Origin of the sequence: Marinobacter sp. EVN1, assembly GCF_000475375.1 — a bacterium.
GTDB classification, from domain to species: Bacteria; Pseudomonadota; Gammaproteobacteria; order Pseudomonadales; family Oleiphilaceae; genus Marinobacter; species Marinobacter nauticus.
Genome location: NZ_AXCB01000001.1, coordinates 1 through 55,035 on the forward strand (window position 1 = coordinate 1; position 55,035 = coordinate 55,035).

Genomic DNA, 55,035 nt, shown 5'->3' on the forward strand with positions numbered 1-55,035 from the left:
CCGATCGCCATGGAAGATGGCCTGCGCTTCGCGATTCGCGAAGGTGGTCGTACCGTTGGTGCCGGCGTGGTCGCCAAGATCATCGAGTAATCTGCTCGATTGATCAGGAAAAAGGGGCTGAGCGTTCAGCCCCTTTTTCTGTTTAGGTCGCAAATGTCGCTCAACCCTGTCAATGGCAATGCTGTTGACAGGGTTGGGTATTATGCATACAATGCGGCTCCTTTTTTTGAAGGTCGGCTAACTAGTAGCTGCTACGAGTGGAGTTTGGTGCATCATGCAAAGCCAAAAAATTCGAATCCGGTTGAAGGCGTTTGATTATCGCCTGATCGACCAGTCCACGCAGGAGATTGTCGATACCGCCAAGCGGACCGGCGCTCAGGTGCGTGGTCCCATTCCTCTGCCGACGCGGAAGGAAAAGTACACGGTATTGATCTCTCCGCACGTCAACAAAGACGCGCGTGATCAATATGAAATTCGTACGCATAAGCGTCTGCTCGACATTGTTGAGCCGACGGAAAAGACAGTAGATGCTCTGATGAAACTGGACCTGGCAGCAGGTGTAGACGTTCAGATCAGCCTCGGCTAATACCGCCCGGTATTAGTCTGTGTAACTGTCATAGGCCATAGAGGGTGCAAGCCCCGTACACTTAAGAGGTGAAACATGGCAATTGGTGTTGTCGGTCGTAAGGCCGGTATGACCCGTATTTTTACGGATGAAGGGCAGGCGCTCCCTGTCACGGTAATTGAGGTTGAGCCCAACCGCATTACCCAACTCAAGACCCTCGAAAGCGACGGCTACCGTGCAGTGCAGGTAACCGTAGGTTCTCGTCGTTCCTCCCGTGTAAACAAGGCGGCTGCCGGGCACTTTGCAAAAGCAGGTGTTGAAGCTGGTCGTGGCGTTTGGGAATTCCGTCTGGCTGATGGCGAAGGTGAAGACCTGGCCGCCGGTGGCGAGCTGACCGTTTCCGTGTTTGAAGACGGTCAGGTGGTTGACGCAGTAGGTCAGTCCAAGGGTAAGGGCTTCCAGGGCGGTGTTAAGCGCTGGAACTTCTCCATGCAGGACGCTACTCACGGTAACTCCCTGTCTCATCGTGCTCCGGGTTCCATTGGTCAGAACCAGACTCCGGGTAAGGTGTTCAAGGGCAAGAAGATGGCCGGTCAGATGGGTAATGCGCAGGTTACTGTGCAGAACCTGAAAATCGTCCGTGTCGATGCCGAGCGCAACCTGCTGCTGGTAAGTGGTGCCGTGCCTGGCGCAACTGGCGGCGACGTTGTCATCAAGCCTGCAGTTAAAGCCTGAGGAGCGGTGCGATGGAATTGACAATTACTGGTAGCGGCAAGGGGATTTCTGTTTCCGACGCTGCGTTTGCCAAAGATTTTAACGAAGCTCTGGTGCATCAGGTGGTTACTGCTTACATGGCAGCTGGCCGTCAGGGTACCAAGGCCCAGAAGACACGTTCCGAAGTCAGTGGTGGTGGCAAGAAGCCATGGCGCCAGAAGGGTACTGGTCGTGCCCGTGCTGGTACCATTCGTAGCCCGATCTGGCGTTCAGGCGGCGTAACCTTTGCTGCCAAGCCCCGTGACTTCGAGCAAAAGGTTAACCGCAAGATGTACCGTGCGGCGATGCGTTCCATTTTCTCCGAGCTGGTACGCCAGGAGCGTCTGGTTGTGGTTGACGACATGAATGTCGATACGCCCAAGACCAAGGCCTTCACTGCCAAGCTGAGCGATCTGGGTGTGTCCAACGCCCTGATCCTGTCTGAGAATGTTGAGCAGAATCTGCACCTGGCTTCCCGCAACGTTCCCCATGTGGATGTTCGCGATGTGGCAGGTCTGGATCCGGTCAGCCTGGTTGCCTTCGAGAAAGTCGTGGTGACTGTTCCCGCTCTGAAGAAGATCGAGGAGATGCTGGGATGAATCAGGAACGTATTTACAAGGTCCTGTTAGGGCCGCACGTATCAGAAAAAGCGTCTCTGGCGGCAGAGCGTGGTCAGGTGGTGTTTCGTGTAGCGCCTGATGCGACCAAGCCCGAGATCAAGAAAGCCGTTGAGCAACTGTTCAACGTCACCGTCGAAGGTGTTCAGGTTCTGAACCGTAAGGGTAAGCTCAAGCGCACTATCCGCGGGTTCGGCAAGCGTAATGACATTCGTAAGGCTTACGTCAAGCTGGCAGAAGGTCAGGACATCGATTTTCTGGATGTGGAATAAGGTAAAGGGGTCGTAATATGCCGATCGTCAAAACCAAGCCAACATCTGCCGGACGCCGTCACGTTGTAAAACTTTACAACCCGGATCTGCACAAAGGACGTCCTTACGAGCCGTTGGTAGAAACAAAGAGTAAGTCTGGTGGCCGTAACAATGTTGGCCGCATTACTACTCGTCACATTGGTGGTGGTCATAAGCAGCACTACCGTGTTATCGACTTCAAGCGGACCAAAGATGGTATCCCGGCGGTCATTGAGCGCCTGGAATACGATCCTAACCGCTCTGCGCACATTGCACTGGTCAAATATGCCGATGGCGAGCGTCGTTACATTATCGCTCCCAAAGGTATGAAGGCTGGTGATCCTGTGCGCTCCGGCGTCGACGCGCCGATCAAGGTGGGCTCCACGCTGCCGCTCCGGAACATTCCGGTCGGTTCCGTAATCCACTGCGTCGAACTCAAGCCTGGCAAAGGTGCACAGCTGGCTCGCTCTGCGGGCGCATCCGTACAGCTGGTTGCTCGGGAAGGGGCGTATGCCACCATCCGCCTGCGTTCAGGTGAAATGCGTAAGGTGCTTGTAGATTGCCGTGCCACTCTGGGCGAAGTGTCCAACAGTGAGCATAGCCTCAAGCAGCTTGGTAAAGCGGGTGCATCACGTTGGCGCGGCAAACGGCCAACAGTACGTGGTGTTGCTATGAACCCAGTTGACCACCCGCATGGTGGTGGTGAAGGGCGTACCTCTGGCGGACGTCACCCGGTTACTCCGTGGGGTGTTCCGACCAAAGGGCATAAGACTCGTAAGAACAAGCGTACTGACAAGATGATAGTACGTCGTCGTTCGGCCAAGTAAACGACTACATAGAGGTAATTGCTGTGCCACGTTCTTTGAAGAAAGGTCCTTTTATAGACCTGCATCTGTTGAAGAAGGTCGAGGCAGCTCTGGAAGCAAATGACAAGCGGCCCATTAAAACCTGGTCCCGCCGGTCAACAGTCTTCCCGGAGATGGTAGGCCTGACCATTGCAGTCCACAACGGCAAGCAGCACGTGCCGGTTTATGTCACCGAAGATATGGTTGGACATAAGCTGGGTGAGTTCGCGGCAACGCGTACTTATCGTGGTCATGCGGCCGACAAGAAAGCTAAACGCTGATTCTGAGGTAATAGAAATGGAAGTAGCAGCCAAGTACAAGGGCGCTCGCCTCTCAGCTCAGAAAGCACGTCTTGTCGCTGACCAAGTACGCGGCAAGGCTGTTGAGGACGCCCTGAACATTCTGACTTTCAGCCCTAAGAAGGCAGCGGTTGTGATCAAGAAAGCTCTTGAATCCGCCATTGCCAACGCTGAGCACAACGAAGGTCTGGACGTAGATGATCTGCGGGTTTCCACCGTGATGGTGGATGAGGGCCCAACGCTCAAGCGAATCAAAGCTCGAGCCAAGGGGCGCGCTGACCGTATTTTCAAGCGCACCTGTCATATCACCGTCAAGGTCGCCGACAAGTAGGAGATGCTCAGATGGGTCATAAAGTAAATCCAACCGGCATTCGCCTGGGTGTGATCAAAGAGCACAACTCAGTGTGGTACGCCGACAAAAAGGACTACGCGAAGAATCTTCTGAATGATATTCAGGTTCGCGAGTTCCTGGACAAGCGTCTGGTTAAGGCGTCTGTCAGCAAGATCGTGATCGAGCGCCCTGCTCAGAACGCCCGGATCACGATCCATACCGCCCGCCCCGGTATTGTTATCGGTAAGAAGGGTGAAGATGTTGACCGTCTGCGTCGCGAAGTCAGCGACATGATGGGTGTGCCTGTGCACATCAACATCGAAGAAGTCCGCAAGCCGGACCTGGATGCCCGCCTGGTAGCGCAAAACGTTGCCGGCCAGCTGGAGCGTCGTGTGATGTTCCGTCGCGCTATGAAGCGTGCGGTTCAAAACGCCATGCGTCAGGGAGCCAAGGGTATCAAGATTCAGGTTGGCGGTCGTCTTGGGGGTGCTGAAATCGCACGTTCCGAGTGGTATCGCGAAGGTCGTGTACCTCTGCACACACTGCGTGCAGATATTGATTATGCAACCTATGAAGCGCACACCACTTACGGCGTTATCGGCGTAAAGGTATGGATCTTCAAAGGTGAGATTCTTGGTGGTATGGAGCAGGTCCGTGCTGACAAGAAAGCCTCTGGGAAGAAAGGTTCTAAGTAAAGGGGCACTCTTATGCTGCAACCAAAACGCACCAAATTCCGCAAGGTAATGAAAGGCCGTAACACCGGTCTTGCTCAGCGCGCAAACAAGGTGAGCTTCGGTGAATACGGATTGAAGGCGACCAGCCGTGGGCGTATAACTGCGCGCCAGATTGAGGCAGCGCGTCGTACCATGACTCGCCGCATCAAGCGGGGCGGTAAGATCTGGATCCGGGTGTTCCCGGACAAGCCGATCACCGGTAAGCCGCTGGAAGTACGTATGGGTAAAGGTAAAGGTTCTGTCGAGTATTGGGTGGCTGAGATTCAGCCAGGCCGCATGTTGTACGAGATGGAAGGTGTCGCGGAAGAAATCGCACGCGAAGCTTTCACTCTGGCTGCCGCCAAACTGCCGGTACAGACCACCTTTGTTAAGAGGACGGTGATGTGATGAAAGCAACAGAGCTGCGTGAAAAGTCAGTCGAGGAGCTGAACAAAGAGCTGATCGACCTCCTGAAGGAGCAGTTCAACCTGCGCATGCGCAAGGCGACAGGTCAGCTGAATCAGTCTCACCTTCTCGGCAAGGTGAAGCGCGATATCGCTCGCGTGAAAACAGTATTGAACGAAAAGGCAGGACAGTGACATGACCGAAGCTACCCAAACTGCCAGAACTCTGAGCGGCAAGGTCGTGAGCAACAAGATGGACAAGTCCATCGTGGTCCTGGTTGAGCGTCAGGTTAAACACCCGCTGTACGGTAAGTACATGAAGCGTTCAACCAAGATTCATGCACACGATGAAAGCAATCAGTGCAACATTGGTGACACCGTAACCATCCAGGAAACCCGTCCGGTCTCCAAGACCAAGAGCTGGGCCCTGGTGGAAGTTACCGAACGCGCTGCCAAGGTGTAATTCGCCCGGAGAACAACCATGATTCAGACTCAAACAATGCTTGAAGTCGCGGATAACAGTGGTGCACGTCAGGTTATGTGCATCAAGGTCCTGGGCGGATCTCACCGGCGTTATGCAACCGTTGGGGATATCATCAAGGTAACCGTCAAGGAAGCCATCCCCCGCGGCAAGGTGAAAAAAGGCCAGGTCCTGAAGGCTGTTGTAGTACGTACCCGTAAGGGTGTGCGTCGTCCGGACGGTTCTCTGATCCGTTTTGACGGTAACGCGGCGGTACTTCTGAACAATCAGGACGCTCCCATTGGTACCCGTATCTTCGGACCGGTTACCCGTGAACTGCGTAACGAGAAGTTCATGAAGATTATCTCACTGGCACCCGAAGTACTTTAAAGGACCAGAGGCCGGTTATGAAAAAGATCAAACGAGATGACGAAGTAATCGTCACCACGGGGAAAGACAAAGACAAACGTGGTAAAGTCCTGAAAGTTCTGGACGACGGTCGCGTGCTTGTTTCTGGCATCAACATGATGAAGAAGCACACAAAGCCGAACCCGATGCTTGGCACCCCGGGCGGTATCGTCGAAAAAGAAGCGCCTATCCAGGCTTCCAACGTGGCTATTTTTAATCCGCAGACCGGCAAAGCCGATCGTGTTGGCTTCCAGATCAAGGAAGACGGCACCAAAGTGCGGATCTTCAAGTCCACGAACGAAGCTGTCGATAACCAGTAAGCGGTGGTGGTTACGATGCTTAACATGAAAGAGCAGTACACTAAAGAAGTGGTACCCGCCCTGCAGAAAGAGTTCGGTTACAAGAACGTGATGCAGGTGCCGCGTATCGAGAAAATCACCCTGAACATGGGTGTTGGCGAAGCGGTTGGTGACAAGAAACTGATTGAAAATGCCGTGGCAGATCTTGAGCGCCTGGCAGGTCAAAAAGTGGTTGTTACCAAAGCGCGTAAATCCGTCGCGGGCTTTAAAATCCGTGAAGGTTGGCCGATTGGCTGTAAAGTGACCCTGCGCGGTGAGCGCATGTGGGATTTCTTTGATCGTCTGGTGCACATTGCGGTTCCCCGCATTCGTGACTTCCGCGGTCTGAACCCGAAATCCTTCGACGGTCGCGGTAACTACAGCATGGGTGTGCGTGAGCAGATCATCTTTCCGGAGATCGAGTACGACAAAGTCGACAAGATCCGCGGGTTGGATATCACCATCACCACCACTGCCGGTACCGACGACGAAGGTCGCGAACTGTTGAAAGCCTTTGGCTTTCCGTTCAAGAAATAAGGAACGAGTGACATGGCGAAGGTTTCAATGAAAAACCGTGAGCAAAAGCGCGAAAAACTGGTAGCAAAGTATGCTGCCAAGCGCGCCGAGCTCAAGGCGATTATCAAAAACCCGAATACCAGCGATGATGACCGTTGGGATGCACAGATGAAGCTCCAGCAGCTTCCGCGTGATTCATCTCCTTCGCGTCTTCGGAATCGTTGCCAGGTGACTGGTCGTCCCCACGGCGTTCTGCGCAAATTCGAGCTGTCACGGATCAAACTCCGTGAATACGGCATGCGCGGTGACGTTCCGGGCCTGACCAAGGCAAGCTGGTAAGATAGGCCGCCTGACTTCGGTCAGGTGCCTGTTGGTAAGCGGTGCGGCAAGCCGCTGCACAACTAAAAAGATCAGGAGCCTCATACCAATGAGTATGCAAGACACGCTTGCGGATATGTTTACCCGTATCCGTAATGCCCAGATGGCGTCAAAAGCTGACGTAACGATGCCATCTTCAAAAATGAAGGTCTCAGTAGCCCAGGTCCTCAAGGACGAAGGCTACGTAGCAGATTTTTCTGTTTCAGCTGACGCGAAGCCCGAACTGACCATCACTCTGAAATACTTCGGTGGCAAGCCGGTTATTGAAGAGATTCAGCGGGTCAGCCGTCCGAGTCTGCGCCAGTACAAAGGCGCCGGGGAACTGCCGAAAGTAGCCGGTGGTCTGGGAGTCGCGATTGTCTCAACGTCCAGGGGCGTTATGACAGACCGCGCCGCACGAGCTGCAGGCGTGGGTGGCGAAGTCATCTGCACCGTATTCTAGGAGATACACATGTCCAGGGTTGCCAATAATCCTGTCGTGCTGCCTTCCGGTGTTGAGGTTAAGCTGAACGGACAGGAAATCAATGTGAAGGGTTCCAAAGGAGCGCTTCAGTTCACCATTCACCAGGCGGTTGAAGTAAAGCAGGAAGAAAATGTCCTGCGTTTTGCGGCCCGCGATGGTGCAAAACAGTCCCGCGCTCTTGCTGGTACTACTCGTGCGCTGGTTAACAATATGGTTACCGGCGTATCCACAGGCTGGGAGCGTAAGCTGCAGCTGACGGGCGTAGGTTACCGTGCGCAGGCGCAAGGTAAGAAGCTCAACCTGACACTGGGTTTTTCCCACCCGGTCGAGTATGAGCTGCCCGAGGGTGTTACCGCTGAAACTCCGTCCAATACGGAAGTTGTGATTCGCGGTATCGACAAGCAACAGGTTGGCCAGGTCGCTGCGGAAATCCGCGCGTTCCGTCCGCCCGAGCCGTATAAAGGCAAGGGTGTGCGTTATGCGGATGAGCAGGTCAGACGCAAAGAAGCCAAGAAGAAATAAGGCGGGACTATGAGCGCAAATAACGAAAGACTGCGTCGCGCGCGCAAAGTGCGCATGAAGATCCGTGAGCTGGGTACTGACCGTCTGTGCGTGCACCGTACACCGCGTCATATGTACGCCCAGGTTACGACTGCAGATGGCAGCAAAGTGCTTGCCACTGCCTCCACGTTGGATAAGGAACTGCGCCAGGGTGCAACCGGTAACGTGGACGCTGCCAAGAAGGTCGGTCAGCTGATTGCTGAACGCGCCAAGGCAGCAGGCATTGAGAAGGTCGCTTTTGACCGCTCAGGTTACCGTTATCACGGTCGTGTTCAGGCTCTTGCCGACGCTGCCCGTGAAGCTGGCTTGCAATTCTAAGAGGTGGAGAAGATGAGCGTTAACGAACAGAAGGCGCCTGAGCTCCAGGAAAAGCTGGTTCAGGTCAATCGTGTCGCCAAGGTAGTTAAAGGCGGCCGTATCTTTGCCTTCACTGCACTGACTGTAGTGGGTGATGGTAAAGGTCGCGTTGGTTTCGGTCGTGGCAAGGCCCGGGAAGTTCCGGTTGCCATCCAGAAGGCCATGGAAGCTGCACGCAAAAACATGGTAGACGTAGCGTTGGACGGCACTACCCTGCAGTACCCGGTTCGGGCGCAGCACGGTGGTTCCAAGGTCTTCATGCAGCCTGCTTCTGAGGGTACCGGTATCATTGCCGGCGGTGCGATGCGCGCCGTACTCGAGGTGGCCGGTGTGCAGAACGTACTGTCCAAGTGTTACGGGTCCACCAACCCGGTGAACGTAGTACGTTCCACCATCAAGGGTCTGCAGGCCATGAAGGCGCCTGAAGACGTTGCAGCCAAGCGCGGTAAATCCGTGGAAGATATTCTGGGTTGAAGTCATGGCGAACGCAAAAACGATCAAAGTAACTCTGACCCGCAGCCCGATCGGCTGTCAGCCCAAGCACAAGCTGTGCGTCAAGGGCCTGGGTCTTCGTAAAATCGGTCACACCGTGGAAGTGGAAGACACTCCTTCCATTCGCGGCATGATCAACCGGGTAAATTACCTGGTTCGGGTTGAGGAGAACTAAGATGCGTCTGAACGAACTTGCTCCGGAACCCGGTTCACGTCCGTCCGCCAAGCGTGTCGGCCGTGGTATCGGTAGCGGTCTCGGCAAAACCGGCGGTCGTGGTCATAAAGGTCTGAAATCCCGTTCCGGTGGCTCCGTTGCTCCTGGTTTCGAGGGTGGTCAGCAGCCTCTGGCCCGTCGTCTGCCTAAGTTCGGTTTCACCTCGCGTCAGCAGCGTTACGTGGCGGAAATCCGCCTGAACGAGCTGGCCAAGGTTGAAGGCGACGTGGTGGATCTGGCGGCCCTGAAAAAGGCTGACATCATTCGCGAAGAAATTCGCGAGGCCAAGGTTATCCTGTCCGGCGAGCTGGACCGTGCGGTAACCGTGAAAGGCCTTCGAGTCACCAAGGGCGCACGCGAAGCGATTACCGCCGCGGGTGGTAAAGTCGAAGACTAAGACGAGTCGAGGACTAAATGGCCAAGACAGCATCATTGCCTGCGGGCGCCGGAAAAGGATTTGCAGAGCTGCGCTCGCGGCTCTGGTTCGTGTTTCTGGCGCTGCTGGTGTACCGGATCGGTGCCCACATTCCGGTTCCCGGTATCAACCCGGATCGGCTGGCGGCACTGTTTGATCAGAACCAGGGAACCATCCTGAGTCTGTTCAACATGTTCTCCGGTGGTGCGCTTGAGCGCATGAGTATCTTCGCACTCGGTATCATGCCGTACATTTCGGCTTCTATTATCATGCAGCTCATGACTGCGGTTAGTCCGCAGCTTGAGCAGCTTAAGAAAGAAGGCGAGGCTGGTCGTCGCAAGATCAGCCAGTATACGCGGTATGGTACGGTTATCCTGGCCCTGGTTCAGGGCTTTGGTATTTCTGTGGGTCTGGCATCACAGGGCGTTACCTTTAATGACAGCTTCAGCTTCCACTTTGTGGCGGTTGTTTCGTTTGTCTGCGGTGCGGTCTTCATGATGTGGCTCGGTGAGCAGATCACCGAAAGAGGTATTGGTAACGGTATTTCGCTGCTGATTTTCGCGGGTATTGTTGCCGGTCTTCCTGGCGCTATTGGCCAGACTCTGGAGCAGGCTCGTAACGGTGAAATGAGTTTGCTGGTTGTTCTCGGGATTGGTGTTCTGGCGATTGCTGTTGTCGGTTTCGTGGTCTTCATGGAGCGTGGGCAGCGGCGTTTGACCATCAACTATGCCAAGCGGCAGCAGGGGCGTCGGGTATTTGCCCAGCAGTCCAGCCACCTGCCGCTGAAGGTGAATATGGCCGGCGTCATTCCGCCGATCTTCGCCTCTTCGATTCTACTGTTCCCGGCCTCTCTGGGGCAGTGGTTCGGTCAGGGCGAGGGCATGGAGTGGCTGAGTGATATCTCCCAGGCATTGGCACCGAGCCAGCCGTTGTATATTATCCTGTTCGCAGCAGCAGTTATCTTCTTCTGCTACTTCTACACAGCGCTGATGTACAACCCCAAGGAAGTTGCGGATAACCTCAAGCGTTCCGGCGCGTTTATCCCCGGTATTCGCCCCGGCGAACAGACGGCCAAGTACATCGATGGTGTGCTGACCCGTTTGACTCTGTTCGGTGCTATGTATATTGCAGCAGTATCCCTGTTCCCTCAGTTCCTGATGGTGGCCGGGAATGTGCCTTTCTATCTCGGGGGCACCTCTCTGCTGATTGTTGTAGTCGTGGTGATGGATTTCATGGCTCAGGTTCAGTCGCACCTGATGTCTCACCAGTATGAATCGCTGATGAAGAAATCCAATCTCAAGGGCTATGGACGGAACGGCTGAAAAAGCCGTTCCCCTTGAAAACTGGAGTCGACAATGAAAGTACGCGCTTCGGTAAAGAAAATTTGCCGTAACTGCAAAGTAATTCGACGCAATGGCTCAGTTCGAGTCATCTGCTCGGAGCCTCGTCACAAGCAGCGCCAGGGCTGATCCGTTTCGGATAAGCGCTGACATTGTAAAAGGGGTTCGGAATAGTGGCGCTTGACTCACAGGTGGGTCAGGCGCTATTATTTCGCGCCCTTTTTGTGGCGGAAAATTCACACAGCAAAGCTTTGAACGCGGAGTAATTTGGATGGCACGTATAGCCGGTGTCAATATACCCGATAACAAACATGCTGTTATCTCGCTGACCTACATCTTCGGTGTTGGCAAGACAACAGCCCAGAAGCTTTGCGATGCAACCGGCGTTAAGCCGGACGCCAAGGTCAAAGACCTGAGCGACGAGCAACTTGAAGCACTTCGTACTGAAGTGGGCAAGTTTACCGTCGAAGGCGATCTGCGTCGTGAAGTACAGATGAACATCAAGCGTTTGAAGGATCTCGGTTGCTTCCGTGGTCTGCGTCATCGTCATGGCCTTCCGGTCCGTGGCCAGCGCACCAAGACCAACGCCCGCACCCGTAAAGGTCCTCGCAAACCTATTCGTAAGTAACAGGTAGGCAAACATGGCAAAGCCAGGTACACGTACCCGTAAAAAGGTGAAAAAGACGGTTGTTGATGGCGTCGCGCACATTCACGCGTCCTTCAACAACACCATCGTGACCATTTCGGACCGTCAGGGCAACGTCCTGTCCTGGGCCACTTCTGGTGGTTCCGGTTTCCGCGGCTCACGTAAGAGTACACCTTTTGCTGCGCAGGTAGCAGCTGAAAGAGCCGGTAATGCGGCTGCTGAATACGGCCTTAAAAACCTGGACGTAGAGGTTAAGGGTCCTGGGCCCGGACGTGAATCTGCAGTTCGCGCGCTGAATGCGTGTGGCTACAAGATCACCAACATCACTGATGTGACGCCGATTCCCCACAACGGCTGTCGTCCGCCCAAGAAGCGCCGCGTCTAACACAGGAGACAGTGAAATATGGCTCGTTATATAGGCCCGAAGTGCAAGCTGTCTCGTCGTGAAGGGACAGATCTTTTTCTGAAGAGCGGCGTTCGCGCGCTCGATTCCAAGTGCAACATCGAGACTCCGCCGGGTATGCACGGCGCGCGTCGCGGTCGTCTGTCCGAGTACGGCGTTCAGCTTCGTGAAAAACAGAAAGTCCGTCGTATCTACGGCGTTCTTGAGAAGCAGTTCCGCAACTATTACAAAGAGGCCGCCCGAGGCAAAGGTGCAACTGGTGAAAACCTGCTGCAGCTGCTGGAAGGCCGTCTCGATAACGTTGTATATCGCATGGGCTTTGGTTCTACCCGTGCAGAAGCCCGTCAGCTCGTCTCTCACAAGGCGATCCTGGTCAATGATAAGCCGGTTAACATCCCGTCCTATCAGGTCAAGCCGGGCGACGTTGTGAGCGTGCGCGAAAAGGCCAAGAATCAGCTGCGTGTTAAAGGCGCGCTGGATCTGGCTTCAAGCCGTGCACCGGTAAGCTGGGTAGAGGTTGACGCCAACAAGATGTCCGGCGTTTACAAGTCAGTACCTGAGCGTACTGAACTGCCGGCCGACATCAACGAGAACCTCATCGTCGAGCTTTACTCCAAGTAAAGCCCAGTTAGCAACGATAGCAGATAGGGGCGTCTATGCAGCGTTCAGTACATGAGTTATTGACACCTCGTACCATTGACGTGAAAGAATCCAGCGCTACGCGCGCCAAGGTGACCCTGGAACCGCTTGAACGCGGTTTCGGGCACACCCTGGGCAGCGCGCTGCGTCGTATTCTTCTGTCTTCGATGCCGGGCTGCGCCGTGACTGAAGCACAGATCGACGGTGTCCTGCACGAGTACAGTGCCATTGAAGGTGTCCAGGAAGACGTCATCGAGATTCTGCTGAATCTCAAGGGCGTTGCCGTAAAGATGAACGGCCGTGACGATGCTGAGCTGACCCTCAGCAAGAAAGGTCCGGGCGTGGTGACTGCCGGCGATATCAAGCTGGACCACGATGTGGAAATCGCTAACCCGGAGCACGTGATCTGTCACTTGAGCGAAAACGGCGAAGTGAACATGCGCTTGCGCGTGGCACGGGGCCGTGGCTACGAGCCGGCTGATCAGCGTGGTCTGGACGAGGACGAAACTCGTGCCATCGGACGCTTGCAGCTGGATGCAACGTTCAGCCCGGTTCGTCGTGTGGCCTATGCCGTCGAGAGCGCTCGGGTTGAGCAGCGTACAGACCTGGACAAGCTGGTTATTGATCTGGAGACCAACGGTACCATCGATCCGGAAGAAGCAATTCGCCGGGCCGCTACCATTCTCCAGCAGCAGCTGGCTGTGTTCGTCGATTTCGATCATGAGAAAGAGCCTGAGCGTGTAGAGGAAGAGGAAGAAATCGATCCGATTCTGCTGCGCCCGGTTGATGATCTGGAGTTGACTGTGCGATCAGCTAACTGCTTGAAGGCTGAAAACATTTACTATATCGGCGATCTGATCCAGCGCACGGAAGTGGAGCTGCTGAAGACGCCTAATCTTGGCAAAAAGTCGCTGACCGAGATCAAGGACGTTCTTGCGTCCCGTGGTCTGTCTTTGGGTATGCGTCTTGATAACTGGCCGCCGGCAAGCCTTCGTGGTGATGACCGGGTTCTGGGCGGTTGATCGCCGATTAGTTTAAGGTAAGGAATCAGAGCAATGCGTCATCGTAAGAGTGGTCGTAAGTTCAACAGGACCAGTGCGCATCGCAAGGCCATGTTCCGTAACATGACTGCGTCACTGGTTGAGCACGAGCTGATCAAAACGACGCTCCCGAAAGCCAAAGAGCTGCGTCGGGTAGCTGAGCCGTTGATCACGCTCGCAAAGAATGATTCGGTAGCAAATCGTCGTCTGGCGTTCTCTCGCCTGCGTAACGATGCTGCGGTAGCCAAGCTGTTTGATGAGCTGGGCCCCCGTTACAGCGAGCGTCCGGGTGGTTATCTTCGTATTCTGAAGTGCGGTTTCCGCGCTGGCGATAATGCCCCGATGGCATTCGTTGAGCTGGTCGGCCGTCCTCTGGACATCGAAGCTGAAGAGATGGACGACGAAGAGTAAGTTCTTCTGAGTCCATAAAAAAACCGGGTTCCGCAAGGTTCCCGGTTTTTTTGTGCCCGTCGCTCGGGCGGGCTATTTGGTGAGCATCGGTTTGAGGTAACGTCCGGTGTGCGAAGCCGGATTGGCGGCCACTTCCTCGGGCGTTCCTTCAGCAATAATCTGTCCGCCACCGGACCCACCTTCCGGGCCGAGGTCGACAATCCAGTCTGCGGTCTTGATGACGTCCAGGTTGTGCTCGATGACAACGATGGTGTTGCCGTGATCGCGCAAACGCTCCAGCACGTTCAAAAGTTGCTGGATATCGTAGAAGTGCAGGCCGGTCGTGGGCTCGTCCAGGATGTACAGGGTTTTGCCTGTGTCCCGTTTGGACAGCTCCTTAGCCAGCTTGACCCGCTGTGCTTCGCCCCCCGAGAGGGTCACTGCGCTCTGGCCCAGACGAATGTAGGACAGGCCCACGTCGATCAGCGTTTGCAGTTTTCTGGCGATGAAGGGGACTGCGTCGAAAAACTCCCGGCCCTCCTCAACGGTCATTTCCAGAACCTCGTGAATGTTTTTGCCTTTATACCGAACCTCGAGGGTCTCCCGGTTGTAGCGTTTGCCTTTACAGATGTCGCAGGGCACATAGACGTCTGGCAGGAAGTGCATTTCGACTTTGATGACGCCATCGCCCTGGCAGGCCTCGCACCGGCCGCCCTTCACGTTGAAGGAGAAGCGGCCAGGTTTGTAGCCGCGTGAGCGAGCCTCCTGAGTGCCGGCGAAGAGTTCCCTGATGGGGGTAAACAGGCCGGTGTAAGTGGCGGGGTTAGACCTGGGTGTCCGTCCGATAGGGCTCTGGTCAATGTCGATCACCTTGTCGAGCTGATCAAGTCCTTTCAGGCTCTTGTAGGGTGCATGATTGAGGCTGGTCGCTTTGTTCAGTTTGGCGGCCGCGACCGGATAGAGGGTGCTGTTAATCAGGGTGGATTTGCCTGAGCCCGATACCCCGGTAACGCAGGTCATCACGCCTAGCGGCAGCGTGAGCGTTACGTCCCGGAGATTGTTGCCAGAGGCGCCGGTCAGTACCAGCTTCTTGCCATTGCCCTTGTTTCGCTCAGAAGGTACCGAGATCTCCTTCTCGCCACTGAGGTACTGGCCAGTCATTGAAGCCGGGTTGGCAATAATCTCTTTCGGGGTTCCCCGCGCGACAATCTCTCCGCCGTGGACGCCAGCGCCGGGGCCAATGTCAATAACGTAGTCGGCAGCCCGGATAGCATCTTCGTCGTGTTCCACCACGATCACCGTGTTGCCCAGATCCCTTAGGTGGGTGAGGGTGGCAAGCAGTCGGTCGTTGTCCCGCTGGTGCAGGCCAATGGACGGCTCGTCCAGAATGTACATCACACCCACCAGTCCTGCGCCTATCTGGCTGGCCAGTCTGATGCGCTGGGCTTCGCCGCCTGAGAGGGTGTCTGCGCTGCGTTCCAGGGTGAGGTATTCGAGGCCCACGTTGACCAGAAATTGCAGGCGCTCCCGTACCTCTTTCAGGATTTTTTCGGCGATCTCACCTTTACGCCCGGGCAATGCCAGAGTGCTGAAGTAGCGATGAGCATCACCCACGGGGAGGTGGGTAATTTCCGGGAGGTTTCGTTCTTCGATAAAGACGTGACGGGCACTGCGACGCAGGCGCGAACCGCCGCAGTCTTTACAGGGTTGTGTGCTCAGGTTGCGAGCCAGTTCCTCGCGCATGCTCTGAGATTCCGTCTCGCGGTAACGGCGTTCCAGATTCGGCAGTATGCCCTCGAACGGGTGGGCCTTTTCCATGATATGACCGCGAGAGTTCACATAACGAAAGGGAATGTCCTCGTCGCCGGAGCCATACAGGAGCACCTCCTGGAAGTTTTCAGGCAGCTCTTCCCAGGGTGTTTCCAGGTCAATGCCGTAGTGTTCGGCAACACTGGTCAGCATCTGGAAGTAGTACACGGCACGACGGTCCCAGCCTTTGATGGCTCCTGATGCGAGGGTCGCTTCCGGGCTCTGGATCACCTTTTCGGCATCAAAGAACTGGCGCACCCCCAGACCGTCGCAGGTGGGGCAGGCGCCGGCCGGGTTGTTGAACGAAAACAGGCGAGGTTCCAGTTCGCTCAGGGAGTAGCCGCACTGGGTGCAGGCATAGCGCGCCGAGAAGGTGTGTTCCTCGCCTTCTCCACTCATGGGCGCCACCAGAGCAATGCCGTCGGCCAGCTCCAGGGCGGTTTCGAAGCTCTCGGCCAGTCGTTGCTCCAGCCCCTCCTTGACTTTGAATCGATCGACCACAACGTCAATCTGGTGCTTGCGCTTCTTGTCCAGGGCAGGAACGTCGTCTATGTCGTATACAGCTCCGTCCACTCTCAGGCGGATGAAGCCCTGGCTGCGCATGGTGTCGATCACCTGCAGATGCTCACCTTTGCGATCCCGGATCACCGGCGCCAATATCATCAGCTTGCTGCCTTCCGGCATGGCGAGAACCTGGTCAACCATCTGGCTCACGGTCTGGGCTTCCAGCGGCTGGCCGTGATCAGGACAGCGGGGTTCACCAGCACGAGCGAAAAGCAGTCTCAGATAGTCATAGATCTCGGTGATGGTCCCCACGGTAGAGCGGGGGTTGTGCGACGTGGATTTCTGCTCGATGGAGATGGCTGGCGACAAGCCTTCAATATGATCCACATCGGGCTTTTCCATCATCGAGAGGAATTGCCGTGCGTAGGTGGACAGCGACTCGACATACCGGCGCTGGCCCTCGGCATAGAGCGTATCGAACGCCAATGAGGACTTGCCGGAGCCGGACAGACCGGTAATGACGATCAGTTTGTCCCTTGGCATATCCAGGTCGATGTTTTTCAGGTTGTGGGTGCGCGCGCCCTTGATCTGGATATGGTCCATAACACCTCGCTTGGTAAAAACTGCCAGTATATCGGTTTCGGGTCGTTCCGGCTAAGTGCGGAACGACCCGCTCTGCGGGTGTCCCGTCGCCGGGGTGGTTCTGGTACAATTCGCCGCCTGCGGTTACCGGCCGCTCACCATTCATTCAAACCGCACGGGTAGGCATGAACGCGCTCGAAAAACGCTCAGTTGTGGCTCTGGCTTCGGTATACGCCATGCGTATGCTGGGCCTGTTTATGGTCATGCCCGTGTTTGTGCTGCTGGGTACGGACCTGCAGGGTGCGACGCCGGCGCTATTGGGCCTGGCGATTGGTGCTTACGGCCTGAGTCAGGCGCTGCTTCAGATCCCCTTCGGCCTGTTGTCGGATCGGGTTGGCCGCAAGAAGATGATCTACCTGGGGCTTATTCTGTTTGCCAGCGGGAGCCTGCTGGCCGCGTCGACCGACTCAATATACGTTGTGATCGCCGGTCGGATTCTTCAAGGTGCCGGTGCCATCGCCAGTGTATTGATGGCACTGCTGTCAGACCTCACCCGAGAGGAAGAGCGCACCAAGGCCATGGCCACGGTGGGCATTTCCATTGGCCTGTCGTTTTCCGTGTCGCTGGTGCTGGGCCCGTTGCTGGGCGCGGCCTGGGGCTTGTCTGGCATCTTCTACGTGACGGCAGTGATGGCCCTGTTGGCCCTTGTTGTGGTCGCCAGGGTGGTGCCTACGCCACATACCCATAAAGTCAGCGCCGATACCCATCCTGCCCGCGAAATGGTCGGGCGCGTTCTGGCCGATGGCCGCCTGCTGCGGCTCGACTTCGGAATCTTTGTGCTGCACCTGGTTCTGACGGCCCTGTTCCTGGTCTTTCCGACCATGCTTCAGGATCAGTTGGGATTGGCCAGCAGTTCCCACTGGTGGTTCTATTTGAGTGTGATGGTGCTTTCTTTCTTTGCCATGGTGCCCTTTATCATCATTGGCGAAAAGAAACGCAAAATGAAGCCGATACTGTGCATGGCCATTGCCTTGCTGACAGCGGCAACAGCAACGCTGACTCAGGTGAATGCCAGCCTCTGGGCAGCCTGGGGTGTGCTATTTTTCTTCTTTATGGCGTTCAATCTTCTGGAAGCCAGTCTGCCTTCGTTAATCAGTAAAGAGGCTCCGGCTGCCAGTAAGGGAACGGCCATGGGGGTTTATTCCACCTCCCAGTTTTTTGGTGCTTTTCTGGGTGGAGCTCTGGGAGGTTATCTGCTGCAGAGCGCTGGCGTGGAGGGAGTGCTCTGGTTGATGGCCGGGTGCCTCCTGGTGTGGCTGCTGGCAGCCTTGACCATGCCGGCCCCGAGCTACACGACCAGCCTGGTTCTGGAGCTGAGGGATGCGCTGGAAAATACCTTTGACGACGTGGACCGTCAGCTACGAAGGCTGCCGGGCGTGAAGGACGTTGTGATTGTTGAAAATGCATCGACAGCCTACCTGAAGGTGGACCGTCAGCATTTTCGGGAAGATCAGCTTGCGGACTTTGACTTTGTCCGGCAGGGTAAGAGTACTTAAACACAGGATGCTGGCATGGATGGCTGGCACTCCGCAAAACATGATCAGGAGCATACGATGGCACGAGGCGTAAACAAGGTAATTCTCATTGGTAACCTGGGGCAGGACCCGGACACTCGCTATACCCCCAACGGCAACGCTGTGGTTAACCTGAACCTCGCCACAGACGAGAGTTACAAGGATCGCCAGACCGGACAGCTGGTGCCGAAGACCGAATGGCATCGGGTTGTGTTGTTCGGCAAGGTGGCTGAGGTGGCTGGGCAATACCTGCGCAAAGGCTCCAAGGTCTACATTGAAGGCAAGCTGCAGACCCGGAAATGGCAGAACAAGGAAGGGCAGGATGTCTACACCACCGAAGTGGTTGTGGATATCAATGGCCAGATGCAGATGCTGGACAGTCGTGGCTCTGAGGGCGGCATGAATCCGGGGGCACCCCAGGGACGGCCGCAGCAACAGCCGCAATACAATCCGCCGCCCCAGCAGGGTGGACAGGCTGGTGGCTACAACAACCCGGCACCCCAGCAGCAGGGTGGCGGCATGCCTGAGCCGATTGATGATTTTGATGACGATATTCCGTTCTGATAAATATCAAGTTTGTCCTGAATCAAAAGCCCGCGATTTCTGCGGGCTTTTTTGTTACGGACTTGCAAAATCTCCGTGAAATCAATCAAAAATCCGTAGAGTTACGTTCGGTTTCTCAACTACTATGTAAGTCAGTGTAAAAAGCCGGCGATATTTTAAGCGTTTCTACGCTTGGCTATCGTGGCAAATACCGTTCGCCTTGAAGGAAGTCATGACCCTGAGCTCCGTTGTAAACCGAGTCTCCCGCTTGTTTGCGCGGGCAGACAGCAGAACCCCGGTCTGTCTTGAGGTCCGCCCTGACGGCATCGCCTGGGCCAAGGGCTCCGATGGGGTGTTGGCCGGCAGAGGGTTTGTCGATTGTTTGCCGGCCAAGCGTCGCGAAGCGCTCGAGTCTCTCGTTAACGAACAGGGCTGGGCGGGAGCCCCGGCGGTCGTGGTGTTGCCCATCGATCAATACCAGGTTTTCCAGGTGGAACGCCCTGAGGGTATAGAAGACAACGAACTGGCCGATGCCCTGAAGTGGAAGTTGAAAGATTTTCTGGATTTCAGCCCTTCCGATGCGGTTTCTGATGTTTTTGCCTTTCCGGAAGATGCCTCCCGTGGGCGCGGGCCCCTGGTGAACGTAGTTACGGCTCGCAAGTCACTGGTGCAGGAGCTGATGGCACTGGTTGACGGAGCCGGCCTGGAACTGGTGCGAGTGGATATTGCTGAACTTGCACTGCGGAACCTGGCCTCCCGTATGGACACCGCGAACCGTGGTGTGGCGCTGGTCCACCTGCGCGAACGATATGGGCAGATGGTTGTCTGCCGCGGCGATACGCTGTATCTGTCCCGGCGGCTGGACGTGTCCTACGACGATCTGCGGGATGCCGGGCGACAGGAAAACGCGGTGCAGTCCCTCGCCCTGGAGATTCAGCGCTCCATGGATTATTTCGAGAGCCAGTTGGGCCAGGTGCCGCCCGCCACGATCCGCCTGGTGGCGAGAGACTCGGTGCTGCCGCTTACCTCCATGTTGTCGTCCTATGTGGCCGCCTCGATTGAAACTGTCGCCTGGCCGGAGTTTGGACTGGAGCAGGATCTGGATAGCCGGTGTCTCCCTGCCTGGAGTGCGGGCCTGGTCGTCGGGGAGGCTCATTAATGCAGCAGCAGGTCAATCTTTATACCGCCGAGCTGCGGCCAAACAAACAAAAGCTGAACGCCACATCGGCACTGATGGCGCTGGCACTGGTGATTGTGGTGGTTGCTGGGCTTGCCGGCCTGGTTCGTTACCAGAATCAGCAACTGGAGGCTCAGGCTCTGGCCGTAGAGCGGCAAAACAACCAGTTGGAGCAGGTGGTCGCCCGGCTGCAGGATGAGGTTCTGGCTCGTCAGCCGGACCCGGATCTGGAAGCGGCTCTGGCAAGGGTCACGGAAACGATCAGCCGCCGACAACGACTGCTGGGTCGAATCGAAACCCTGGCCATAAGTGGTCATTCCGGATTTTCCGGAAGGTTGTCTGCGTTGGCCCGGCAAGTGCCAGACAATCTCTGGCTGACCGGGATTCGGCTGGAGTCTTTCCCCGCTACCCTGACGCTTAAGGGCCAGACCCGGTCTGCCGACTTGGTGCCCCGTTATCTCGAACGCCTGGGCGAAGAGCCGGCGTTTATTGGTGAAACCTTCTCTGATTTCCGGATCTCGCGCCCGGATGGAGAGGCAGCACGCCAGTGGGTCAACTTTCAGATTGCCACCGAAAACAACGGGGACACAGGCTTATGAGCGTGTTGAAATCCCGATGGGCTGACGGCTGCCAATGGTATAACGACCGGCCGATTCGTGAGCGGGTTCTGGTACTGCTAACGGTGTGTGTGGTGGTGTTTGTTGTTGGCTGGGAACTGCTGGTTGCGCCTGCTGAAGCCCGGAAAAGTCAGCTAAGCAGCCAGTTTCAGGCAGCGCTAACCACACGGGATGCTTTGCTGAGCCAGCAGGAAAGCCTTGATGGACAGCTTGCCAGTGATCCTTCCACCGAGCTGCGGGAAAGGCTTGCAGCGCGGGAAAACCGGCTAAGCAGCCTGAATGAGCAGATTGCTGAAACCACTGGTCAGTTGATTGCACCCCGGGACATGGTGGTTCTGTTAAGAGAAATGCTTGCTGCGCAACAGGGCCTGAAACTGGACTCCATGGAGTTGTTGGCTCCGGAGCCGGTGTATGACGAACCGGACACGGCGAATGCTGCCGTCGGTAACGACAAGCCAAAACCCGAGCCGTTGTTGTACACGCACGACGTGGAAATGACCGTGCGCGGCGGCTATCTGGACGTGTTGAACTATCTTGAGCGCCTGGAAGCCATGGATGAACGGCTGGGCTGGTCGCGGCTTGAGTATGATGCGGGCACCTGGCCGGACGGCCAGGCCACTATTCGGGTGCGCACGCTAAGCCTGGAGCCTGCGTGGTTGGGGGTGTGATGTGAGCTGGCAAATTGTTGGTACTGCCGTGATCGTGATGGCCGCCGCCGCGGCGTTGCCAGCGCAGGCGTTGCAGGACCCCACCAGGCCGCCGGGTATTCAGAGCCAGGCTGTAGCTGCAATGCCGCCGCGACCCCTGGAGCTTGGCTCCATTGTCCATGGCTCCGACCGACGAGTGGCGGTGATTGAGGGCGTTGCCCTGACAGAGGGTGAGAGCCACGACGGTATTCGCGTGCGCCGGATCTATCGAGACCGTGTTGAAATCCTGGATAACGGACAACATCGGGTGCTCTACCCGGAAACCCTTCCGCAGGTGCGGAGAACCCAATGAAAGACAAGCGGACACCAATGAATGCATTCAGACCGAAGGCCCAGACGGCGCTCGTAGTTGCGCTCTCCCTATTCATGGCGGCCTGTAGCAACAATCCGTTAATGCGCACCTCGGCGGCGACCTCTTCGGATGTGGCTGACGAAATCGATCGAACCCTGGAACAGGCTGAACAGAGTCAGCGGATAGCCAGTAACGTGAGTGCGGTGCCTGCGCCATCGGCTGCCGATATCAGCAGCCAGTTGTTGCCGCCTCTGAGTAGCAGCCCGCAACAGGATGAGCGCTTCGATGTGAACGCCTCGGATGTTCCGGCCAGTAGTTTTTTTGAGGCACTGGTTGCCGGCACCCGCTATAACGTGGTGGTTCGCCCGGATGTGGCCACGACGGTCAGTCTTCGACTGAGCGATGTGACCGTTCCTGAAGTCATGGACATAGCGGCAGACCTGTATGGCCTGGATATTACCCGTGCTGGTCGGCTATATCGGGTGGCGGCCGATCAGGTTCAGACCCGCCTGTTCCCCATCGATTATCTGCACTTCAAGCGCCGTGGCGGCTCGGAAACCCGTGTTAGTTCCGGGCAGGTCAGCAGTTCCCGAAGCAATAGAGAGGGGGCTGGCAGCAACGATAACAATGAAGACAATGAAACCCGCAATCTGGTCGGTACCACGATATCTACTCAGACCGAATCGGATTTCTGGAGTGATATCCGCGACGCACTGAACATGATCGTGGGCGGGAATAAAGGGCAGGTTGTGGTGAATCCGGGAGCAGGGCTGGTTATGGTCCGGGCTGGCGCCGACGATCTGAGGCTGGTGGAGAGCTATTTGCGCAAAACCGAGCTGATTATGCAGCGCCAGGTTGTGCTCGAGGCCAAGATTCTGGAAGTGGGGCTGAACGAGGGATACCAGCAGGGTATCAATTGGTCCGATCTCCAGAGCGCTTCTTCAGTAACCGCCAGTGATGGCTTGCCTGCGGAATTCACTTTTGAAAGTGTGACCGGTCAGGTCATCAGAACGTCGGATATAGGCGGATTGTTCTCTGCCACTATCCGAGAGGGCAGCTTTAATGCTGTCATCGAATTGTTGGGGCGTCAGGGTAATGTGCAGATCCTTTCCAGCCCGAGAATTTCCACGATCAACAATCAAAAGGCCGTGATCAAAGTCGGCACCGATGAGTTCTTCGTCACCGACATTGATTTTGATGACAACAATTCCGCCGTTACCGCCACCGACAGCACATCAACCTCCGTCGAGCTGACGCCGTTCTTTTCCGGCATCTCACTGGATGTGACACCTCAGATCGCCGAGGACGGCGCCATCACCCTGCATGTGCATCCATCCGTGAGCGAAGTGGCGGATCAGGAAAAGGTGATTACCATCGGGGAGCGGGATGTCACCCTGCCATTGGCCCGCAGCACCGTTCGCGAAACCGATAGCGTCATCCGGGCCGAAAGTGGCCAGATTGTGGTGATTGGCGGTCTGATCCAGAACAGCAGCGAAGACAACAATTCAGCGGTGCCTTTCTTCAGTGAGATTCCACTGCTGGGCGAACTGTTCAAGCAACGCAATTTTGAATCCCGGAAGAGCGAACTGGTTATTCTGTTGCGTCCGGTCGTCGCCAATGCCGGTCAAATGCAGGCTGATGTCAGTGCCTCCCGTGAGCGCATGAATGTATTGCGGGAGCTGCTAAACTCGTCTGAATCCGTCAAGCCACAACCCGAGACTGCACCGCGCTGATGTATCAGAGCCACTTCGGACTGCAGGAAGCACCGTTTGCATTGACGCCCAACACCCGCTACTTCCTGCGGGCGCCCAGCCATTCCGATGCCCTGGAGCTTTTGCTGGTGGCGCTGCGGCAGCGGGAAGGCTTTATCAAGGTGACCGGGGAAGTCGGCACCGGTAAAACTCTGCTGTGTCGCCTGCTACTGAATGAGCTTGATAAAGAAGCCTGCACGGCCTACGTGCCCAACCCGAATCTGCCACCGGATACGCTTTACGAAGCGGTCGCGGAGGAGCTGGGGGTGGATGTGGCGGTGTGCGCCAACGTCCATCAGATCCTCAAGGCCCTGAACGAGAGACTGATTGCCCTAGCGATGGACCAGAAGCCGGTGGTGCTGGTGATTGACGAAGCCCAGGCCATGCCGGAAGAAACCATTGAAGCCCTGCGCCTGCTCACCAATCTGGAAACCGAAAGCACCCGGCTGCTGCAGATCGTGTTGTTCGGTCAGCCCGAGCTGGACACGACCCTGAGCAAGGACAGTCTGCGCCAGTTGCGCCAGCGCATTACCTTCCAGACTCGCCTGCAACCGCTGAACCGGGATTCGGTAAGCCAGTATCTTCGGCACCGACTCTCCCAGGCGGGGTATAACGGCTCCGACCTGTTCGCGCCAGCTGCTCTCAGAGTGATCTGGCGGGCGTCAGGAGGTATTCCAAGGCTAGTGAATGTGCTGGCACACAAGGCCATGCTGGCGGCCTGGGGGCAGGGGGATCGATTAGTCAATCGCAGGCACGCGCTGCTCGCGGTCAGGGATACCGAAAGCGCCCGTTCCCTCGGACTGTTCGGGGGGTGGTTATGAGCCTGTTGAACGATGCCCTGAGGGCGGCCGAACAGCGGCAGCAACAACCACAGGTGTCGGCGGTGTATACCGGTAACAGCACAACAGCGGGTACGGGATCCGGTGCAAAAACCGCTTTGCTGCTCGTTCTTGTGAGCTTCCTGGTGCTCGGCGCTGGCGTAGCGTGGTGGTTTATTTCGAAAGGCGAGACGGTTGCCCCAGCGCTTACTGAAGCCAATGTGGCGCCAGCTCCCGTCCCCGAAGATCTTCTCGAAACTCAGACTGTGGCGCAGTTCCGGCCGAATACGGAGGCGGCGAATTCTTCCGCGGTTACACCGCCTGAATCAGTAGCCAGACCTGTTCTTGAACCGGTGGTGACAGCTGAGCCTGCTGTAGCCCCAGAGCCGGCCACCATCGAAACGGTTGAGGAGCCGGTCCGGCACCTGGCAGAACCGACTGAACAGCAGGAGCCAGCCACACCCGAGGTGGCCGTAGCAGAAAAAGCCAGCGCGGCGGAGCCTGAGCCGGCTGTCGCCATTGCTGAGCCTGAACCTGCGGCAACGCCGGCCCGGACATCCGTGAAACAATCCCGCGAAACACCGGAAGCGATCGACCTGCGCACCAGCCGTGAGCTGGCCAGTCTGTTGGTGTCAGGGCGCAATGCTGAGGCCGAGCAGTTGCTGGCCACGCTGATTGAAAGCCAACCTGCACCGAACAGCCGGGAAGTGGTTGCCCGTGACCTGCTGGTGCAGGGAGAAGCGGAGCGGGCACTTGGCTGGCTCCCGGCTGCGGTGACTGACGATTACGCCGGCCTGCGCTTGCTCCGGGCCAGAGCTTTACTGGCGCAGGGGCAGCTTGAGCAGGCAGTGGCCACGTTGTTGGCCCGGGTGCCGGCTGTGGCTGATCAGCCAGAGTACCGCATCACGCTGGCTACCTTGCTGCAACAGGTCGGGCAGACGGAGGCCTCTGCCGGCCACTGGGCGGAACTCATTGCCTACGACGACGGTCGCCCAGCCTGGTGGCTCGGCCTGGCCATTGCCCTGGAAACCGGAGGGCGCAGCCGCAGCGCTGCGCAGGCTTATGCCCAGGCTGCAGCCCTGCCGGGCTTGTCTCCGGCGCTGGCGGACTACGCCCGAGAACGCTTGAATGCATTGCAGGCAGGATCATGACCACAGAACCGAAGAAAAAAATTCGCATAGGTGACCTGCTGGTCCAGAACGACGTCATCACCGAACAGCAGCTGATGACGGCGCTGCGTGAGCAGAAGAACACCGGCCGGAAACTGGGCCGGACCCTGATTGATCTGGGCTATGTGGATGAGGATAACCTGCTTAATATCCTCTCCCGCCAGTTGGAGGTGCCGTTCGTACAACTGCGCCACTACCAGTTCAACAACGAACTGGTAAAGAAGTTGCCTGAGGCCCTCGCGCGCCGGTTCCGGGCGATTGTGTTGGCGGAACAGGGGGGCGAGTTGCTGGTGGGCATGGCCGACCCGCTCGATATTTTTGCCTACGATGAACTGGTGCGGGTGCTCAAGCAGCCCATCAAACAGGCGGTTGTTCGGGAAAGCGAACTGCTCAACACGTTGGACCTGGTCTACCGCCGTACCGACGAGATTGCCTCGCTGGCCGAGGAGCTGGAAGACGAGCTGGGCGATGATGCCTTCGACCTGGCGGACCTGTCTGCCGAATCCGAAAGCGCTGATGCTCCGGTGGTCAAACTATTGCAGACTCTGTTTGAGGACGCCGTGCAGGCCCGGAGTTCGGATATTCATATCGAGCCGGATGAGTCGGTGGTGCGTATCCGCCAGCGGGTGGACGGGGTGCTTCAGGAACAGGTGATGAAGGAAAAACGCGTGAACGCGGCGCTGGTCCTGCGCCTGAAACTGATGGCGGGCCTGAATATTTCCGAGAAGCGGTTGCCGCAGGATGGCCGTTTCAACGTGCGGGTAAAAGGCCGCAGTATCGATGTGCGGGTATCCACCATGCCTGTGCAATATGGTGAATCGGTGGTGATGCGTTTGCTGGACCAGAGCCAGGGTATGCTGGATCTTCAGGGTACCGGCATGCCACCGCACTTGCTGGAACGTTTCCGTAAGCTGATCAAAAAGCCCCACGGCATGATTCTGGTAACCGGCCCCACCGGCAGCGGTAAAACCACGACCCTGTATGGCGCGTTAACCGAGCTGAACAAACCCGAGGTCAAGATCATTACCGCTGAAGACCCGGTGGAATACCGGTTGCCACGGATTACCCAGGTTCAGGTGAATCCAAAAATCGGACTGGAATTTGCCAACGTGTTGCGCGCCTCCCTGCGCCAGGACCCGGATATCATTCTGGTGGGTGAAATGCGCGACCACGAAACCGTCGAGATTGGTTTGCGTGCTGCCATGACCGGTCACCTGGTGCTGTCCACCCTGCACACCAACGATTCCATCAGCAGCGCCATGCGTCTGATTGATATGGGGGCGGAGCCCTTCCTGGTGGCCAGTTCACTGTTGGGCGTGGTGGCTCAGCGCCTGGTTCGGCGGGTATGCGACAACTGCAAAGATCCCTACCAGCCCACCGAACAGGAGCTGATCTGGCTGCAGTCCTTTGACCTGGATCCGCTCGATATTGAAGCCGGCTTTATTCACGGCAAGGGCTGCTATCAGTGCAGCAACACTGGTTACAAGGGCCGGCTGGGCGTCTACGAAATGCTGGAAATGGACGAGGACATGCTGGATGCACTGCGCCGCAAGGATGTCTCTGACTTTACCCGGGCCGCCCGCCGAAGCCCCATTTATCGACCTTTGGGGCAGTGCGCCATGGACTATGCTCTGCAGGGGGTGACCTCGTTGCAGGAAGTGGCACGAGTAGCGGCCACCTCGGAAGCCGACATAACGGTGGATGCCGATGATCTGGGCGGCGATACCGCCATAGGAGTGGATAGCTGATGCAGTTCAGTTACCGGGGCAAGGATAACCGGGGCGTTGTCCAGCAAGGTTCTCTGACCGCCGCCAATCCGGACGCGGCAGCCAGCGAACTGATGCGCCGTGGTATTACGCCGCTGACCATTCGCGAACAGGAAGATACCTCGTCGGCACTGGACAAACTGAACCAGCTGCCGCTGTTCCGCAAAGCCGTCACGCTGGATGAACTGATTGTGTTCTGCCGCCAGATGCACGCGCTGACCAAAGCCGGTATCCCGCTGATTCGCACCATGCGCGGTCTGGCAGAAACCACGCGCTCGCCGGTGCTGGCGGAGGTGCTGGAGGACATTACCAACCGCCTGGAAGGTGGCACCACCATGGCCACGGCCATGCAGGCACACCCGAAAGTGTTCTCCGAGTTGTTCATCGCCATGATCCACGTGGGGGAGAACACCGGAATGCTGGACGATTCGTTCAAGCGTCTGTCGGAGATACTGGAGCTGGAACGCGACACCAAACGACGGGTAAAACAGGCACTGCGCTACCCGACGTTCGTGGTCATCGCACTGCTGGCGGCGCTGATGGTGGTGAACTTTCTGGTCATTCCGCGCTTTGCCTCGGTGTTTGCCAAGCTGGGTGCAGACCTGCCATTCCTGACCCAGGTACTCGTCGGAACCTCGAATTTTCTGCTGGGATACTGGCCCTTAATGCTGTTTGCGGTGGCTGCCGGTGCTGTGCTGATTCGCCAGTGGAAGCGGACTGAGCAGGGACGGCTGATGTGGGATCGCTACAAGCTGAAGCTGCCCATCATCGGCCCCCTGTTGGAGTTGATTACCCTCAGCCGTTTTGCCCGTAACTTTGCCACCATGCTCAAGGCGGGCATGCCGGTTACCCATGCTCTGACGGTAGTGGCCGATGCCACCGACAACGCCTGGATCGGCAGCCACATCAAAGACATGCGGCTTGGTATTGAGCGGGGTGAAAGCCTGCTTCGAACCGCGCGGCACAGCGAGATGTTCACGCCTCTGATCCTGCAGATGATCGCGGTAGGTGAGGAAACCGGTTCGGTGGATGACATGCTCAATAACGTCGCCGATTTCTACGACGAAGATGTGGACTATGGCCTGAAACGGCTGGCGGAATCCATCGAGCCGATCCTGATTGTGGCTATGGGGGTACTGGTTCTGATTCTGGCGCTGGGGGTCTTCCTGCCGATCTGGGACCTGGGGGCCGCCGCCATGGGGCGGGGCTAGGTGCAGGGTCCACGCTGGTCTTCTGCCGACGGCCTGGCCAATAGCCGGCGGATGCGGATGCTGACGGCCCTGGTGGTGCTGTTTGTGCTTTGGTGGGTGCTGCTGGGCAGGTTGGACAGAGAGCTGCAGCGGGTGGAAGAGCAAAGCGTGGCCATGGTGCTGACGCAGCTGCGCTCTGCCCTGGTGATTAAAGGTGCGGAAGCCATGCTGAGCCGGAAGCAGAACCTGGCCAGCCTGGAAGGGCGTAATCCCTTCAACTGGCTCGACCACCAATGGCCCCGTTATAAGGGCGGTTGTGGCGGGAATGAGCCGGACTCCGGCAGTTGGTGTTTTGCAAACCAGCAACAAAATGAAACAGGCGAATCGGCCAGGGGTTGGTTGATTTATAAACCGAAGCAGCCGATAACCATAGAAGGCAAGCGCGTAAAACCCGAACAGCTGATCGCCTGGCGAGTGACAAGCGAATTTGCTGACCGCAACAGGAATAACCGGCGGGAGCAAGACGAACGGCTCACCGGCCTGAAACTGAGGCAGGTACCGTTCCAGAAAACCACAGTGAACCGGCAGGACGCCAGGCGCTGAATGGCCAACACGATTGAACCGGCAAGAGGCTGACGAATGACGCAGTACAACAGCAAACAGAAGCAAAAAGGTTTCACCCTGATTGAGCTGGTGGTGGTGATTTCCATCCTGGCTATCCTGGCGGCGTTTGCGCTGCCGCGGTTTGCGCAGCTTTCTGAGCAGGCGCACCAGTCGAGTATCAAGGGTACTGCTGGGGCGCTGAGTGCGGGCGTTGCGCTGGTCAAAGCCCAGTGGGTGTCGAATGGCCAGACCGCCGCCGTTTCGGCCGTTGATGGTTTCGGCGATGACGACGTGGCAGTCAACGATGAAGGTTGGGCAACGTCGACTAATGGCACGACCGGTGCCCCGAACGAAAATCGTTGTGTGCAGGTATGGCAGGGATTGCTGCAGGCTAATGCCCCGACAATCTCAACCGCTACTGCCGCCAATGCGGACGCTGACTATTGGGCGGCTGTGGTTGGTACGGCTTGCGAATACGAATATCAGTTGGATGGTCAGGGCAGCACCATTACCTACGACACGGCTGATGGCTCTGTGGTCACCAATATAAACTAAGAACGATGCGATAGTTTCAATTAGAACTTCACGACAAACGTAAGAGGTAACAGCAATGATGAATATGATCCCAGCAAGAAATCAGAAGGGTTTCACCCTGATTGAATTGGTAATGGTAATCGTGATCCTGGGCATTCTGGCGGCGTTTGCTTTGCCGCGGTTTGCTGATTTGGGGGGGGAGGCGCGTGAATCTGCGATCAAAGGGGCCGCTGGTGCGATTAAGTCGGCGTCTGCCATTGTTCATAGCACTGCGCTTGCCAAAGGTGAAACTGGAACAACAGCCACGACTATTGAAATTGATGGTGCTGACATCGCTGTGGTGAAAGGATACGCAACAGCTGCTCAAGCGGGGATTCTGGATGCAGCCCAGATTACTGGACAAGATTTTCATATCGATACTGGAACCGCCAATACGGTGATTGTCCGGCCTCTAAATGACACTACTAATACAAGCTGCCAGGTGTCGTATGAGTTCGATTCAACCAATGATGACGCTCCGACAATCTCTCTGCCTACTTCTCTCGATTGTTAAGAGCTGAAACGTCTTGGAGGAGGGAGGCTGTGGCAAGTTCTGTTGAAGCATTGCTGTGAAGCCTCCTCTTAAGCTGAGGTGTATCTAGTAGGTATGCGAAAGGGAAGTGTGGCAGTTTATAAACCGAGCCGTGGTTTCACGCTCGTTGAGCTGGTCATGGTCATCATCCTGATCGGAGTCCTCTCCGCCCTGGGTGTTGGCCTGTTCGCCAGGAGCTCGGCCTTCTCCCCTCTGCTGGCCACCCAGCAACTGGAATCCGCCACGCTGCTTGCCCAGCAGGCAGCGCTGGCGGGTAACACCACCCAGAACACGCTGACCGTGACATCGACCTCCAGCGAATTTCTGTTCACCGTGGGCTCACGGGAGCCTTTCCGGATTGACAGCGGCGGGACATCCCTGTCGGTCACCGGAGCCACCTTTCCCATTACCTTTGATTATTTTGGCCGTCCGGAAACCTCGGGTAATACCGTTCAGTTTACCTTTTCCGGCGAATCCACTTTTCGGGTTTGCCTGAGCCCACTTGGGGCGATTTACCGGGGGCCGTGCTGATGCTTGTCCAACGTGGAGCCACCCTGGTGGAACTGGTCATGGCCATCGTGATTATCAGTGTTGCCATTGCCGGTGTCGTCGGGGCATTCTCCCTGATTGCCGGACGCAGTGCCGACCCACTTAACCAGACCCGGGCAATTGCCTTGGCGCAGTTCTACATGGATGAGGTGCTGTCTCGGAAGTATGATGACAAGACTTTGCCGGGGGGCGTTCCAAAGGAAGTTGGCTGTACGATTGATAAAGAAGAGTCGGGGCGCAAGGATTTCGACGATGTGGATGACTACTACGATATCAATGGCTTAGCGCCTGAAAACGCGGAAGGTGGTTCTCTTGGCGCCCAATACTCCGGCTTCCGGGTTTCCATCAGTGTAACCTGTGCGGGCACCGAAGTAGGGCTGCCCTCCGGTGAGGCCAAGCGGATCGATATCACCATCACGGATCCCTCCGCAAACGACTACCGCTTCACCGCCTACCGAGCGAATTACTGATGCGCCGGGCAGCAGGATTCACGTTGGTTGAGCTGGTCATTGTCATCGTACTTTTGGCCATCGTGGCGACCATTTCCGTGCAGTTCGTCGCCCTCTCCACCCGTGGTGCGATTGACGTTAGCGCCCGACAGCAGCGCGCTTTGCAGGGCGTGGTGATCAGTGAACAGATAAGCCGGGAACTTCGGGAAGCTTTCCCGTTATCCATTCGCGTTGCGGGCAATTGTCTGGAATGGCTGCCAATTGAGGCAGGCACGGCCTACACCGATCTTCCCGATGGCGGCAACACGATCGCCGTAGCACCGTTTGCCAATACGCCCCCCAGTGGATCTACCCGGGCGGTGGTCTATGGTTATGGCACCTCTGCGGATTCACTCTTTGGCAGTGCCAGTCCGGGACCAGTATCGCCAACCATCGCCAGCATCGACAATTCAGTGTCTCCAGCTCAGATTAACCTTAGCGCCAATCATCGTTTCGGGGAACGGTCACCGCAGCGGCGGCTCTTCGTGGTGGCGCAGCCTGTCAGCCTCTGCCAGAGTGGTCGGTTTTTATACCGCTACAGTGGTTATGCCCCATCGACCACACAGCCAACTCCCCCGTCGGTGACACCTCGGATTCTATCGGCCAATCTTGCCGGTACGGCCCAGTTCCAATACACGCCACCCAGTTTTCGGCGTGCGGCAGTCGTGCAGTTCACCTTTTCTTTGAAGAGTCCTCAGGGTGATGAGACCACCACGGTTAGCCAGGAGGTGCAGATCCGCAATGTACCCTGATTCTTATCCCGGCCGGGAGGCCGGTGCAGGTCTCCCGGTGGCGCTGTTTATTATTACGGTACTGGCCCTGCTGGTAGTGGGCATGGGGCAGCTGCAGGAGAGTATCGGGCAGTCGGTAAGCCTGCAGATACAGTCCCAGCGAGCGTTCTTCGCGGCGGAAAGTGGCGCCCAGGTGGCAGTCAGGGATGTGCTGGAGGGCGGCAGCTGCAGTGCGGTGAACGCATCATTGAGTTTTACTGTTTCGGCCCTGAACGGCTGCAGTGCGTCGGTAACCTGCGCCTCGATAGCTGCCGATATCAAAGGCCCCGGAGGCGATACGGTGTTTTCAATTAAAAGCACGGGGCAGTGTGGCAATGGTCCGGATCAGGCCATACGGATAGTGGAGGTTCGCACCCGATGAATCGGACCATGTCACGGACGTTTATGAAAACCCAAAGCTTGTTGCTTTTGGCGTTGCTGTTTTCACTTGTCCCCTTATCGCTCCAGGCACAACAGGTTGTGGAGTTCGATTCTCCTGGTAATGGTTCCTTTACGGTTCCGGCCAATGTTCGATCCATCACGGTTGAGGTTTGGGGTGGTGGTGGTAGTGGTGGCTCGGTTTCCCGTTCCCTCTTTGGAGGCGGCGTGGAGGCAGGTGGTGGTGGTGGCGGTGCGTATGCTTCCCGGTCGTTCGGGGTTTCAGTTGGCCAGACTTTTGCCTACCGGGTTGGTTCCGGCGGAAGCAATTCGGCCGCAGGCGACAGCTCCTGGTTTGGCAGTCCGTCAACACTGCTCGCACAGGGTGGTGCTGGCGTAAGCACTAACAATACTTCGGGCGGCGCTGGTGGACGTGCGGTCTCGAGTGTCGGTGATGCAGCGTTCAGTGGTGGTCGAGGTGCCAACGCCCGTGGAGATGGTGGTGGCGGTGGTGGTTCCGCAGGCTCTGGTTCTGCGGGAAACGATGGCGCGGGCAGTACGGGCGGGAGCGCAGTAGCTGGAGGCGGGGCCGGCGGCAACGGCAGTTCCGGTGGAAGTGGGGCGCCGGGTGGTGTGCCCGGTGGGGGTGGAGGTGGTGCCGCCTGCAGTTTTCTTGTCTGTTTGTCGGCAAATGGTGGTGCAGGAGCATCTGGACGAGTGCGAATCACCTACACCGTTGAAGACCCTAAACCGGCAATCTGTTTCAGCGAAGAGTTCTCTGGGGGGGCTCTCAATACCGATGACTGGGCAACCTCCGTCTCCAGGGGGAGTTTCAGGCCTGGCATTGTTGGTGGCAGGCTGAGGCTGACTGAGGCTTTAGGGAACCAGGCGACAGCGGTCAGTTTACAGCGCTTGTTCCCCGGTGCTGATAACCTGATCCAGGTCGAATTTGACTACTATGCCTACGATGGCAACGGCGCCGATGGCGTCGCGATCGTTTTCTCTGACGCGTCGATCACACCGCAGGCGGGTGGTTATGGTGGTTCGCTCGGCTATGCACAGGAGCCAGACAGAACCGGGGGCTTCGCTGGCGGTTGGCTTGGCATAGGTATTGACGAGTACGGCAACTATTCGAACTGGAGCGAGGGTCGTCAGGGCGGCAAACGTGGACGAACGCCCGACTCGGTGGCAGTGCGCGGCGCCGAAGATTTGGATTACCAGTACATCGCAGGCTCCGATGCCTTGTCTCCCGGCATTGATGCGACCGGCAGGAATGCACCTCACCGTTACCGGATAACCATCGACTCACGAGGCGCTCTCCCTGTTCTCCTGGTTGAGAGAGACACCACTGCCACGGGCACCGACTATCAGGAGATCATCTCGGTAACGCTCACTGGCCAGCAAGCGGATGTTCCGGAGAACCTGTTCTTTTCCCTGACCGGCTCCACGGGTGGCTCAACAAATATCCATGAGCTCGATGGTCTGGAAATCTGCGCAGACAAGGTGGGCGAAATCCAGCGACGAGTGGACCACTTTGAAATCATACACAGTGGCAGAGGCCTGACCTGTAAGCCTGAGACCGTGAGAATTCGCGCCTGCGACGATGCGGCCTGCAACGCTTTCTTCCCTGATCCTGTGGAAGTGACTTTGTCTCCGTCTGGCTGGTTAGGGGGAGACACCTTCACGATGAATGGTGAGACCACTCGTTCATTGGCGATTACCTCACCTGGCACCGTCACTTTGGGGGTTCCTTCGTCGGATCCCGGTACGGTGGCATTTTCGCAGACTCTCTGTGATGACGGTTCCGGCACGTTGACGGCCGGTCAGTGTGAGATGACGTTCTTTGATTCGGGATTTGATATTACGGTGCCGGATCACATTGCGGATACCGTTGTCACAGCCCGTATCGCGGCGGTACGCAAGGATGACAGCACCCAGCGTTGTGTTCCCGGTTTTGACGAGGAAACGAAAGATATTGCGCTTTGGTCTTCCTACATCAACCCGTCTTCTGGTAGTCAGAGTGTGATATTAGATGAGGATGGCAGCGAGTTACCTTCCTCTATCACCGGAACCAAGCCATTGTTCTTCGATGCCAATGGCCTGGCAACGGTGAGTATTCGATACCCCGATGTCGGGAGGGTCCGTCTCAATGCCCGTTACCAAGGCTCCGGCGATGATGCAGGCCTGGAAATGCTTGGCGATGGTGAATTTGTTGCCCGCCCGGATCATTTCCAACTGACGATTCCGGGTAATCCGGCAGCGACCTCAGTTCAGGACGATAATGCGTTTGTAGCGGCCGGCGATGATTTCGAGGTTCGGGTTTCGTCTGTTAATGCCAGCGGCAACGTGACGCCAAATTTTGGCCAGGAAACGCCCGCTGAAGACGTAGTGCTGGAGGCCTCTCTCGTCGCGCCATCGGGTGGAGACAGTCCCGCACTTTCCGGCTCTTTCGGCGACTTTGCTCAGGACTGTAACGGCGCCGCGGCCGCAGGCGGCACTGCCTGCGGTCAGTTCCAGTGGCCAGAGGTGGGCATCATCAGCATTACTCCTGAGCTGGCCAGTGGTGGTTATCTGGGCACAGCTGATGTCATTGGTAACGCGGTCAGCCATGTAGGACGTTTCATCCCCGATCGTTTTGGTGTCACGATTACGGAGCCGGGTGAGATCGAGGCTTATTGCGACATTTCTACCGCATTCTCCTATATCGGCAAGCCGTTTGAATGGCTCAGCGGCGCCGAACCCACGCTGTTGGTGGAGGCCCTGAATGTCGGGGGAACCGTGACACGGAATTACACTCTGGGTGATTTCCAGCGGTTGTCGCCGGGCAGCCTTGTGCGAACGCCAGCAGCAGCCGATAACAGCGGTCTGGATGCCAACGGCGATCCCTTTCCTGTCAGCACGAGTCTCGCCAATCCGACTCTGTCCGTGATCGGGCGGGGCCAGTTGCAATATCGGTTCTCTTCATCGGATGAGATTACCTATGACAAGACGGTACAGACGCGGGTGGCGCCGTTTACACCGGACTATTCCATTGAACTGACACAGCTGCAGGATGCAGACAGCGTGACAGCCCCGCTGTTGCCAACGAATTTGGCACCCGTTGTGAACTTCGAATTGCGATACGGCAGGCTACAGCTGGAGAATGTATACGGCCCGGAAACCGTTAATCTGGCAATGCCGCTCCAGATTGACCATTATACGGCAGCCGGCTTCACCCGGAATCTGGCGGACAGTTGTTGGGGCTACAACACGGGTAGTGTCACTCTGGATCAGTCAGGCCTCTCCGGGGGCAGTACCTCGGTTGTGCCGGTCTCGGGGACGATGGATATGGGAGGCTCGGCCACGGGCAGTGAGGTTGTTCTGGCGGCGCCAGGCGAGCCAAACCGGGGGGACGTCAGGGTCAGTTTTCCGGTGCCGGTCTGGCTACAGGGAGACTATGACGGTGACGGTTCACTGGGCGACCCGTCAGGGGTGGCCACCTTCGGCGTCTACCGCGGCCACGACCGTATCATTTACTGGCGGGAGGTGACCGAGTGAGGTGAAGGAAGAGTCCTAATCCTCCTCCCCCTCCGGCTGATCCATCCCCAACTCATTGATTTTCCGGGTCAGCGTATTCCGCCCCCAACCCAGCAGAATGGAGGCATCCCGGCGGCGGCCGCCGGTGTGCTTCAGCGCAGTTTCAATCATGATTTTCTCAAACTCGGGCACCGCGGTATCCAGTATGCCTTTCTTGCCCCGCTTCAGTTCCTGTTCTGCCCAGTTCCTCAGGCCTTCCTGCCAAGTCAGACCGGTGGCAGCATGCTCGTTTTCCGCTTGATGCAGCAGTTCCGGGGGCAGGTCATCAATGTGGATCTCCCGGCCACTGGCCATGACGGTCAGCCAGCGGCAGGTGTTTTCCAACTGGCGGACGTTACCGGGCCAGGGCAGGGTGGTGAGGTATTCCTCTGCGTCCGGGCGCAGGATCTTGGGTTCTACTGCCAGCTCTTTGGCTGCTCGCTTGAGGAAGTGCTGCATCAGGCGTGGAATGTCTTCGCGGCGTTCGGCCAGCTTGGGCAGGTGCACCCGAATGACATTCAGGCGGTGGAACAGATCTTCCCGGAAGTTGCCGGCCTGTACCAGTTTTTCCAGGTCTTGATGGGTTGCGGCGATGATGCGCACATCCACTTTGATGGGGGTGGTGCCGCCTACCCGGTAAAACTCGCCATCGGCCAGCACCCGCAGCAGTCGAGTCTGTGTGTCGGCGGGCATGTCGCCGATTTCATCGAGAAACAGGGTGCCGCCGTTGGCCTGTTCAAAGCGGCCCTGACGGGCAGCGCCGGCGCCAGTGAAGGCGCCTTTTTCGTGGCCGAATAATTCGGATTCAATCAGGTCTTTCGGAATTGCCGCCATGTTCAGGGCGATGAACGGGTTTCGTGCTCTGGGGCTGTGATTGTGCAGGGCCTGGGCTACCAGCTCTTTACCGGTGCCGCTTTCGCCATTGATCAATACGGTGATGTTGGAGTGAGACAGCCGGCCAATGGCCCGGAAAACCTCCTGCATGGCCGGGGCTTCACCGATAATTTCGGTATTGCGTGGTGTAGCGTCGGCCAGCGGTTCGCTGGCGGCGCGTTTTTCATGGCTGTGGGCAACGGCCCGCTTTACCAGTGCGACGGCGTCATCCACATCAAAGGGCTTGGGCAGGTATTCGAAGGCACCGGTCTGGTAGCTGGTCACCGCGCTTTCAAGATCCGAGTGCGCGGTCATGATGATAACCGGCACATCCTGATGCAGTTCTACGATCTGGGAGAGCAGGGTGATTCCATCCACGCCAGGCATCCGGATATCGCTGATGATGGCGTCCGGTTGCTCGTGTTCCAGCCGCATCATGATGCTGTCGCCGCTGTCGAATACACGCGGTTGCATGCCAGCCTGGCTCAGGGCGCGTTCCAGCACCCATCGAATACTTCTGTCATCGTCGATAATCCAGACGTTTGCCGGTTGGCTCATTTGCTGTCCTCCAGAGGCAGGAAGATGATGAAATCGGTTCTTCCGGGCTCACTCTCGCACTCCACCAGCCCCCGATGCTGGCCGATGATGCTTTGGGTAATGGAAAGGCCGAGTCCGGTGCCCGAGGCCCGACCACTGATCATGGGATAGAAGATGTTCTGCAACAGCTCGGGCGGGATGCCCGGGCCGTTGTCTATAATGTCGACCCGGCACACCAGTCGGTGACGCCGATGGCCGATGGTGAACTGTCGCAAGGCCCGGCTGCGAAAGGTAATGGTGGGCGTTGCGGAACGCCCGCTTGCGGCTTCGTTTTCGAATGCCGCCTCCATGGCGTTGCGGGCGATGTTCAGGAAGGCCTGGATCAGTTGCTCTTTGTCGCCGGGGAATTCCGGGATGCTCGGGTCGTAGTCGCGTCTCAGGCGCACTCGGCCTTTGCTTTCGGCCTCAATCAGAGTACGGACCCGCTCCAGAATTTCGTGGATATTGGTGGGCGCAATCTTCAGGGCTTTGTTCGGGCCGAGCATGCGATCCACCAGGCTGCGCAGACGGTCCGCCTCGTCGATAATCACACGGGTATATTCTCGCTGGTCGTCGTCTGAAAGCTCGCGGTCCAGCAGTTGCGCCGCGCCACGGATGCCGCCCAGCGGGTTCTTGATCTCGTGGGCCATACCCCGCACCAGGATACGCGTGGTCTCCTGTTGCGAGATGATGTCTTCTTCCCGGCTGATACGCATGAGTCTGTCTCGGGGCTGGATCTCGATCAGCAGTTCGGTCGGGTCCAGGCTGATGGGAGTCACCGAGTAATCCACCGTCAGTCTGGCACCGCTGATCAAGGCAAATTCAGCTTCCCGGCGGGTGTAGGACTGGCCGTTCTCCACTGCGGCATGCAGAGTGGTCAGGGCATCCTCGGAATCCACCAGAACCTCCTGTAAGGGGAGGCCATGGCTTCGGGTCATACTGGTTTCAAACAGGCTTTCGGCGGCGGGGTTGAGGTAACGGATAGCCAGATCATCGCCAAGTACCAGTACTGCGGTTGTCAGACTGTCCAGAATACTCTTGTAACTGCTTCCGGATATGGTGACTGGATGGAATGGCATGCGTTGCTTCCGTTCTCGACTCATAGGATGTACCCCTGCGGCTGCAAAAAGCGAACCAGTTTTTTGGCATTGGGTAGCCAATGGGCAAGGATCGGGCAGAACGGGCGCGGTAGCCGGTACGCGGTGCTGTAGCTTGGTGCAGTAGTGAACGGTCTGGCGACAGGCAGCCCGGATTTTGCCCCTTGGCTGCCCAAAGTATGGTCACAACATGGTGCAATTGCACCATGTTGGTGCGAATAAGATTTAGTTGAGAACGGATGGGCGGTGAATCGTGAAGGTAATTGAATTGCCGGATTTCACGCGTACTCCGTTTTCATCGACAATATGAACGCCCGCATTGTGAGTGCCCCGGTCGATATTGCTGACGGCTACCGAGCCTGAGCTGCTTTGCCCGACCGGTTGTCCATCCAGGGTCACCTCAAATTTATGGCCCCGCTTCAGCGGTGGTGTGCTTTGAACCTCGAAGGTGACGTTGCCGTTGCCGCTGTGAAAGGCCTGTTCATTGGCCGGATACTGGAATGAGACAGCCTGGTAGGCTGCGCCCTCACGTTCCACCCGCTCGCGGAGTTGTTCGGGTTCCTGAACCGCTTCCGGCTTGGGCAGGGTGATGGTGGTCACGGGCTTCACCTGGACCTCTTCACCGCCTTCCATGGGTTCGTCGGAAAAGGTGACGTTGCCATAGGCGTCAACGTGTCGGTAGACCTCGCTGTGTGCTGTGGTCGAAGCCAGCATCAGCAGGCCAGCGGCGAGTACGAACGGTGCTTTCATGGCGATAACCTGTGGTAATGAACTGCTTTGATTATCGATTGCGGGCAAGGTCATTTCAATGTTGTGGCCTGCTTCCTTGGTTACATATCGTTAAGGGCGTGGGTCTTGGTTAAGAACTGGGATTGAGGCCACAAAAAAAGCCCCGCACGGGGCGGGGCTTCTGGTCTGCATAGTCTGCACCGAATTGGTGCAGGGCTTTAGCAGGAGTAGTACAGATCGAACTCGACCGGGTGAGTGGTCATGTTCAGACGCTCGACTTCACCACGCTTCAGGTCGATGTAGCCTTTGATCATGTCTTCGGTGAACACGCCGCCACGGGTCAGGAACTCGTGGTCTGCTTGCAGGCAGTCCAGGGCCTCGGACAGAGTCTCGGCAACCTTCGGAATGTTCAGGGCTTCTTCCTTCGGCAGGTCATACAGATCTTTGTCCATAGCATCGCCAGGGTGGATCTTGTTCTGGATACCGTCCAGGCCGGCCATCATCAGGGCAGCAAAGGCCAGGTACGGGTTAGCGGCCGGATCCGGGAAGCGCACTTCAATGCGACGAGCTTTCGGGCTGTTCACGTACGGAATACGGATGGAGGCAGAACGGTTACGGGCAGAGTAGGCCAGCATAACCGGTGCTTCATAGCCCGGAACCAGGCGCTTGTAGCTGTTGGTGGCCGGGTTGGTGAAGGCGTTGATGGCCTTGGCATGCTTGATCACACCGCCGATGTAGTACAGGGCTGCTTCGCTCAGGCCCGCGTAGCTGTCGCCGGCAAACAGGTTCTTGCCGTCTTTGCTCAGGGACATATGAACGTGCATACCGGAGCCGTTGTCACCCACAACCGGCTTGGGCATGAAGGTGGCGGTCTTGCCGTAGGCGTGAGCTACGTTGTGCACGCAGTACTTCAGGATCTGAACTTCGTCTGCCTTGCGGGTCAGGGTGTTGGCGCCAACACCGATTTCACACTGGCCAGCGGTGCCCACTTCGTGGTGGTGAACCTCAATTTCCAGGCCCATGGATTCCATGGCGGCACACATGGCGCCACGCAGGTCGTGCAGGCTGTCGACCGGCGGAACCGGGAAGTAGCCGCCTTTTACGCCCGGGCGGTGGCCAATGTTGTTGCGGTCGAAATCTTCACCGGAAACCCACGCGGCCTCTTCAGAATGGATGTGGTAAGAGGCGCCTTGCATGTCCACGTTCCATTTGACGGAATCGAACACGAAGAACTCGGGCTCAGGGCCGAACAGGGCGCCATCGGCAATGCCGGTGGACTTCAGGTATTCTTCGGCGCGACGGGCAACAGAACGGGGATCGCGCTCATAACCCTGCATGGTAGAAGGCTCTACAATGTTGCAGGTGATGTTGACGGTGGTTTCTTCGGTGAACGGGTCCAGAACGGCGGTTTCGTCGTCCGGCATCAGGATCATGTCGGATTCGTTGATGCCTTTCCAGCCGGCAATGGAGGAGCCGTCGAACATCTTGCCGTCAGCGAAAAAGTCTTCGTCCGCCTCGGTGGCGGGCAGGGTTACGTGCTGCTCTTTACCACGGCTGTCGGTGAAACGCAGGTCAATCCACTTGACTTCGTGTTCTTTGATCAAATCAATCGTCTTGGACATTGTGCATGCTCCGTAAGGTTTTACATGTTCGTTGTGCCGGATCGTTCAGTGTTCTGAGGCCCGATCTTTTTTCAGGTCAGGGAAGCTTACCAGAAGCTTGTGGTCCTTACCTTCACTATGCGGCTGCTTTGGCATAAGCAATCGGCTTGCCAGTTTTTGTCGGCTGCGCCAGAACAGCGCAGCGACAAGGCTTTCGGGCTAATGTGGCGCAGCTTCCTGGCCGAAGACCATGCTTATTGCACCACTGCAGTGCACCATGGTGGTGCAAGTTCTCTGATAACGCATAATTATGGTGCAAGCCCCGATTGGTTACATATTAGGCGCTAATCTTCATATTATCGCCATGGACTTTTCGATATACTGCGCGCCGCTAATTTCTTCAGGATACCCGTTGTGATTGATAAGCTTAGAAACGTTGCCATTATTGCCCACGTTGACCATGGCAAGACCACCCTGGTTGACCAGCTGCTGCGCCAGTCTGGCACGCTGGATCGGAAAGAGCTCGAAAACGAGCGTGTAATGGACTCCAACGACCAGGAAAAAGAACGTGGCATTACCATTCTGGCAAAAAACACTGCTCTAAAATGGAAAGACTACGACATCAATATCGTAGACACCCCGGGCCACGCTGACTTTGGTGGTGAAGTAGAGCGTGTAATGAGTATGGTGGACAGTGTGCTGCTGGTGGTGGATTCCATCGACGGCCCCATGCCGCAAACCCGTTTCGTGACTCAGAAAGCTTTCGCAGCGGGCCTGAACCCGATTGTGGTCGTGAACAAAATCGACCGTCCGGGTGCCCGCCCGGATTGGGTGGTGGATCAGGTGTTTGACCTGTTCGACAACCTTGGTGCCACCGATGAACAGCTCGACTTCCCGATAGTCTATGCCAGTGCGCTGAACGGCATCGCCGGCATGGATCATGAGAATCTGGACGACAACATGGACGCTGTGTTCCAGGCCATTGTTGATCATGTGCCAGCGCCTTCGGTTGATCTGGATGGCCCGTTCCAGATGCAGATCTCCCAGTTGGACTACAACAGTTTCCTGGGTGTCATCGGTATCGGTCGCATTATGCGCGGTAAAGTGAAGACCAACACCCCGGTGGTGGCTATCGGTGCCGACGGCAAGAAGCGTAACGGTCGTATCCTGAAGATTATGGGCCACTCTGGCCTGCAGCGTGTGGAAGTTGAGGAAGCCCAGGCTGGCGACATTGTGTGCGTGAGTGGTCTGGACCAGCTGTTCATATCTGACACTCTGTGTGATCCCTCCAACGTAGAAGCCCTTCCGGCGCTGACCGTTGATGAGCCCACCGTATCCATGACGTTCCAGGTAAATGATTCACCGTTTGCCGGTAAAGAAGGCAAGTATGTGACCAGCCGGAACATCAAGGAGCGCCTGGAAAAAGAGCTACTGCACAACGTAGCGCTGCGGGTTGAAGAAGGCGACTCGGCCGACAAGTTCAAGGTATCCGGTCGTGGTGAGCTGCACCTGTCGGTTCTGATCGAGAACATGCGCCGCGAAAACTTCGAGCTGGCCGTGGGCCGGCCGGTGGTGGTCATCAAGGAAGTCGACGGCCAGAAGCAAGAGCCGTACGAAAACGTGATCATCGACATCGAAGAGCAGCACCAGGGCCCGATTATGGAGCAGATGGGGCTGCGCAAAGGTGACATGACTAACATGATCCCGGACGGCAAGGGCCGTATCCGCCTGGAATACACCATTCCGGCCCGTGGCCTGATCGGTTTCCGTAACACCTTCCTGACCATGACTTCCGGTACCGGCATCCTGACCTCCACCTTCAGCCACTACGGCCCGGTGAAGATGGGTGACGTAACCAGCCGTCAGAACGGTGTCATCGTTTCCATGGCCACCGGTACTGCGCTGACCTACTCCCTCGAAACTCTACAGAGCCGGGGTAAGCTGTTCCTGGACCCTGGCCAGGAAATCTATGAAGGCCAGCTCTGCGGTATCCATAGCCGTGACAACGACCTGGTGGTTAACCCCACCAAGGGCAAGAAGCTGGACAACATGCGTGCCTCTGGAAAGGACGAAGTGATCGGCCTGGTGCCGCCCATCAAGTTCACTCTTGAGCAGGCGCTGGAGTTTATCGACGACGACGAACTGGTTGAGGTAACGCCCAAGTCCATTCGTCTGCGCAAAAAGCTCCTGACCGAAAACGAGCGTAAGCGCGCTAACAAGAAGTAACTCTTCCGGGGCCAGGAAATCGTTGTGAGGCAGTAAACGCTTCCGTCTGTTTTCCTGGCCCCTGTATTTTTCTCGCCTGTCTCAGCTAGACTGCCGTTATCCCCGAAACGGAGTTTTTCATGCTGACCCTCTATCCTGAAATCGAGCCCTACGCACGCCACCGACTGGCGGTGGATCATCCCCATGAGCTGTACCTGGAAGAATCCGGCAATCCGGACGGCATTCCGGTGATTGTGGTGCATGGCGGGCCGGGTGGCGGTTGTGAGGATTACCACCGAAGGTTTTTCGATGCCGAGCGTTTCCGGATTATTTTGTTAGATCAGCGAGGGGCGGGAAGATCGACTCCATTGGCGGAGCTGGAGGGTAACAGCACTGACAAGCTGGTTGAGGATCTTGAAGCGGTTCGCCATTTTCTCGGCATCGATCGCTGGCTGCTGTTTGGGGGAAGCTGGGGTTCCACGCTAAGCCTGGTTTATGCCGAAACCTATCCAGAACGGGTTCTGGGGTTGGTGTTGCGGGGTATCTTTCTGTGCCGGCCCCAGGATATTCACTGGTTTTATCAGGACGGCGCCAGCCGGGTATTCCCGGATTACTGGCAGGACTACATTTCCCAGGTTCCGGAGGTGGAGCGCGATGATATGGTGTCGGCCTACTATCGACGCCTGACCAGTGCCAATGAGCTGGAACAGATTCAGGCCGCCAAAGCCTGGTCAATCTGGGAAGGGCGGTGCGCCACTCTGCATCCCAATCCCAAGGTGGTGGAGCATTTTGGGCATCCTCATGTGGCCATAGCGCTGGCCCGGATTGAATGCCACTATTTCATGAATAATTCGTTCCTTGAGCCCGACCAGATCGTGCGTGATGCCTCGCGGCTAAAGGACATTCCGGGCGTGATTGTGCACGGCCGCTATGACATGGTTTGCCCGCTGGATAATGCCCTGGCTCTGAGCAAGGCCTGGCCGGAGGCGGAGCTTCAGATCATTCGTGATGCCGGCCACTCGGCATCCGAGCCAGCGATTGTAGATGCCCTGATGCGGGGCGTTGAGAGTGTGGTTGCCAGAAGTCTTCCCTCAGTTGGCTGAGAATGCGACTTTTTATTGATCTGACAGGGTTGCGGTGGTCTTGCGGGCTCTATACACTTTTCGCGTTTCAGAAATTTAACCTTCGGTGTTACCGCTCAAGGGACTGAATGAAAGGACTGATCCAGCGCGTTTCGGAAGCCAGTGTAGCCGTAGATGGTGAAACGATTGCCCGTATTGGTCCCGGGCTGCTCTTGCTCCTTGGCGTAGAAAGGAACGATACACTGAATGAGGCAAAGGAACTGTGCCGAAAAATCCTCTCCTACCGGGTTTTCCCCGATGAGCAGGGCCGGATGAACGTGAATGTTCAGGATGCCGGTGGCTCATTGCTTGTTGTCCCCCAGTTTACGCTTGCTGCTGACACGTCATCTGGCACGCGCCCGGGTTTTTCCCTGGCGGCTGCACCGGAGCTGGCGAATCGGCTTTATGGTGACTTTGTGGCTGAAGCGAGTGGGCTGCTGGGTGCTGGACGTGTGGGTACGGGGGAGTTTGGTGCTGATATGAAAGTGGCACTGATCAACGATGGTCCGGTTACCTTTATGTTGGAATCTGGCCAGAGAGGGTCGTGCACAAAAATGTGACGCAGTTGCCAGCAGTGCCTCACGAAAGTGCGTGATTTGAGGTATTGTTTTGTGGCTCTCAGCTGAGGAAGCGTTGAGCGTAAGATAACCGGTTGTTTTTCAGATTTTTTTGGTTATCTGGCCCTGAATTTGTTGTGGAAATGGGAGAGGTTGTTAGTCCAGGCTGATCTAACGACAAAGGTTACGAATGCAAATGGGGCTAAAAAATAGCCATTAAAAATTTGCAAAAAATGGCACATTGTATTAAAACAGGTTCATTACGCAGAGCTTTAATAAAGCTGTGTAAGTGGTTGAGATCTAAGGCAAGCGTGCTTGTCTTATAAAAAGAAGAAAAGCTGGTCCCGCAGGAATGACAGGGGCCAGTCAGATACCCGGCAGGCAGAGCCAAGCGTTGTGCCGGCCAATAAAAATCGGGATTTAGACCCGTCGAAAACCTGAGTTAACTCAAAAAGGAAGACGCAACATGAAAAAAACGATTCTTGCTTCTGCTATTGCAGCTGCAACCTTCTCTGGCGCTGCCATGGCACAGTCTACTCTGTCTGCCTCTGAGCTGGCGGCAAAGATGGATTCCATGCCGACTGTTTACGGTAACATTCAGTACGCGATCACCCACACCAACGTTGACGGTGGTGGCTCCGAGGTCAAGCACTTTGACAACGGCACTACTCTTGGTGTGAAGCATGACCACGAAGTTGCTCCGGGAATCACAGGCTTCTTCAAGCTGGAGCTCGAAGGTATCAATGCTGATGATAAGAGTGGCAGCAACGGTATCGACGGTCTTGACGAAGCCTACATCGGTATTAAGGGCGACAGTTTTGGTCAAGTTTGGGTGGGTTCTGACGACTCCATGTACGAGTCTGCCATTGACGAAATCTACAACTTTCACGAAGTTGGTTCAGATATTCAGGGCAACTACGACACTGGCGAAGGTGACTTGATTCAGTATCTGTCTCCGAGCTTCAGTGGCCTGACTTTCGGTGCTGCTGTGCAGTTCAATGGCGACAACGATGCTAAAGATGGCGACAAGTCGTTCCCGTATCAGCTGGCTGCCATGTATGAAGTTGACGCCCTCGAGTTGGCATTCGCGATTGACTCCAACGATAACGGCAATGGCAACAACGAAAACACCTATGGCCTTCGTGCAAGCTATAACCTGGACAATCTGCGTCTGACAGGCTCATACGAAACCCGTAAAGATGTTGCTGACATTTTCGGTGTGATGGGCGTTTACACCATGGGTAAAAACCAGTTCGCTCTGTCCTATCAGCTGAATGACGACGATGAGTCTGGTGATAAGAACGACACCATCATTCTGCAGGCGCTGCACAACGTGTCTGACCACATGTACGTGTATGTTGAAGGCTACCTGAGCAACGCAGACGAAGAAATCTATTCTATTGAAGATGAGCCCGCGTCAGGTTCTGGCGACGAGCAGTCCATCGCCGCTATCGGCGCTGTTTACTACTTCTGATCAGCTAATAAGCTAGTCAAGTAGTATCGAAAGCCGGTGACTCTGTCACCGGCTTTTCTGTTTTTACAGGAAGAGAAATCATCAGGAGCGTTTCAGTGGCCACGGAACTTGAAGTAAAGCTGACCCTTTCAGAATCCGCGCAGTCCCGGGCCTTCGAGTGGCTCAAAGGTCGACCGGGTGCAAGCGAAGGTCCGGTCAAAACACTGGTCAATCGCTACTACGACACCCCGAATGCCGGGTTAAACCAGGCCCGTGCTGCTTTGCGAGTCCGTCAGGCTGGTGATCGCTATATCCAGACTTTGAAAACCCAGGGCGAGTTCGTAAACGGAGCCCATCGCCGCCAGGAGTGGGAGTGGGATCTGCCGGGGCCGGATCTGGATCTTGGGCTGTTGGAGCAGACTCCGTTGAGGTCTCAGGTCGACCTTGACGAGTTGGCGTTGGCATTCGAAACCAACTTCCAGCGGCGCATTATCATGCTGGAGCAAGCGGAGTCTGTAATTGAGGTTGCTCTGGACTCAGGCGAAGTGGTGGGTGGAACGCGGGCAAGGCCTCTTCATGAGGTGGAATTTGAGCTCAAAGCGGGAGAGCCCGCAGCGCTGCTTGAAAACGCCCGTGCTCTTGCGCAAGCGGTCCCGGTTTTTCTTAACCTGGTAAGCAAAGCCGAGCAAGGTTACTACCTTGCCGGAATCTACCGCCCGTCTCTGGTGCTGCCCGCTTCCGGGTTCAGCTCGGTATCTTTTCTGCATTACGTGAGTCAGGCCTGGTTGACCGGTGACGCGATGTGTTTGCCCGCCAGCGCGCTTGCGGAGATTGAGCCGCAGGTGGAAGCGGCCGGACTATTGCCCGTTTGGAGGCCGGTAGCCAAGGCGCTGGAAGCCGGAATTACGGTGCCGACCCTGGTTGAGCAATTTCCTGAGTTCGGTCAGTTGCAACTAGCGCTCGCTGCCGCCGGCTGAAGGGGGCTCTTCAGAGCTCTCGGTGGCGGCTTTCTGGTTTTGCTCATGCATGGTGCGCCACTGCTTGAGAAACTCCCAGTACCGGTCCAGCGCTTCCTCTACCACGGAAACCTCCGGCGTCTCGCTGGAACGCACCAGAACAATCAGCCCTTTGCCCTCAACCTCAGCGTTGGTATCCGGGTGGCAGATGACTTCATTGTCGTGATCGATGTAGGCCAGAGCGGTTCCAATACCGTGGCGGATCAGAGCACTGACAATATCCGCCCAGGTAAGGTCGTCGAGTTTGAGATCATAACGATGCGGATGATCTCGCTCGTAGTTGAACATGTCTTCCAGAACCTTTTCGGAACCTGGGGCGACCACGGAGCGAACCATGATTTCAGGGTAGGTGCGCACGGGGCGAATGGTGGTGCGAACGCCCAGTGCTTTGAATCTTGCACGGTTGTGGTCGCCGACACATTCAACCGTGGTTCTGCCGCCCAGATTGGATTCGGCCAGTCGATGGGCGATATCGAAGGTCAGGCTGTCTGACATCGGGTCTGATTCGTCGGCTGCCAACACGATGATGTGCTTGGCGCTGCCAGCGTGCACGGATTTCAGGGCTTCCGGGTCATTTCCTGCGCCGTGAAAGTGAACGACGCCGCAGTCGGACAGTTCCGCAGGCAGCCCTCCTGGAAATTGCCGCGTAAGCAGCATAATCGGCACCGTGTGGTACTCGGGGACCGAGCGAATCTGCGAGGCGAATCGCATGAAGTACTGCTCGCCGCCGCTTCTAGGGGTGTTGATGATGACAATGTGGTCTTTCATTTTGTAAATCCAGCGTCCAGTCAGTATGCGTTCTCTGCGGTAGAAACGGTATTCGATGTAATCACTTACGATCAGGGTTAACAGGGTAATGGCGGAGACAAACATCAGCACAATGGTGCTGATGCGGCCTACGGGCGTGACCGGTGAGTAGTCGCCATAGCCCACGGTAACCAGTGTCGTCATGGTGAGCCATACGGCTTCGAAGAACGAGAGTGGCTCTGCTGCCCACAGGATAAGAATCTGCGCAGATACCAGTCCCCCAAGGATGGCAAAAAGCCGATTGATCCGACTTCGTATAAGCCCGCCCATAGGGAGGTGGGATTGGGTATGTTCCGGATTCAGAGGGCGTTTATTTCGCATCATGGAGAGCGGGTGCCTGTTCAGTCCTTGGCGAGTTCGTTATACAGTACCTGAAATATATCAGAGAGACAGAGGGTTGCGTTATGTCTGAGCCATGGGCTTCATTGCCGGGAGCACTCAAGGAGGAGATTTCCGGATGCTGGCCATCGGTATTCCCGGAGGGGCTGCCAGGCTGGCTGGCCGGTGACCATGTCTCCGAGGCCGATGTGGCAGAGGCTATCGCCCGGAGCCTGTTTCTCCGGCAAACCCTTGAACGCCATCCGGAGCAGATTCGGCCCGCCGTTGCTGCCCGGCCTTTAACTGAACCAACCACAGAGGCCTGGCTGGCTGATCGCTGGCGGGATTACCTCCAGAACGTTGACTCTGAACCGGCCTTGCATTCAGCACTTCGCCAGTACAGGCGGGAAGTGCAGTTCCGGATTATCTGGCGGGATCTCATGAAGTGGGCCGATTTGCATGAAACCATGGCCGCCACCAGTGCCTTTGCGGATACCGCCATTGATGGTGCCTTGAATTGGCTCTACGAGCGAGCCTGTGAAGAGTTCGGTACTCCCATGGGTGATGACCCGGTAACCGGGCAAGAGGCACCCCAGAAAATGGTGGTGCTTGGTATGGGCAAGCTCGGCGGCCGGGAGCTGAACGTTTCCTCCGATATTGATCTGATTTTTGCCTTTCCCTCAAAAGGCGAAACCCAGGGCGGCCGGCGTGCCCTGGATAACCAGCAGTTCTTTATCCGGCTTGGTCAGCGGCTGATTCAGGCGCTGGACCAGATTACCGCCGATGGTTTTGTTTTCCGGGTGGATATGCGCTTGAGGCCATACGGCCAGAGCGGAGCGCTTGCCCTGAGTTTTGCCGCCCTGGAAACCTATTACCAGGATCAGGGGCGCGACTGGGAGCGTTATGCCATGGTTAAGGCCCGCGTCGTGGCAGGCGACCAGCGTGCCGGTGAGGTGCTGATGGCTAGCCTCAAACCCTTCGTTTACCGCAAATACATTGATTTCAGCGCCTTTGAATCGCTTCGCAGCATGAAAGAAATGATCAGCCGGGAAGTCCGCCGGAAGGGGCTGGAGAATAATATCAAGCTCGGTAGTGGCGGCATTCGGGAAATTGAGTTTGTGGTGCAGGCGTTCCAGTTAATCCGCGGCGGGCGTGATCGGGAGCTGCAACAGCGTGAGTTGCTACAGATCTTGAAGGAGCTGGAGGAACTGGAGTTGCTCCCCTCCCGGGTGGTCGGTGAGCTGAGGGGCGCCTATGTGTTCCTTCGCAATCTGGAACATGCCCTTCAGGGTATGGAAGACAAACAGACTCAGGTTCTGCCTGAGGATGCGCTGTCCTGCGCTCGGGTTGCGAGGATTATGGGCTTCGATAGCTGGGAAGACTGCCTGTCTGCGCTGGAGGAACATCGAAGCCGGGTGGCTCGTCATTTTGCGGATATCATCGCCACGGAAGAACAGGATGACGCCGATGAGGGTGGTGTCGACGATGGCTGCTACGAACTGTGGCTGGCGGAAATGGATGAAGCCAGTGCCTTGGGCTGGCTGGAGCAAAGCGGGTTTGAGGACCCGGATGGCAGCTATAAGCGCCTGACCAGTCTGCGAGACAGTCGCACCGTGCAGACTCTGCAGACCCAGGGGCGTAAGCGGCTCAATCAGTTTGTGCCGCTCCTGATTAACGCCCTGATGGATGTGGCGAATCCTTCGGAAACGCTGGACCGTGTGCTGCAACTGGTTGAAGCCATTCTGCGCAGAACCGCCTATATGGTTCTGTTGATGGAAAATCCCGGAGCCATGACGCAGTTGGTGCGGCTGTGTAGTGAAAGCCCCTGGATTGCGCGCTTGCTGGCGGATACGCCCTTGCTCCTGGACGAACTTTTGAATGCGGAGAGCCTATACAGTCCGCCGGCCAAGGAGGAGTTGCAGGATGATTTGCGTCAGCAAATGCTGCGGATTCCGTATGAAGATCTGGAAGAGCAGATGGAGGCTCTGCGTTACTTCAAGAAGGCCCATGTGTTGAGGGTGGCGGCCTCAGAGCTGAAGGGCACGCTGCCGCTGATGAAAGTGAGTGATTACCTGACCTGGATCGCCGAGGTGGTGCTGGATCATGTGGTGGATGTGGCATTCTCGAATCTGGTCAGCCGGCACGGTTATCCGCGGCGGGCCGATGGCTCCGCCTGTGATACCGATTTCGCCATCATCGGTTACGGCAAGCTCGGTGGTATCGAGCTGGGCTACACCTCAGATCTGGATCTGGTGTTTGTGCACCAGGCTGATCCTCAACTGGCCACCGATGGCGACAAGCCTATTGATAACGCCGTGTTCTATACCCGGCTCGGCCAGCGAATCGTGCACATTCTCAGTACCCAGACACCCTCCGGGCAGCTCTACGAAGTGGATATGCGATTGCGCCCCTCGGGTAACTCCGGCTTGCTGGTGAGTACCTTGCAGGCGTTCGAGAAATACCAGCAGGAGGATGCCTGGACCTGGGAGCATCAGGCGCTGGCCCGCGCCAGGGGAGTGGCAGGCTGCGACGATACGCTCAAAGCGTTCGAGGATATTCGCCACCAGATACTGTGCCGACAACGGGACAAGGCGTCGCTTCGGCAGGAGGTGGTCGATATGCGTGAGAAAATGCGCAGCAACCTCGGGACACCCGCAGCCCGGCAGAATGACGTTTTCCACATCAAGCATGACAACGGTGGCATCGTAGATGTCGAGTTCATGGTGCAGTACCTGATGCTGGCTTGGTGCCCGGAACACCCGGAGCTGACCCAGTGGAGTGATAACATCCGCCAACTGGAAGAATTAGGCCGCGCAGGCGTTTTGCCAGTAGAAGACACTGAGCGGCTGCGGGAGGTGTTCATCACACTGCGCTCCACCATCCACCGCAGAGCTTTGCAGAATCTCAACAGTCAGGTCGAGGGCGGAGCCTTCACAGAAGAGCGTGACTACATCCAAAGTATGTGGAAAAAAGTCATGGTTGAGTAGCAAGCTAAATTTATTTCAGGCGGCGTTTGCTGCTAGAATGCCAGTTCCCCGAAAACCGCTTACTCAGGAGCAGAACAGAATGTCGATGGCTGATCGCGATGGCCTTATCTGGCTGGATGGTGAAATGGTTCCCTGGCGGGAAGCCAAAACCCACGTCCTCACCCACACCCTGCACTATGGCCTGGGTTGCTTTGAAGGTGTGCGTGCCTACAACACCGCGAATGGCCCGGCGATTTTCCGCCTGAAAGAACATACCGATCGGCTGTTCCGTTCAGCGCACATCCTGAACATGAAGATGCCGTTCTCAAAGGACGAGATCAACGAGGCCCAACGCGCAGCGGTGCGGGAAAACAATCTCGATGAGGCTTATCTGCGCCCGATGGCATTTCTGGGCTCTGAGGGCATGGGTCTGCGTGCTGACAACCTGAAGGTGCATGTGATGGTTGCGGCCTGGAGCTGGCCGTCTTACATGTCTCCGGAAGCGAAGGAGCTGGGCATCAAGGTGCGCACCTCGTCCTACACTCGCCACCATGTAAACATCACCATGTGCAAGGCGAAGGCCAACGGTAACTACATCAATTCCATGCTGGCCCTGAATGAAGCCATCTCCGGTGGTGCCGAGGAAGCTCTGCTGCTGGATAACGAGGGCTACGTGGCGGAAGGTTCCGGTGAGAACATCTTTATCGTGCGTGATGGTGTATTGCACACCCCCGAGCTGACTTCCTGCCTGGAAGGTATCACCCGTGCCACTATCATTGACTTTGCCCGAGACCTTGGTCTGCAGGTCAAAGAGCGCCGCATTACCCGCGATGAGGTGTACGTTGCTGAGGAAGCGTTCTTTACTGGCACGGCTGCCGAAGTGCTGCCTATCCGCGAACTGGATGGTCGCCAGATCGGTAAAGGTAAGCGCGGTCCCGTTACCGAGAAGCTGCAGAGCATGTATTTTGATGCGGTGAAGGGGAAGTTGGAGCAGCATTCGGATTGGTTGACGCTGGTTCGGTGATGAACCGAGGGAGCCAAAACCGCGTTGGCCGATTTCGGAAAACGCGGTTTTTTTCTTTACAGGGAGGCCTTTTAAAATGACCTGTGAAAGGGCCAACGACCAGTATGTGACCAAAACGATCAAGAGCTCCTCATATTTGATCCGTTCGGAATATTCAGAAAAGTTCCAGTTTCGGTGGTTTCAAGCTTCATTCTGGCAGAATTCAGCGCAGTTAATCGCAAGTGGTGGAAGGGGCTCTGCATGGTTTATAGCGAATGGGCGGCAATCCTGGGTGCTCAGGCACTACAAGAGAGGCGGTGTTATCGCTCGCTTTGTTTCTTCTTATTACCTGTACTTTGGCAAACGTAATAGCCGCCCTTTTCGTGAATTTCGAGTTTTGTGCTGGTTGTATTCTGCAGGCTTTCCGGTACCGAAACCAGTTGCAGCACAGGTGAGTAGGTGCGGATTTTTCTATAGCGGTGCCATTATTGTTGAGCGTCTTTCCAACGCTCGTCCCATGGGGGACGATTTGCAGAGTTTAGGCGCTGAGGTTTGGCGAGCAGTGGGCAAAACCATTCGATCTTTTCATGATGCGGGTGTTTATCACGCTGACCTTAATTGCTTTAACATTATGCTCCGCGGGCTCGAAGTGTTCCTGATTGATTTCGACAAGGCACGTGTTTTTGCTAATGCGCAGGATGGTTCTTCTGCGAGATGGAAAGCCCGAAATTTGGCACGGTTAAAGCGCTCACTTTACAAGGTCAAATCGCCGGGTGCGAACGGCATTGTTGAAGAAGGTTGGGCTGAGTTGGTTGCCGCTTATAATCACGCCTAACAGTAATTCCATATCGCCGGAAGTAGTATGATGTATTTGCCCTTGTCCTACCTGCAGAAAACCGCCGTCACTTGGTTGGCGCTTGCACCTGTCGTTTACGTTATGACCCTCATGTGGTGGATTCCCGACGGTGTAAAATACGCCCCGGGTGTTGTACTGGTATCTCTTCTGGTTCTGGGTGTTGGGAGAAGTCTGTGTCCGGAGATTGCGCGGGATCGTGATCTATCGCCTTTGCGCTCTTTCATTAATTTGCTCTGGTTATATATCGCCTACAGTGCAGTCATTTATTTTGTCCACGGAGGCAGTTGGAGGGAGCTGAGAGCTTTTTTATGTGTTGCTCTGTACCTTCAGTTCACGAGGGGGCTGATATTGTCTGAATCTTGGCGACATGGTCTGTTGACTCTTTCAGCTCTAACGCTGACGGCACTGGCTTTTTACGAGTACTTTGAACATGGGGGGCGTGTTGGCGGAAATATAAACCCGATCCCTTTTGCGACTGTGGTTGGGGTGCTTTTTCTGGCATTGTATTCTCTTGCCCTTTTCGCTGATAAAGCCATAAAGTTTCGAATGCTCTCCGTGGCACTTGTTATCGCGCTTTTGGCTGCCCTGATGATGACCCAGACACGTGGTGTCCTTGTTCCGGCTTTAGGGCTGGTTATCGTTCTGCTCTTTTTGGCTAGTTTGAAGCAATCCGGGGTCAGATTCAGCCAAGCATCCGTTGCCCTGCTAACCACTCTGTTAATAGCCGGTTTAGGCTTGGGTATCCTCAATTCCGATCGCATGGCTCAAACTATCTATGAAGTGGAGGCCGTAGCTGATGGCAACTTTTCGACGTCGATTGGTGTGCGCCTTAAACTTTGGGCCTCGGCAATCCCCCTGATAGCCGATGCACCGATAATTGGCCATGGCGAGCACTACCGGGAGGCTCTGGAGGTTTTGTACGAGCAAGGTGAATTAAGTTCGGGGCTATACCATTTCAACGCATTACACTTTCACAACCAGTTTTTGGATACGTGGGTGAAAAAAGGTGCTGTGGGGCTTTGCCTGTTAGTGGCTCTCATTGTTGTGGCGATAAGGGCATTTTGGTCCTCTGGTGTGGAGTTGTGGGCTCGAATCGCGGGTGTATCGATCTTGATTCTATTGATTGCGTCCGCACTGACCGATGTACCCTTGGCGCATGCTCCGGTCATCTTTTATGTTGGCTTCATGCTCTTTATTCTGGCAGCAGAGAAACCGAAAACTACTCCGACAAATAAGCAGGATTAATGGGCCTGACCCCGTGCTTTACACGGACATCTGCAAGTTAGCTTTTGTGTCGATCTTTCAGGCGCTCGCGGATTTTCCTTCGTTTCACGATTTTGAATATTGTTTCAATTCTCGTCGGATAGACATACATAAGCCTTTGCAAGGCGATTTTTAATTTAAAAGTCGGACTCCCTGTATCTACCGGAGGCGAAGGTTTACAAAATTTGTTGTACTGGTCCTGCCATTCAAAGTGCTGCCACTGAGCGCATCGCCCCCTCGGCCTGGAGATTCTTGCGGTTCCCATAAATTTCTTGCATAAGCCTAATCCGATCTCCTTCGGGGCGCCAATCACCAGGTTGTTGGCGAAGATATGATTTGATTGTTCGAGGGTCTCCGGCGCGTTATCCAATAAACCCCTTAGGGTGATGTCGGGGGCGAACTTTGACAGCGTGCGTAGCCAGAGCATTTGCGTGCAGTCAATCGGGAACGTTGAATAGAAAGAAACTTCGTTTTCTAGGATTTTGTCTTTTGCGTTTTCTAGTAAGTTCAGATCCCAGATTGCGAGTAAGTCTTCCGTAAGCCCGAAATAAAAAAAGTCACTCAGGTGATAGGCCACTGGAAAGCCCTTTGCGAATTTCCGCGTGAACACATTACTGACAACCACCCTTTCGCGCAGAAATCGGAAGCTTGTACTCCGTGCCTGATAACGGTTCTGCAGCGCAATAAACTGAGATCCTGTCAGGAAATTGTCACTGCGGAGTTTGATCGCGTAGGGCGTCTTGACGCGCTTAAGGCCCTCTAGAGTTGAA

General features: G+C 56.4%; 63 protein-coding genes and 1 pseudogene (1 of these 64 only partly in view). 57 read left to right on the forward strand and 7 right to left on the reverse strand.

The window, feature by feature from the left end:
• From Q674_RS40725 to rplQ, 29 genes and pseudogenes are all read left to right on the forward strand, one after another.
• Window positions 1–90, forward strand: a pseudogene (locus Q674_RS40725) (elongation factor Tu); the annotation flags it as partial.
• Between the two features lie 184 nt (window positions 91–274).
• Complete coding sequence (gene rpsJ / locus Q674_RS21070; RefSeq protein ID WP_004580743.1) at window positions 275–586, forward strand: 30S ribosomal protein S10; 312 nt, start codon at window positions 275–277, stop codon at window positions 584–586.
• 75 nt (window positions 587–661) lie between these two features.
• Window positions 662–1,300: a 50S ribosomal protein L3 gene (rplC, locus tag Q674_RS21075; RefSeq protein ID WP_011784246.1), complete on the forward strand. Its 639-nt coding sequence runs from the start codon at window positions 662–664 to the stop codon at window positions 1,298–1,300.
• Window positions 1,301–1,311: 11 nt separating this feature from the next.
• Window positions 1,312–1,917, forward strand: coding sequence for a 50S ribosomal protein L4 (rplD, locus tag Q674_RS21080; RefSeq protein ID WP_011784247.1), 606 nt, complete (start codon window positions 1,312–1,314; stop codon window positions 1,915–1,917).
• Complete coding sequence (rplW, locus tag Q674_RS21085; RefSeq protein ID WP_008174862.1) at window positions 1,914–2,207, forward strand: 50S ribosomal protein L23; 294 nt, start codon at window positions 1,914–1,916, stop codon at window positions 2,205–2,207. The genes rplD and rplW overlap by 4 nt, the downstream gene beginning before the upstream one ends.
• Window positions 2,208–2,224: 17 nt before the next feature.
• Window positions 2,225–3,052 (forward strand): 50S ribosomal protein L2, encoded by an 828-nt coding sequence (gene rplB, locus Q674_RS21090; RefSeq protein WP_011784248.1) that lies wholly within the window; start codon window positions 2,225–2,227, stop codon window positions 3,050–3,052.
• Between the two features lie 23 nt (window positions 3,053–3,075).
• Window positions 3,076–3,351, forward strand: a complete 276-nt coding sequence (rpsS, locus tag Q674_RS21095) for a 30S ribosomal protein S19 (protein WP_007154011.1) — start codon at window positions 3,076–3,078, stop codon at window positions 3,349–3,351.
• Window positions 3,352–3,367: 16 nt separating this feature from the next.
• Window positions 3,368–3,700, forward strand: coding sequence for a 50S ribosomal protein L22 (gene rplV / locus Q674_RS21100; protein WP_008940674.1), 333 nt, complete (start codon window positions 3,368–3,370; stop codon window positions 3,698–3,700).
• 11 nt (window positions 3,701–3,711) lie between these two features.
• A complete protein-coding gene (gene rpsC / locus Q674_RS21105) occupies window positions 3,712–4,395 on the forward strand; it encodes a 30S ribosomal protein S3 (RefSeq protein WP_011784249.1) in 684 nt (227 codons plus the stop codon).
• 12 nt (window positions 4,396–4,407) lie between these two features.
• On the forward strand, window positions 4,408–4,821 hold the full coding sequence (gene rplP, locus Q674_RS21110) for a 50S ribosomal protein L16 (protein ID WP_011784250.1): 414 nt from the start codon (window positions 4,408–4,410) through the stop codon (window positions 4,819–4,821).
• Window positions 4,821–5,012: a 50S ribosomal protein L29 gene (gene rpmC / locus Q674_RS21115; RefSeq protein WP_008174877.1), complete on the forward strand. Its 192-nt coding sequence runs from the start codon at window positions 4,821–4,823 to the stop codon at window positions 5,010–5,012. The genes rplP and rpmC overlap by 1 nt, the downstream gene beginning before the upstream one ends.
• 1 nt (window position 5,013) lies before the next feature.
• On the forward strand, window positions 5,014–5,280 hold the full coding sequence (gene rpsQ / locus Q674_RS21120; RefSeq protein WP_011784251.1) for a 30S ribosomal protein S17: 267 nt from the start codon (window positions 5,014–5,016) through the stop codon (window positions 5,278–5,280).
• Between the two features lie 18 nt (window positions 5,281–5,298).
• Window positions 5,299–5,667, forward strand: a complete 369-nt coding sequence (rplN, locus tag Q674_RS21125; RefSeq protein ID WP_011784252.1) for a 50S ribosomal protein L14 — start codon at window positions 5,299–5,301, stop codon at window positions 5,665–5,667.
• Window positions 5,668–5,684: 17 nt separating this feature from the next.
• Entirely contained in the window at window positions 5,685–6,005 is a 321-nt protein-coding gene (rplX, locus tag Q674_RS21130) for a 50S ribosomal protein L24 (RefSeq protein WP_011784253.1), read from the forward strand.
• Window positions 6,006–6,020: 15 nt separating this feature from the next.
• Window positions 6,021–6,560, forward strand: a complete 540-nt coding sequence (gene rplE / locus Q674_RS21135) for a 50S ribosomal protein L5 (RefSeq protein ID WP_011784254.1) — start codon at window positions 6,021–6,023, stop codon at window positions 6,558–6,560.
• 12 nt (window positions 6,561–6,572) lie between these two features.
• A complete protein-coding gene (rpsN, locus tag Q674_RS21140; RefSeq protein ID WP_011784255.1) occupies window positions 6,573–6,878 on the forward strand; it encodes a 30S ribosomal protein S14 in 306 nt (101 codons plus the stop codon).
• Between the two features lie 88 nt (window positions 6,879–6,966).
• On the forward strand, window positions 6,967–7,359 hold the full coding sequence (rpsH, locus tag Q674_RS21145) for a 30S ribosomal protein S8 (protein ID WP_011784256.1): 393 nt from the start codon (window positions 6,967–6,969) through the stop codon (window positions 7,357–7,359).
• 9 nt (window positions 7,360–7,368) lie between these two features.
• Window positions 7,369–7,902: a 50S ribosomal protein L6 gene (gene rplF / locus Q674_RS21150; RefSeq protein ID WP_011784257.1), complete on the forward strand. Its 534-nt coding sequence runs from the start codon at window positions 7,369–7,371 to the stop codon at window positions 7,900–7,902.
• A gap of 9 nt (window positions 7,903–7,911) precedes the next feature.
• Window positions 7,912–8,259 carry a 50S ribosomal protein L18 gene (gene rplR, locus Q674_RS21155; RefSeq protein WP_011784258.1) on the forward strand — a complete coding sequence of 116 codons (348 nt, stop codon included), beginning with the start codon at window positions 7,912–7,914 and terminating at the stop codon, window positions 8,257–8,259.
• 12 nt (window positions 8,260–8,271) lie between these two features.
• Complete coding sequence (rpsE, locus tag Q674_RS21160; RefSeq protein ID WP_011784259.1) at window positions 8,272–8,772, forward strand: 30S ribosomal protein S5; 501 nt, start codon at window positions 8,272–8,274, stop codon at window positions 8,770–8,772.
• A gap of 4 nt (window positions 8,773–8,776) precedes the next feature.
• Window positions 8,777–8,965: a 50S ribosomal protein L30 gene (gene rpmD / locus Q674_RS21165; protein ID WP_008174894.1), complete on the forward strand. Its 189-nt coding sequence runs from the start codon at window positions 8,777–8,779 to the stop codon at window positions 8,963–8,965.
• A 1-nt stretch (window position 8,966) separates the two neighbouring features.
• Window positions 8,967–9,401, forward strand: coding sequence for a 50S ribosomal protein L15 (rplO, locus tag Q674_RS21170; protein WP_011784260.1), 435 nt, complete (start codon window positions 8,967–8,969; stop codon window positions 9,399–9,401).
• Between the two features lie 17 nt (window positions 9,402–9,418).
• Window positions 9,419–10,741, forward strand: a complete 1,323-nt coding sequence (gene secY / locus Q674_RS21175; RefSeq protein WP_011784261.1) for a preprotein translocase subunit SecY — start codon at window positions 9,419–9,421, stop codon at window positions 10,739–10,741.
• Window positions 10,742–10,774: 33 nt separating this feature from the next.
• Window positions 10,775–10,888 (forward strand): 50S ribosomal protein L36, encoded by a 114-nt coding sequence (gene rpmJ, locus Q674_RS40730; protein ID WP_008174902.1) that lies wholly within the window; start codon window positions 10,775–10,777, stop codon window positions 10,886–10,888.
• Between the two features lie 142 nt (window positions 10,889–11,030).
• Complete coding sequence (gene rpsM / locus Q674_RS21180; RefSeq protein WP_011784262.1) at window positions 11,031–11,387, forward strand: 30S ribosomal protein S13; 357 nt, start codon at window positions 11,031–11,033, stop codon at window positions 11,385–11,387.
• Between the two features lie 13 nt (window positions 11,388–11,400).
• Window positions 11,401–11,790: a 30S ribosomal protein S11 gene (gene rpsK, locus Q674_RS21185; protein WP_007153992.1), complete on the forward strand. Its 390-nt coding sequence runs from the start codon at window positions 11,401–11,403 to the stop codon at window positions 11,788–11,790.
• Between the two features lie 18 nt (window positions 11,791–11,808).
• The gene (rpsD, locus tag Q674_RS21190) at window positions 11,809–12,429 is read left to right on the forward strand and encodes a 30S ribosomal protein S4 (RefSeq protein ID WP_014420494.1); all 621 of its coding nucleotides are present in this window, start codon (window positions 11,809–11,811) and stop codon (window positions 12,427–12,429) included.
• 35 nt (window positions 12,430–12,464) lie between these two features.
• Window positions 12,465–13,469, forward strand: coding sequence for a DNA-directed RNA polymerase subunit alpha (locus tag Q674_RS21195; protein ID WP_008174911.1), 1,005 nt, complete (start codon window positions 12,465–12,467; stop codon window positions 13,467–13,469).
• A 33-nt stretch (window positions 13,470–13,502) separates the two neighbouring features.
• Complete coding sequence (gene rplQ / locus Q674_RS21200; RefSeq protein ID WP_023007570.1) at window positions 13,503–13,898, forward strand: 50S ribosomal protein L17; 396 nt, start codon at window positions 13,503–13,505, stop codon at window positions 13,896–13,898.
• Window positions 13,899–13,970: 72 nt separating this feature from the next.
• Here rplQ and uvrA read toward each other — a convergent pair whose 3' ends face one another.
• A complete protein-coding gene (gene uvrA / locus Q674_RS21205; protein WP_023007571.1) occupies window positions 13,971–16,793 on the reverse strand; it encodes an excinuclease ABC subunit UvrA in 2,823 nt (940 codons plus the stop codon).
• 164 nt (window positions 16,794–16,957) lie between these two features.
• On the opposite strand from uvrA, the gene Q674_RS21210 reads away from it, so the two are divergent.
• From Q674_RS21210 to Q674_RS0120425, 19 genes are all read left to right on the forward strand, one after another.
• On the forward strand, window positions 16,958–18,328 hold the full coding sequence (locus Q674_RS21210; RefSeq protein WP_023007572.1) for an MFS transporter: 1,371 nt from the start codon (window positions 16,958–16,960) through the stop codon (window positions 18,326–18,328).
• A 57-nt stretch (window positions 18,329–18,385) separates the two neighbouring features.
• Window positions 18,386–18,910, forward strand: coding sequence for a single-stranded DNA-binding protein (gene ssb, locus Q674_RS21215; RefSeq protein WP_031209470.1), 525 nt, complete (start codon window positions 18,386–18,388; stop codon window positions 18,908–18,910).
• Window positions 18,911–19,121: 211 nt separating this feature from the next.
• Complete coding sequence (locus Q674_RS21220) at window positions 19,122–20,048, forward strand: hypothetical protein (protein WP_023007574.1); 927 nt, start codon at window positions 19,122–19,124, stop codon at window positions 20,046–20,048.
• Window positions 20,048–20,665: a PilN domain-containing protein gene (locus Q674_RS21225; RefSeq protein WP_023007575.1), complete on the forward strand. Its 618-nt coding sequence runs from the start codon at window positions 20,048–20,050 to the stop codon at window positions 20,663–20,665. Before Q674_RS21220 ends, Q674_RS21225 begins: the two co-directional genes overlap by 1 nt.
• Window positions 20,662–21,351, forward strand: coding sequence for a type II secretion system protein M (locus Q674_RS21230; protein WP_023007576.1), 690 nt, complete (start codon window positions 20,662–20,664; stop codon window positions 21,349–21,351). The genes Q674_RS21225 and Q674_RS21230 overlap by 4 nt, the downstream gene beginning before the upstream one ends.
• 1 nt (window position 21,352) lies before the next feature.
• On the forward strand, window positions 21,353–21,682 hold the full coding sequence (locus Q674_RS21235; protein WP_023007577.1) for a hypothetical protein: 330 nt from the start codon (window positions 21,353–21,355) through the stop codon (window positions 21,680–21,682).
• Window positions 21,679–23,415 (forward strand): pilus (MSHA type) biogenesis protein MshL, encoded by a 1,737-nt coding sequence (gene mshL, locus Q674_RS21240; RefSeq protein ID WP_023007578.1) that lies wholly within the window; start codon window positions 21,679–21,681, stop codon window positions 23,413–23,415. Before Q674_RS21235 ends, mshL begins: the two co-directional genes overlap by 4 nt.
• The gene (locus Q674_RS21245) at window positions 23,415–24,254 is read left to right on the forward strand and encodes an ExeA family protein (protein WP_023007579.1); all 840 of its coding nucleotides are present in this window, start codon (window positions 23,415–23,417) and stop codon (window positions 24,252–24,254) included. Before mshL ends, Q674_RS21245 begins: the two co-directional genes overlap by 1 nt.
• Window positions 24,251–25,402, forward strand: a complete 1,152-nt coding sequence (locus Q674_RS21250) for a tetratricopeptide repeat protein (protein ID WP_023007580.1) — start codon at window positions 24,251–24,253, stop codon at window positions 25,400–25,402. Before Q674_RS21245 ends, Q674_RS21250 begins: the two co-directional genes overlap by 4 nt.
• Window positions 25,399–27,168 (forward strand): GspE/PulE family protein, encoded by a 1,770-nt coding sequence (locus tag Q674_RS21255; RefSeq protein ID WP_023007581.1) that lies wholly within the window; start codon window positions 25,399–25,401, stop codon window positions 27,166–27,168. Before Q674_RS21250 ends, Q674_RS21255 begins: the two co-directional genes overlap by 4 nt.
• A complete protein-coding gene (locus Q674_RS21260; protein WP_023007582.1) occupies window positions 27,168–28,397 on the forward strand; it encodes a type II secretion system F family protein in 1,230 nt (409 codons plus the stop codon). Before Q674_RS21255 ends, Q674_RS21260 begins: the two co-directional genes overlap by 1 nt.
• Window positions 28,398–28,979: a hypothetical protein gene (locus Q674_RS21265; RefSeq protein WP_031209475.1), complete on the forward strand. Its 582-nt coding sequence runs from the start codon at window positions 28,398–28,400 to the stop codon at window positions 28,977–28,979.
• Window positions 28,980–29,015: 36 nt separating this feature from the next.
• Window positions 29,016–29,534, forward strand: coding sequence for a type II secretion system protein (locus tag Q674_RS21270; protein WP_023007584.1), 519 nt, complete (start codon window positions 29,016–29,018; stop codon window positions 29,532–29,534).
• 55 nt (window positions 29,535–29,589) lie between these two features.
• Window positions 29,590–30,066 (forward strand): type II secretion system protein, encoded by a 477-nt coding sequence (locus Q674_RS41585; RefSeq protein ID WP_023007585.1) that lies wholly within the window; start codon window positions 29,590–29,592, stop codon window positions 30,064–30,066.
• 108 nt (window positions 30,067–30,174) lie between these two features.
• Window positions 30,175–30,615 (forward strand): type II secretion system protein, encoded by a 441-nt coding sequence (locus Q674_RS21280; RefSeq protein WP_226538186.1) that lies wholly within the window; start codon window positions 30,175–30,177, stop codon window positions 30,613–30,615.
• The gene (locus Q674_RS21285; RefSeq protein ID WP_023007587.1) at window positions 30,615–31,103 is read left to right on the forward strand and encodes a prepilin-type N-terminal cleavage/methylation domain-containing protein; all 489 of its coding nucleotides are present in this window, start codon (window positions 30,615–30,617) and stop codon (window positions 31,101–31,103) included. Before Q674_RS21280 ends, Q674_RS21285 begins: the two co-directional genes overlap by 1 nt.
• On the forward strand, window positions 31,103–31,873 hold the full coding sequence (locus Q674_RS21290; protein WP_031209477.1) for a type II secretion system protein J: 771 nt from the start codon (window positions 31,103–31,105) through the stop codon (window positions 31,871–31,873). Before Q674_RS21285 ends, Q674_RS21290 begins: the two co-directional genes overlap by 1 nt.
• Window positions 31,863–32,273, forward strand: a complete 411-nt coding sequence (locus tag Q674_RS21295; protein ID WP_023007589.1) for a hypothetical protein — start codon at window positions 31,863–31,865, stop codon at window positions 32,271–32,273. The genes Q674_RS21290 and Q674_RS21295 overlap by 11 nt, the downstream gene beginning before the upstream one ends.
• Window positions 32,274–32,296: 23 nt before the next feature.
• The gene (locus tag Q674_RS0120425; RefSeq protein ID WP_152526035.1) at window positions 32,297–35,806 is read left to right on the forward strand and encodes a DUF6701 domain-containing protein; all 3,510 of its coding nucleotides are present in this window, start codon (window positions 32,297–32,299) and stop codon (window positions 35,804–35,806) included.
• Between the two features lie 15 nt (window positions 35,807–35,821).
• Here Q674_RS0120425 and ntrC read toward each other — a convergent pair whose 3' ends face one another.
• The 4 genes from ntrC to glnA all read right to left on the reverse strand — a co-directional run bounded on the left by ntrC (window position 35,822) and on the right by glnA (window position 40,721).
• A complete protein-coding gene (ntrC, locus tag Q674_RS21305) occupies window positions 35,822–37,255 on the reverse strand; it encodes a nitrogen regulation protein NR(I) (protein ID WP_023007591.1) in 1,434 nt (477 codons plus the stop codon).
• On the reverse strand, window positions 37,252–38,376 hold the full coding sequence (glnL, locus tag Q674_RS21310) for a nitrogen regulation protein NR(II) (protein WP_011784286.1): 1,125 nt from the start codon (window positions 38,374–38,376) through the stop codon (window positions 37,252–37,254). The genes ntrC and glnL overlap by 4 nt, the downstream gene beginning before the upstream one ends.
• A 219-nt stretch (window positions 38,377–38,595) precedes the next feature.
• Window positions 38,596–39,120, reverse strand: coding sequence for a DUF4124 domain-containing protein (locus Q674_RS21315; protein WP_031209479.1), 525 nt, complete (start codon window positions 39,118–39,120; stop codon window positions 38,596–38,598).
• Window positions 39,121–39,317: 197 nt separating this feature from the next.
• Window positions 39,318–40,721 (reverse strand): glutamate--ammonia ligase, encoded by a 1,404-nt coding sequence (gene glnA / locus Q674_RS21320; protein WP_011784288.1) that lies wholly within the window; start codon window positions 40,719–40,721, stop codon window positions 39,318–39,320.
• A gap of 393 nt (window positions 40,722–41,114) precedes the next feature.
• Here glnA and typA point away from each other — a divergent pair, with 393 nt between their 5' ends.
• From typA to Q674_RS21345, 5 genes are all read left to right on the forward strand, one after another.
• Window positions 41,115–42,926 (forward strand): translational GTPase TypA, encoded by a 1,812-nt coding sequence (gene typA / locus Q674_RS21325; protein WP_011784289.1) that lies wholly within the window; start codon window positions 41,115–41,117, stop codon window positions 42,924–42,926.
• 119 nt (window positions 42,927–43,045) lie between these two features.
• The gene (pip, locus tag Q674_RS21330) at window positions 43,046–44,008 is read left to right on the forward strand and encodes a prolyl aminopeptidase (protein ID WP_023007592.1); all 963 of its coding nucleotides are present in this window, start codon (window positions 43,046–43,048) and stop codon (window positions 44,006–44,008) included.
• Between the two features lie 107 nt (window positions 44,009–44,115).
• Entirely contained in the window at window positions 44,116–44,586 is a 471-nt protein-coding gene (gene dtd / locus Q674_RS21335; RefSeq protein ID WP_014420516.1) for a D-aminoacyl-tRNA deacylase, read from the forward strand.
• 463 nt (window positions 44,587–45,049) lie between these two features.
• Window positions 45,050–46,057 (forward strand): porin, encoded by a 1,008-nt coding sequence (locus Q674_RS21340; RefSeq protein ID WP_023007593.1) that lies wholly within the window; start codon window positions 45,050–45,052, stop codon window positions 46,055–46,057.
• A gap of 95 nt (window positions 46,058–46,152) precedes the next feature.
• Window positions 46,153–47,013 (forward strand): CYTH domain-containing protein, encoded by an 861-nt coding sequence (locus Q674_RS21345; RefSeq protein WP_023007594.1) that lies wholly within the window; start codon window positions 46,153–46,155, stop codon window positions 47,011–47,013.
• On the opposite strand, the gene Q674_RS21350 is transcribed toward Q674_RS21345, so the two are convergent.
• Window positions 46,990–48,183 carry a potassium channel family protein gene (locus tag Q674_RS21350; protein WP_031209480.1) on the reverse strand — a complete coding sequence of 398 codons (1,194 nt, stop codon included), beginning with the start codon at window positions 48,181–48,183 and terminating at the stop codon, window positions 46,990–46,992. The genes Q674_RS21345 and Q674_RS21350 overlap by 24 nt on opposite strands.
• Window positions 48,184–48,263: 80 nt before the next feature.
• Between Q674_RS21350 and glnE the strand changes: the two genes are divergently transcribed.
• The 4 genes from glnE to Q674_RS21370 all read left to right on the forward strand — a co-directional run bounded on the left by glnE (window position 48,264) and on the right by Q674_RS21370 (window position 54,247).
• A complete protein-coding gene (glnE, locus tag Q674_RS21355) occupies window positions 48,264–51,164 on the forward strand; it encodes a bifunctional [glutamate--ammonia ligase]-adenylyl-L-tyrosine phosphorylase/[glutamate--ammonia-ligase] adenylyltransferase (protein WP_023007596.1) in 2,901 nt (966 codons plus the stop codon).
• Window positions 51,165–51,243: 79 nt separating this feature from the next.
• A complete protein-coding gene (locus tag Q674_RS21360) occupies window positions 51,244–52,167 on the forward strand; it encodes a branched-chain amino acid transaminase (protein ID WP_023007597.1) in 924 nt (307 codons plus the stop codon).
• A gap of 76 nt (window positions 52,168–52,243) precedes the next feature.
• A complete protein-coding gene (locus tag Q674_RS21365; RefSeq protein ID WP_023007598.1) occupies window positions 52,244–52,981 on the forward strand; it encodes a 3-deoxy-D-manno-octulosonic acid kinase in 738 nt (245 codons plus the stop codon).
• Between the two features lie 27 nt (window positions 52,982–53,008).
• Window positions 53,009–54,247 (forward strand): O-antigen ligase family protein, encoded by a 1,239-nt coding sequence (locus tag Q674_RS21370; protein WP_023007599.1) that lies wholly within the window; start codon window positions 53,009–53,011, stop codon window positions 54,245–54,247.
• Between the two features lie 37 nt (window positions 54,248–54,284).
• Here the strand turns inward: Q674_RS21370 and Q674_RS21375 are convergent, their stop codons facing one another.
• Window positions 54,285–55,035, reverse strand: the 3' portion of a protein-coding gene (locus Q674_RS21375) for a WavE lipopolysaccharide synthesis family protein (RefSeq protein WP_023007600.1). The gene runs 272 nt beyond the window's last position; only the last 751 of its 1,023 coding nucleotides appear in the window; its start codon lies beyond the right edge, outside the window — the gene reads right to left on this strand; its stop codon occupies window positions 54,285–54,287.

What these genes read in the sequence shown, in the direction of transcription:
- Q674_RS21340 (WP_023007593.1), top strand. Translation starts at nt 45,050, where the DNA reads ATGAAAAAAACGATTCTTGCTTCTGCTATTGCAGCTGCAACCTTCTCT.
- rplC (WP_011784246.1), top strand. Translation starts at nt 662, where the DNA reads ATGGCAATTGGTGTTGTCGGTCGTAAGGCCGGTATGACCCGTATTTTT.
- Q674_RS21270 (WP_023007584.1), top strand. Translation starts at nt 29,016, where the DNA reads ATGACGCAGTACAACAGCAAACAGAAGCAAAAAGGTTTCACCCTGATT.
- rpsQ (WP_011784251.1), top strand. Translation starts at nt 5,014, where the DNA reads ATGACCGAAGCTACCCAAACTGCCAGAACTCTGAGCGGCAAGGTCGTG.
- rplO (WP_011784260.1), top strand. Translation starts at nt 8,967, where the DNA reads ATGCGTCTGAACGAACTTGCTCCGGAACCCGGTTCACGTCCGTCCGCC.
- rpsE (WP_011784259.1), top strand. Translation starts at nt 8,272, where the DNA reads ATGAGCGTTAACGAACAGAAGGCGCCTGAGCTCCAGGAAAAGCTGGTT.
- Q674_RS21245 (WP_023007579.1), top strand. Translation starts at nt 23,415, where the DNA reads ATGTATCAGAGCCACTTCGGACTGCAGGAAGCACCGTTTGCATTGACG.
- uvrA (WP_023007571.1), bottom strand. Translation starts at nt 16,793, where the DNA reads ATGGACCATATCCAGATCAAGGGCGCGCGCACCCACAACCTGAAAAAC.
- Q674_RS21315 (WP_031209479.1), bottom strand. Translation starts at nt 39,120, where the DNA reads ATGAAAGCACCGTTCGTACTCGCCGCTGGCCTGCTGATGCTGGCTTCG.
- rpsD (WP_014420494.1), top strand. Translation starts at nt 11,809, where the DNA reads ATGGCTCGTTATATAGGCCCGAAGTGCAAGCTGTCTCGTCGTGAAGGG.
- rplE (WP_011784254.1), top strand. Translation starts at nt 6,021, where the DNA reads ATGCTTAACATGAAAGAGCAGTACACTAAAGAAGTGGTACCCGCCCTG.
- rplN (WP_011784252.1), top strand. Translation starts at nt 5,299, where the DNA reads ATGATTCAGACTCAAACAATGCTTGAAGTCGCGGATAACAGTGGTGCA.
- rplD (WP_011784247.1), top strand. Translation starts at nt 1,312, where the DNA reads ATGGAATTGACAATTACTGGTAGCGGCAAGGGGATTTCTGTTTCCGAC.
- rplQ (WP_023007570.1), top strand. Translation starts at nt 13,503, where the DNA reads ATGCGTCATCGTAAGAGTGGTCGTAAGTTCAACAGGACCAGTGCGCAT.
- Q674_RS21260 (WP_023007582.1), top strand. Translation starts at nt 27,168, where the DNA reads ATGCAGTTCAGTTACCGGGGCAAGGATAACCGGGGCGTTGTCCAGCAA.
- Q674_RS21350 (WP_031209480.1), bottom strand. Translation starts at nt 48,183, where the DNA reads ATGATGCGAAATAAACGCCCTCTGAATCCGGAACATACCCAATCCCAC.
- rplP (WP_011784250.1), top strand. Translation starts at nt 4,408, where the DNA reads ATGCTGCAACCAAAACGCACCAAATTCCGCAAGGTAATGAAAGGCCGT.
- Q674_RS21290 (WP_031209477.1), top strand. Translation starts at nt 31,103, where the DNA reads ATGCGCCGGGCAGCAGGATTCACGTTGGTTGAGCTGGTCATTGTCATC.
- Q674_RS21225 (WP_023007575.1), top strand. Translation starts at nt 20,048, where the DNA reads ATGCAGCAGCAGGTCAATCTTTATACCGCCGAGCTGCGGCCAAACAAA.
- rpmD (WP_008174894.1), top strand. Translation starts at nt 8,777, where the DNA reads ATGGCGAACGCAAAAACGATCAAAGTAACTCTGACCCGCAGCCCGATC.
- rpsJ (WP_004580743.1), top strand. Translation starts at nt 275, where the DNA reads ATGCAAAGCCAAAAAATTCGAATCCGGTTGAAGGCGTTTGATTATCGC.
- Q674_RS21370 (WP_023007599.1), top strand. Translation starts at nt 53,009, where the DNA reads ATGATGTATTTGCCCTTGTCCTACCTGCAGAAAACCGCCGTCACTTGG.
- glnA (WP_011784288.1), bottom strand. Translation starts at nt 40,721, where the DNA reads ATGTCCAAGACGATTGATTTGATCAAAGAACACGAAGTCAAGTGGATT.
- rpsK (WP_007153992.1), top strand. Translation starts at nt 11,401, where the DNA reads ATGGCAAAGCCAGGTACACGTACCCGTAAAAAGGTGAAAAAGACGGTT.
- Q674_RS21230 (WP_023007576.1), top strand. Translation starts at nt 20,662, where the DNA reads ATGAGCGTGTTGAAATCCCGATGGGCTGACGGCTGCCAATGGTATAAC.
- rplB (WP_011784248.1), top strand. Translation starts at nt 2,225, where the DNA reads ATGCCGATCGTCAAAACCAAGCCAACATCTGCCGGACGCCGTCACGTT.
- glnE (WP_023007596.1), top strand. Translation starts at nt 48,264, where the DNA reads ATGTCTGAGCCATGGGCTTCATTGCCGGGAGCACTCAAGGAGGAGATT.
- rplR (WP_011784258.1), top strand. Translation starts at nt 7,912, where the DNA reads ATGAGCGCAAATAACGAAAGACTGCGTCGCGCGCGCAAAGTGCGCATG.
- glnL (WP_011784286.1), bottom strand. Translation starts at nt 38,376, where the DNA reads ATGAGTCGAGAACGGAAGCAACGCATGCCATTCCATCCAGTCACCATA.
- rpsN (WP_011784255.1), top strand. Translation starts at nt 6,573, where the DNA reads ATGGCGAAGGTTTCAATGAAAAACCGTGAGCAAAAGCGCGAAAAACTG.
- Q674_RS21295 (WP_023007589.1), top strand. Translation starts at nt 31,863, where the DNA reads ATGTACCCTGATTCTTATCCCGGCCGGGAGGCCGGTGCAGGTCTCCCG.
- Q674_RS21365 (WP_023007598.1), top strand. Translation starts at nt 52,244, where the DNA reads ATGACCTGTGAAAGGGCCAACGACCAGTATGTGACCAAAACGATCAAG.
- Q674_RS41585 (WP_023007585.1), top strand. Translation starts at nt 29,590, where the DNA reads ATGATGAATATGATCCCAGCAAGAAATCAGAAGGGTTTCACCCTGATT.
- mshL (WP_023007578.1), top strand. Translation starts at nt 21,679, where the DNA reads ATGAAAGACAAGCGGACACCAATGAATGCATTCAGACCGAAGGCCCAG.
- ntrC (WP_023007591.1), bottom strand. Translation starts at nt 37,255, where the DNA reads ATGAGCCAACCGGCAAACGTCTGGATTATCGACGATGACAGAAGTATT.
- rpmJ (WP_008174902.1), top strand. Translation starts at nt 10,775, where the DNA reads ATGAAAGTACGCGCTTCGGTAAAGAAAATTTGCCGTAACTGCAAAGTA.
- Q674_RS0120425 (WP_152526035.1), top strand. Translation starts at nt 32,297, where the DNA reads ATGAAAACCCAAAGCTTGTTGCTTTTGGCGTTGCTGTTTTCACTTGTC.
- Q674_RS21255 (WP_023007581.1), top strand. Translation starts at nt 25,399, where the DNA reads ATGACCACAGAACCGAAGAAAAAAATTCGCATAGGTGACCTGCTGGTC.
- rpmC (WP_008174877.1), top strand. Translation starts at nt 4,821, where the DNA reads ATGAAAGCAACAGAGCTGCGTGAAAAGTCAGTCGAGGAGCTGAACAAA.
- Q674_RS21210 (WP_023007572.1), top strand. Translation starts at nt 16,958, where the DNA reads ATGAACGCGCTCGAAAAACGCTCAGTTGTGGCTCTGGCTTCGGTATAC.
- Q674_RS21250 (WP_023007580.1), top strand. Translation starts at nt 24,251, where the DNA reads ATGAGCCTGTTGAACGATGCCCTGAGGGCGGCCGAACAGCGGCAGCAA.
- rplW (WP_008174862.1), top strand. Translation starts at nt 1,914, where the DNA reads ATGAATCAGGAACGTATTTACAAGGTCCTGTTAGGGCCGCACGTATCA.
- rpsC (WP_011784249.1), top strand. Translation starts at nt 3,712, where the DNA reads ATGGGTCATAAAGTAAATCCAACCGGCATTCGCCTGGGTGTGATCAAA.
- rpsH (WP_011784256.1), top strand. Translation starts at nt 6,967, where the DNA reads ATGAGTATGCAAGACACGCTTGCGGATATGTTTACCCGTATCCGTAAT.
- rpsM (WP_011784262.1), top strand. Translation starts at nt 11,031, where the DNA reads ATGGCACGTATAGCCGGTGTCAATATACCCGATAACAAACATGCTGTT.
- Q674_RS21285 (WP_023007587.1), top strand. Translation starts at nt 30,615, where the DNA reads ATGCTTGTCCAACGTGGAGCCACCCTGGTGGAACTGGTCATGGCCATC.
- ssb (WP_031209470.1), top strand. Translation starts at nt 18,386, where the DNA reads ATGGCACGAGGCGTAAACAAGGTAATTCTCATTGGTAACCTGGGGCAG.
- rplX (WP_011784253.1), top strand. Translation starts at nt 5,685, where the DNA reads ATGAAAAAGATCAAACGAGATGACGAAGTAATCGTCACCACGGGGAAA.
- rplF (WP_011784257.1), top strand. Translation starts at nt 7,369, where the DNA reads ATGTCCAGGGTTGCCAATAATCCTGTCGTGCTGCCTTCCGGTGTTGAG.
- pip (WP_023007592.1), top strand. Translation starts at nt 43,046, where the DNA reads ATGCTGACCCTCTATCCTGAAATCGAGCCCTACGCACGCCACCGACTG.
- rplV (WP_008940674.1), top strand. Translation starts at nt 3,368, where the DNA reads ATGGAAGTAGCAGCCAAGTACAAGGGCGCTCGCCTCTCAGCTCAGAAA.
- Q674_RS21195 (WP_008174911.1), top strand. Translation starts at nt 12,465, where the DNA reads ATGCAGCGTTCAGTACATGAGTTATTGACACCTCGTACCATTGACGTG.
- Q674_RS21220 (WP_023007574.1), top strand. Translation starts at nt 19,122, where the DNA reads ATGACCCTGAGCTCCGTTGTAAACCGAGTCTCCCGCTTGTTTGCGCGG.
- Q674_RS21360 (WP_023007597.1), top strand. Translation starts at nt 51,244, where the DNA reads ATGTCGATGGCTGATCGCGATGGCCTTATCTGGCTGGATGGTGAAATG.
- dtd (WP_014420516.1), top strand. Translation starts at nt 44,116, where the DNA reads ATGAAAGGACTGATCCAGCGCGTTTCGGAAGCCAGTGTAGCCGTAGAT.
- secY (WP_011784261.1), top strand. Translation starts at nt 9,419, where the DNA reads ATGGCCAAGACAGCATCATTGCCTGCGGGCGCCGGAAAAGGATTTGCA.